The organism is Streptomyces sp. NPDC051217, from assembly GCF_044455465.1.
GTDB lineage: Bacteria > Actinomycetota > Actinomycetes > Streptomycetales > Streptomycetaceae > Streptomyces.
In genome coordinates this window covers 1-57081 of sequence record NZ_JBITEV010000017.1, presented here as the reverse complement: position 1 = coordinate 57081, position 57081 = coordinate 1, and the positions used below count along the sequence as shown (strand labels likewise).

The 57081-nt window shown below is 70.3% G+C and carries 47 protein-coding genes and 2 pseudogenes (1 of these 49 only partly in view); 22 read left to right on the top strand and 27 right to left on the bottom strand.

Annotated elements, in window-relative coordinates:
- Positions 1-686 carry the 3' portion of an aldo/keto reductase gene (locus tag ACIBBB_RS30230; protein ID WP_398987567.1) on the top strand. It extends 367 nt beyond the left edge of the window, so the window shows 686 of its 1053 coding nt (coding positions 368-1053); the start codon falls outside the window, past its left edge; it ends in the stop codon at positions 684-686.
- Positions 687-960: 274 nt separating this feature from the next.
- Here the strand turns inward: ACIBBB_RS30230 and ACIBBB_RS30225 are convergent, their stop codons facing one another.
- Entirely contained in the window at positions 961-1527 is a 567-nt protein-coding gene (locus tag ACIBBB_RS30225; protein WP_398987565.1) for an NADPH-dependent FMN reductase, read from the bottom strand.
- A gap of 85 nt (positions 1528-1612) precedes the next feature.
- On the opposite strand from ACIBBB_RS30225, the gene ACIBBB_RS30220 reads away from it, so the two are divergent.
- A complete protein-coding gene (locus ACIBBB_RS30220; protein ID WP_398987563.1) occupies positions 1613-2125 on the top strand; it encodes a MarR family winged helix-turn-helix transcriptional regulator in 513 nt (170 codons plus the stop codon).
- Between the two features lie 37 nt (positions 2126-2162).
- Here ACIBBB_RS30220 and ACIBBB_RS30215 read toward each other — a convergent pair whose 3' ends face one another.
- From ACIBBB_RS30215 to ACIBBB_RS30205, 3 genes are read right to left on the bottom strand one after another with little or no spacing between them, the layout of a single operon-like run.
- Entirely contained in the window at positions 2163-2915 is a 753-nt protein-coding gene (locus ACIBBB_RS30215; RefSeq protein WP_398987561.1) for a PIG-L deacetylase family protein, read from the bottom strand.
- Positions 2912-3595 (bottom strand): papain-like cysteine peptidase, encoded by a 684-nt coding sequence (locus tag ACIBBB_RS30210; protein WP_398987559.1) that lies wholly within the window; start codon positions 3593-3595, stop codon positions 2912-2914. Before ACIBBB_RS30210 ends, ACIBBB_RS30215 begins: the two co-directional genes overlap by 4 nt.
- A gap of 8 nt (positions 3596-3603) precedes the next feature.
- Complete coding sequence (locus ACIBBB_RS30205) at positions 3604-4764, bottom strand: hypothetical protein (protein WP_398987557.1); 1161 nt, start codon at positions 4762-4764, stop codon at positions 3604-3606.
- 360 nt (positions 4765-5124) lie between these two features.
- On the opposite strand from ACIBBB_RS30205, the gene ACIBBB_RS30200 reads away from it, so the two are divergent.
- From ACIBBB_RS30200 to ACIBBB_RS30185, 4 genes are all read left to right on the top strand, one after another.
- Positions 5125-5976 (top strand): aldo/keto reductase, encoded by an 852-nt coding sequence (locus tag ACIBBB_RS30200; RefSeq protein WP_398987555.1) that lies wholly within the window; start codon positions 5125-5127, stop codon positions 5974-5976.
- A 106-nt stretch (positions 5977-6082) separates the two neighbouring features.
- Entirely contained in the window at positions 6083-6322 is a 240-nt protein-coding gene (locus ACIBBB_RS30195) for a DUF2630 family protein (protein WP_398987553.1), read from the top strand.
- Positions 6323-6432: 110 nt separating this feature from the next.
- Complete coding sequence (locus ACIBBB_RS30190; RefSeq protein WP_398987551.1) at positions 6433-7311, top strand: amidohydrolase family protein; 879 nt, start codon at positions 6433-6435, stop codon at positions 7309-7311.
- 125 nt (positions 7312-7436) lie between these two features.
- Complete coding sequence (locus ACIBBB_RS30185; RefSeq protein WP_398987756.1) at positions 7437-8642, top strand: cysteine desulfurase-like protein; 1206 nt, start codon at positions 7437-7439, stop codon at positions 8640-8642.
- Positions 8643-8668: 26 nt separating this feature from the next.
- On the opposite strand, the gene ACIBBB_RS30180 is transcribed toward ACIBBB_RS30185, so the two are convergent.
- A complete protein-coding gene (locus ACIBBB_RS30180; protein WP_398987549.1) occupies positions 8669-9232 on the bottom strand; it encodes a CGNR zinc finger domain-containing protein in 564 nt (187 codons plus the stop codon).
- An 83-nt stretch (positions 9233-9315) separates the two neighbouring features.
- Here ACIBBB_RS30180 and ACIBBB_RS30175 point away from each other — a divergent pair, with 83 nt between their 5' ends.
- The 3 genes and pseudogenes from ACIBBB_RS30175 to ACIBBB_RS30165 form a co-directional block, all read left to right on the top strand.
- Positions 9316-10008 carry a haloacid dehalogenase type II gene (locus ACIBBB_RS30175; protein ID WP_398987547.1) on the top strand — a complete coding sequence of 231 codons (693 nt, stop codon included), beginning with the start codon at positions 9316-9318 and terminating at the stop codon, positions 10006-10008.
- 258 nt (positions 10009-10266) lie between these two features.
- On the top strand, positions 10267-11409 hold the full coding sequence (locus ACIBBB_RS30170) for an AI-2E family transporter (RefSeq protein ID WP_398987545.1): 1143 nt from the start codon (positions 10267-10269) through the stop codon (positions 11407-11409).
- 89 nt (positions 11410-11498) lie between these two features.
- A pseudogene (locus ACIBBB_RS30165) lies at positions 11499-11792 on the top strand (hypothetical protein); the annotation flags it as partial.
- On the opposite strand, the gene ACIBBB_RS30160 reads toward ACIBBB_RS30165, so the two are convergent.
- Entirely contained in the window at positions 11757-12362 is a 606-nt protein-coding gene (locus ACIBBB_RS30160) for a DUF998 domain-containing protein (protein ID WP_398987543.1), read from the bottom strand. The pseudogene ACIBBB_RS30165 and the gene ACIBBB_RS30160 overlap by 36 nt on opposite strands.
- Positions 12363-12516: 154 nt before the next feature.
- Here ACIBBB_RS30160 and ACIBBB_RS30155 point away from each other — a divergent pair, with 154 nt between their 5' ends.
- Both ACIBBB_RS30155 and ACIBBB_RS30150 read left to right on the top strand, forming a co-directional pair.
- Positions 12517-13077 (top strand): DinB family protein, encoded by a 561-nt coding sequence (locus ACIBBB_RS30155; RefSeq protein WP_398987541.1) that lies wholly within the window; start codon positions 12517-12519, stop codon positions 13075-13077.
- Positions 13078-13140: 63 nt separating this feature from the next.
- Positions 13141-13791 (top strand): exonuclease domain-containing protein, encoded by a 651-nt coding sequence (locus ACIBBB_RS30150; protein ID WP_398987539.1) that lies wholly within the window; start codon positions 13141-13143, stop codon positions 13789-13791.
- Here ACIBBB_RS30150 and ACIBBB_RS30145 read toward each other — a convergent pair.
- Complete coding sequence (locus ACIBBB_RS30145) at positions 13788-14390, bottom strand: hypothetical protein (RefSeq protein WP_398987536.1); 603 nt, start codon at positions 14388-14390, stop codon at positions 13788-13790. The two genes, ACIBBB_RS30150 and ACIBBB_RS30145, sit on opposite strands and share 4 nt — an antisense overlap.
- Positions 14391-14613: 223 nt before the next feature.
- Positions 14614-15279: a TetR/AcrR family transcriptional regulator gene (locus ACIBBB_RS30140; RefSeq protein ID WP_398987534.1), complete on the bottom strand. Its 666-nt coding sequence runs from the start codon at positions 15277-15279 to the stop codon at positions 14614-14616.
- A 158-nt stretch (positions 15280-15437) separates the two neighbouring features.
- Between ACIBBB_RS30140 and ACIBBB_RS30135 the strand changes: the two genes are divergently transcribed.
- From ACIBBB_RS30135 to ACIBBB_RS30115, 5 genes are all read left to right on the top strand, one after another.
- Positions 15438-17051, top strand: a complete 1614-nt coding sequence (locus tag ACIBBB_RS30135) for a cupin domain-containing protein (protein WP_398987532.1) — start codon at positions 15438-15440, stop codon at positions 17049-17051.
- Positions 17052-17243: 192 nt separating this feature from the next.
- Entirely contained in the window at positions 17244-18830 is a 1587-nt protein-coding gene (locus ACIBBB_RS30130; RefSeq protein WP_398987530.1) for a carboxylesterase/lipase family protein, read from the top strand.
- A 206-nt stretch (positions 18831-19036) separates the two neighbouring features.
- Positions 19037-19585, top strand: a complete 549-nt coding sequence (locus tag ACIBBB_RS30125; protein WP_398987528.1) for a hypothetical protein — start codon at positions 19037-19039, stop codon at positions 19583-19585.
- A gap of 89 nt (positions 19586-19674) precedes the next feature.
- Positions 19675-20535 carry a hypothetical protein gene (locus tag ACIBBB_RS30120; protein ID WP_398987526.1) on the top strand — a complete coding sequence of 287 codons (861 nt, stop codon included), beginning with the start codon at positions 19675-19677 and terminating at the stop codon, positions 20533-20535.
- Positions 20536-20583: 48 nt separating this feature from the next.
- Positions 20584-21345, top strand: coding sequence for a hypothetical protein (locus tag ACIBBB_RS30115; protein ID WP_398987524.1), 762 nt, complete (start codon positions 20584-20586; stop codon positions 21343-21345).
- A gap of 101 nt (positions 21346-21446) precedes the next feature.
- On the opposite strand, the gene ACIBBB_RS30110 is transcribed toward ACIBBB_RS30115, so the two are convergent.
- From ACIBBB_RS30110 to ACIBBB_RS30090, 5 genes and pseudogenes are all read right to left on the bottom strand, one after another.
- A complete protein-coding gene (locus ACIBBB_RS30110; protein WP_398987522.1) occupies positions 21447-22052 on the bottom strand; it encodes a DNA-binding response regulator in 606 nt (201 codons plus the stop codon).
- Complete coding sequence (locus ACIBBB_RS30105; RefSeq protein WP_398987520.1) at positions 22049-23266, bottom strand: sensor histidine kinase; 1218 nt, start codon at positions 23264-23266, stop codon at positions 22049-22051. The genes ACIBBB_RS30110 and ACIBBB_RS30105 overlap by 4 nt, the downstream gene beginning before the upstream one ends.
- 237 nt (positions 23267-23503) lie before the next feature.
- Positions 23504-23629, bottom strand: a pseudogene (locus ACIBBB_RS30100) (DUF664 domain-containing protein); the annotation flags it as partial.
- A 111-nt stretch (positions 23630-23740) separates the two neighbouring features.
- Complete coding sequence (locus ACIBBB_RS30095) at positions 23741-24331, bottom strand: TetR/AcrR family transcriptional regulator (RefSeq protein WP_398987518.1); 591 nt, start codon at positions 24329-24331, stop codon at positions 23741-23743.
- A 153-nt stretch (positions 24332-24484) separates the two neighbouring features.
- On the bottom strand, positions 24485-25348 hold the full coding sequence (locus ACIBBB_RS30090; RefSeq protein ID WP_398987754.1) for a DMT family transporter: 864 nt from the start codon (positions 25346-25348) through the stop codon (positions 24485-24487).
- A 490-nt stretch (positions 25349-25838) separates the two neighbouring features.
- Here ACIBBB_RS30090 and ACIBBB_RS30085 point away from each other — a divergent pair, with 490 nt between their 5' ends.
- Positions 25839-26567 (top strand): YoaK family protein, encoded by a 729-nt coding sequence (locus tag ACIBBB_RS30085; protein WP_398987516.1) that lies wholly within the window; start codon positions 25839-25841, stop codon positions 26565-26567.
- Positions 26568-26579: 12 nt separating this feature from the next.
- Here the strand turns inward: ACIBBB_RS30085 and ACIBBB_RS30080 are convergent, their stop codons facing one another.
- Positions 26580-27086, bottom strand: coding sequence for a Dps family protein (locus tag ACIBBB_RS30080; RefSeq protein ID WP_398987513.1), 507 nt, complete (start codon positions 27084-27086; stop codon positions 26580-26582).
- 358 nt (positions 27087-27444) lie between these two features.
- Here ACIBBB_RS30080 and ACIBBB_RS30075 point away from each other — a divergent pair, with 358 nt between their 5' ends.
- Entirely contained in the window at positions 27445-28122 is a 678-nt protein-coding gene (locus ACIBBB_RS30075) for a hypothetical protein (protein ID WP_398987511.1), read from the top strand.
- A 279-nt stretch (positions 28123-28401) separates the two neighbouring features.
- Here the strand turns inward: ACIBBB_RS30075 and ACIBBB_RS30070 are convergent, their stop codons facing one another.
- The 4 genes from ACIBBB_RS30070 to ACIBBB_RS30055 all read right to left on the bottom strand — a co-directional run bounded on the left by ACIBBB_RS30070 (position 28402) and on the right by ACIBBB_RS30055 (position 31973).
- Positions 28402-29577, bottom strand: coding sequence for an LLM class flavin-dependent oxidoreductase (locus ACIBBB_RS30070; protein ID WP_398987509.1), 1176 nt, complete (start codon positions 29575-29577; stop codon positions 28402-28404).
- A 99-nt stretch (positions 29578-29676) separates the two neighbouring features.
- The gene (locus ACIBBB_RS30065) at positions 29677-30861 is read right to left on the bottom strand and encodes an SfnB family sulfur acquisition oxidoreductase (protein WP_398987752.1); all 1185 of its coding nucleotides are present in this window, start codon (positions 30859-30861) and stop codon (positions 29677-29679) included.
- Between the two features lie 63 nt (positions 30862-30924).
- Positions 30925-31479 carry an NADPH-dependent FMN reductase gene (gene ssuE, locus ACIBBB_RS30060; protein WP_398987507.1) on the bottom strand — a complete coding sequence of 185 codons (555 nt, stop codon included), beginning with the start codon at positions 31477-31479 and terminating at the stop codon, positions 30925-30927.
- Between the two features lie 368 nt (positions 31480-31847).
- Positions 31848-31973 carry a putative leader peptide gene (locus ACIBBB_RS30055; RefSeq protein WP_398987505.1) on the bottom strand — a complete coding sequence of 42 codons (126 nt, stop codon included), beginning with the start codon at positions 31971-31973 and terminating at the stop codon, positions 31848-31850.
- Positions 31974-32050: 77 nt separating this feature from the next.
- Between ACIBBB_RS30055 and ACIBBB_RS30050 the strand changes: the two genes are divergently transcribed.
- The gene (locus ACIBBB_RS30050) at positions 32051-33022 is read left to right on the top strand and encodes a LysR family transcriptional regulator (RefSeq protein ID WP_398987503.1); all 972 of its coding nucleotides are present in this window, start codon (positions 32051-32053) and stop codon (positions 33020-33022) included.
- Between the two features lie 30 nt (positions 33023-33052).
- Here the strand turns inward: ACIBBB_RS30050 and ACIBBB_RS30045 are convergent, their stop codons facing one another.
- From ACIBBB_RS30045 to ACIBBB_RS30025, 5 genes are all read right to left on the bottom strand, one after another.
- Positions 33053-34093, bottom strand: coding sequence for an LLM class flavin-dependent oxidoreductase (locus ACIBBB_RS30045; RefSeq protein ID WP_398987501.1), 1041 nt, complete (start codon positions 34091-34093; stop codon positions 33053-33055).
- Between the two features lie 492 nt (positions 34094-34585).
- Positions 34586-35098: a hypothetical protein gene (locus ACIBBB_RS30040; RefSeq protein WP_398987499.1), complete on the bottom strand. Its 513-nt coding sequence runs from the start codon at positions 35096-35098 to the stop codon at positions 34586-34588.
- A gap of 233 nt (positions 35099-35331) precedes the next feature.
- Positions 35332-36882 carry a GMC family oxidoreductase gene (locus ACIBBB_RS30035; RefSeq protein ID WP_398987497.1) on the bottom strand — a complete coding sequence of 517 codons (1551 nt, stop codon included), beginning with the start codon at positions 36880-36882 and terminating at the stop codon, positions 35332-35334.
- Positions 36883-37279: 397 nt separating this feature from the next.
- Entirely contained in the window at positions 37280-39259 is a 1980-nt protein-coding gene (locus ACIBBB_RS30030; RefSeq protein WP_398987495.1) for an ABC transporter ATP-binding protein, read from the bottom strand.
- 155 nt (positions 39260-39414) lie between these two features.
- Positions 39415-42732, bottom strand: a complete 3318-nt coding sequence (locus ACIBBB_RS30025; RefSeq protein ID WP_398987493.1) for a S8 family peptidase — start codon at positions 42730-42732, stop codon at positions 39415-39417.
- 573 nt (positions 42733-43305) lie between these two features.
- Here ACIBBB_RS30025 and ACIBBB_RS30020 point away from each other — a divergent pair.
- Positions 43306-43746 (top strand): hypothetical protein, encoded by a 441-nt coding sequence (locus tag ACIBBB_RS30020; protein ID WP_398987491.1) that lies wholly within the window; start codon positions 43306-43308, stop codon positions 43744-43746.
- A gap of 334 nt (positions 43747-44080) precedes the next feature.
- Here the strand turns inward: ACIBBB_RS30020 and ACIBBB_RS30015 are convergent, their stop codons facing one another.
- The 3 genes from ACIBBB_RS30015 to ACIBBB_RS30005 form a co-directional block, all read right to left on the bottom strand.
- On the bottom strand, positions 44081-45973 hold the full coding sequence (locus tag ACIBBB_RS30015) for an FHA domain-containing protein (protein WP_398987751.1): 1893 nt from the start codon (positions 45971-45973) through the stop codon (positions 44081-44083).
- A 181-nt stretch (positions 45974-46154) separates the two neighbouring features.
- Positions 46155-48116: a protein kinase gene (locus ACIBBB_RS30010; protein WP_398987489.1), complete on the bottom strand. Its 1962-nt coding sequence runs from the start codon at positions 48114-48116 to the stop codon at positions 46155-46157.
- 834 nt (positions 48117-48950) lie between these two features.
- Positions 48951-50306 (bottom strand): hypothetical protein, encoded by a 1356-nt coding sequence (locus ACIBBB_RS30005; RefSeq protein ID WP_398987487.1) that lies wholly within the window; start codon positions 50304-50306, stop codon positions 48951-48953.
- Positions 50307-51045: 739 nt separating this feature from the next.
- On the opposite strand from ACIBBB_RS30005, the gene ACIBBB_RS30000 reads away from it, so the two are divergent.
- Entirely contained in the window at positions 51046-51465 is a 420-nt protein-coding gene (locus ACIBBB_RS30000) for a DUF4190 domain-containing protein (protein ID WP_398987750.1), read from the top strand.
- Between the two features lie 287 nt (positions 51466-51752).
- On the opposite strand, the gene ACIBBB_RS29995 is transcribed toward ACIBBB_RS30000, so the two are convergent.
- Positions 51753-52664 (bottom strand): MerR family transcriptional regulator, encoded by a 912-nt coding sequence (locus ACIBBB_RS29995; protein ID WP_398987485.1) that lies wholly within the window; start codon positions 52662-52664, stop codon positions 51753-51755.
- A gap of 611 nt (positions 52665-53275) precedes the next feature.
- Here ACIBBB_RS29995 and ACIBBB_RS29990 point away from each other — a divergent pair.
- Positions 53276-56827, top strand: a complete 3552-nt coding sequence (locus ACIBBB_RS29990; RefSeq protein WP_398987482.1) for a phosphodiester glycosidase family protein — start codon at positions 53276-53278, stop codon at positions 56825-56827.
- Positions 56828-57081: the final 254 nt, after the last annotated feature.

Genomic DNA, 57081 nt, shown 5'->3' with positions numbered 1-57081 from the left:
ACCGGCCCGAGCCGGACACCGACTTCGACGAGACGCTGGGCGCGCTCAGCGATCTCGTCCACCAGGGCAAGATCCGCCTTATCGGTACCTCCACGTTCGAGCCGTCGGCGATCGTCGAGGGGCAGTGGATCGCGGAGCGGCGCGGCCGGGAACGGGTGGTGACCGAGCAGCCCCCGTACTCCCTGCTCGCGCGCGGCATCGAGCGCGAGATGCTGCCCGTGGCGCGGCGTTACGGACTCGGGGTGCTGTCCTGGGGCCCGCTGGCGGGCGGCTGGCTGTCCGGCCGCTTCCGCAAGGGCGTCGCGCAGCCCGCCTCCAGCCGGGCCGCCCAGCAGACGGAGCGCTTCGACATCAACGCCAAGGAGAACGCGGCCAAGCTGGACGCGGCGGAGAGCCTGGCGCTGCTGGCCGAGGAAGCGGGGCTCACACTCGTGGAACTGGCGGTCGCGTTCGTCATCGAACACCCCGCGGTCACCTCGGCGATCATCGGACCGCGGACGTACGAGCAGTTGGAGAGCCAGTTGGGAGCGGACAAGGTAAGCCTCAGCCGCGACGTGCTGGACCGGATCGACGAGATCGTGCCGCCGGGCACCAACCTGTCGGGACGGGACGCCGGTTACGTACCTCCGTCGATCGCCGACCCGTCCCGGCGCCGCAGGTCCGCGGCTTTGGCCCCGTCCTACTGACCGGCCTCGCTGCCGGCCGGGCCGGGCAGACCGCGCGCGGCTGAGCGCCACGGCGGCTCAGAGCGCGATCAGACCCGCCCGGGTCGGCCGGAAGCCGCAGGCACCGGTGTAGAAGGCACCCAGGTGCTCCTCGTGGAACCAGTCGTCCGACGGAGATCCGTCGAGCGGGGTCCTCGACCGGCCGCCGGGTGACTGACCAACGCCTGACCAGCGCGGCGACGAGTCCGGCAGACCACGGGGGAAGGTCTGCCGGACTCGGTCCTCGGCGGCGGCGTCAGGCGCCGGTACGGACCGTCTGGAGGGCCTTGGACCAGCTGACGAGCTGGTCCAGTGTGGTGTCCAGGGCCGCCTTCTGGTGATCACCGGGCTTGAAGGCGGAGAAGTTCTCGAAGTCGCTGAAGAGCGAGAGCGCGACCTGCGCCCGCACGGTGGCCACCTGGAGCTCGGACATGATCAGACGCAGGTGCTCGACGGCACGCGTACCGCCGACGCTGCCGTAGCTGACGAAGCCGGCGGCCTTGTTGTTCCATTCGCCGTAGAGGAAGTCGATGGCGTTCTTCAGGGCGCCGGAGGTCGAGTGGTTGTACTCGGGAGTGACGAAGAGATAGCCGTCGAAGGAGGCGATCTTCTCGGCCCACGCGAGGGTGTGGGCGTTCGCGTACTGGCCCATGGACGGCGGGATCGCCTCGTCCAGGTGCGGCAGCTTGAAGTCCGCGATGTCGACGAGCTCGAACTCGGCGTCGTCCCGCTGAGCGGCGATCTCCTGGGCCCATTTGGCGACGGCCTCGCCGTTACGGCCCGGACGGGTGCTGCCCAGAATGACCGCGATCTTCAACGTCATGGGGTGCTCCTGACTTGAGATGTCAACTGACGATGCTCATCCTGCTCACGCTTGAAGTCTCAAGTCAAGCGGCTACGATGGTCCCATGACTGATGAGATCTCCCCGGCAGACGACACGCCGTGGCTCTCCGCGGCCGAGCTGGAGTCCTGGGTGCCGTTCAGCGGGATGCTCCTCGGTCTGGTCAGCGCGCTGGACGCGCAGCTCCAGAGCGACGCCAAGATCAGCTTCTTCGGCTATCTGGTCCTGGCGGGCCTCTCCGAGGCCCCCGGGCGCACCCTGCCCATGAGTGACCTGGCGGTCCTGGCCCACGGCTCCCTGTCGCGTCTGTCCCACGCCGTGTCCACGCTGGAGAAGCGCGGCTGGGTCCGCCGCAGCCCCTCGCCCGAGAACGGCCGCGTCACGGTCGCGACCCTCACCGACGCCGGTTACGCCAAGATCGTCGCCACCGCCCCCGGGCATGTGGAGGCCGTCCGCCGGCTCGTCCTCGATCCGATCGACGCGGACCAGCTACGCACGCTCGGCAAGATCTCCGCCGTCATCCGCGACTCGATGGGCTCGCCCTGCGAGTGGCCGTCCCGCCCCGGCACGGCCGGGTGACCGGCCGGCCGGCCGACTCGCCGCCCCTGTAGGCCCGTCAGCCTTTCCCGATGTCGTCGGCCGGCGGTTCGACCGCCCAGACGCGCTCGGCACGCAGCGGCCCGCTGCGCGCCAGTAGCATGCCGTGGTCGGAGGCCAGCGGGGCGAGTTGGGAGCCGTAACAGAGCACCGCCTCACGCTTCAGGGCCCACTGATCGTCCGTCAGCGTGAGGTCGTGCTCCACGCGCAGTGTGTGACGGCTCGTCATGTCCTGGTAGGCGAGCCCGTACAGATGGCTGCGGCCGAGCGCGGGATCGGCGGCGGCGGATCCCCATTCGTCCAGATGGCCGGTGTAGGGGAGGTCGGCGTACGCGAGCGGGACGGCGCGGCCGAGCTTCCGGGCCACCGTCAGCGCACGGTCGCGGACCTTTTCGTGATCGGGCTGATTGGTGCCGATGGGTATCAACAGCAGTGTCCCCGAGGGCAGTTCGGCGAGACAGCTGTCGATCCCGGTGAGTTCCGTCCCGTCCCCGTAGGGGCCGTCGGGATGGTCCAGGACGACACTCCCGACCCCGAGGAGTTCGCAGGCCCGAGCGTCCTCCACGCGGCGGGCGTGGTATGCCTCCCGCGCCGTGGAGAATCCGCAGACGCTGTCCCACCAGGAGACGGGGTGGTGGGACGCGGGCTCGCCGCCGTACACCGTAACGACCGTGACAGGGCCGGGGAGTTGGGGGATCAGCCCGGCGAGTGAGAGCGCGGCGTCGTCGAAGTGCGGGGAGAGGATCACGGTGGCGGGCTGTGGGGGAGTCATGCGGGCTGTCTCCTCGGTTGTGGGGTGGGCCAAAGAGGATCGGGTGACATCTGTACGGCGCTGAAGACCTCGTCCCACTGGGCGTCGTCGCCCTCCCAGCGATCGGGGGCCGCCGCCACCGTCCCCCAGGCGATTGCCGGCGGGAGGTCACCGGCGTCGTCGGGCGGCGTACGGCGCAGCCACAGCAGCGAGAACCGTTGCCCCGGGTGCGCGGTGGCGATCACGTGACGCAGCCGGCGCAGGTCTCGCGCGGCGCATTCGTCGAAAGCGTCGTGGTGGACGTAGAGCACATGGGCCGGAGACCTGGCGAGCGCCCGCCATCGCTCCGCGAGCGCGGCGAACTTGGCCCGGACACCGTCGAGTTGGGCGTCGATGTCGTCCTGGGTGAGGGGGCGTCCGGCGTCGGGCGGCCGGAAGTCGTGGAAGAAGCGGATGTCCGAGCCGCGGTCCAGCGCGCAGAGGCCGTCGCTGAACGGCTCCACCATCCCCGGCCGCAGGACGTGGGCGAAGTCGTCGGCGAGGGTCTCGACCACCGACTCGAAGTCGAGGTCGAGCCAGTCGAAGAAGTGCGCGGAGTGGTTCCCGGTGATCCGGCGGATCTGGTAGGTCGACTCGCAGTGGTACCCGAGCCCCACGCACACGTCGTACGCGTCGGCCCCGGCCGGACTCGTCTGCGTCATGACGGCGTTCAGCCGGCGGTGCGCCGCAGAAGAAGGCCGTCGCTGCCGCGTTTGATGAGATAGGCGCGGCCCGCGCAGACGGTTTCGACGCGCGGTGGCACCAGGCGGACGCTCTCCACCTCCTGCCAGGTCGCCGACGCCGCGAGCCAGGGCCGTACGCGGGCGTTCATCGCGTCCGGTTCGAGGGCGACGAAGACGTGGTCGGTGGGCAGCCGGTCCAGCAGGGCGAGGTCCTGGCCGTAGTAGAGCATCTCGATGAGCAGGTGGGCCCCGGCGCGCGGGTGCCCGTCCTCGGTGAGATCCGCGAGATCGTCGGCGGAGACCCGCACACTCCCGGTGCCCCTCACGGCCTCCGTGAGGCGCGTCCTGAACAGCGGGTTGGGCTCCGTGGCGTGTACGGCGCCGCCGGCCGCGATCAGACGGCGCGTCAGAGCGCCTTCGCACGCGCCCACTTCGACCAGCGAATCGCCGGTCTCGGCGCGATGGCCCAGCACCCAGGCGGCGGTGGCGTCCAGTCGGTCCTTCTCGTACGGGGAACTGCCGAACTCCCAGGGGTCCGGGATGGACGCGGCCTCGTCGTCCAGGCTCGCCAGCAGGGCGAAGAGCCGTTCGCGCTCATCGGCGTCGGTGTGGAAGAAGCGCTCGGTGGCGGGGATGCGGGGGGTCTGGACCACGTACTCCGCCGACTCCGCCGTGAGCAGGTGCTCGCACGCCCGGTTCACGAAGTCGAGCTTGGTGGCGATCGGTTCACGGTCCAGCGAACGGTCGAAGTCGCTCACGACCTGGAGGAACGGCGAGTAGCCGACGGCGTGCCGCACCTCGTGGCCCGCGCAGCCGATCGCCGTGTCGCGGCCGACCTTGCCGCGGCTGCGACGGTTGTCGGCCGGTGAGTGGGTCCAGACGACCGCGTCGCGGTCGCCGCCGAGTTCGCGTACGGCCTCGCGTACGAGCTCCGCCAGGGAGGCGGGACCGGGCGACCCGGCCCCGTCGTCGGCCGGGCGCACGTGCCGCGCGATGTCGGCGAGCCGCGCGGCGGGGCTCTGCTCGGCAGGGAAGGCGAGAGTCCGGCCGTGATCGGCGAGGACGAGGGCGGCCTCTCCGTCGGCGAGAACGGACAGGAAGTCGAGTACGGCGTCTTCGGCGCGGAGTACAACAACGATGTCGATCACAGGATCGGTCCTCTGTACGGAACGGACGTGCCGCAAGTGGCACACGTTAGGTCTAGACCACTGCGTGGTGCAAGGGACGGCGTTCTCGAAGGGTGTGTCTCGGCCTTCCGGGTCCCCGGTCCCGTCCCTACCCGACCGGACACCCCACCCGACGGATCCACGGGCGCCGACCGCGGTCGGCCGCGGTTGACAGGCAGCGCCCTGGTGAGAGCCTTGAAGGGGTACGGGACGACGAACGGTCCGCGTGGCTGAAAGATGACCATCCTGCCCGCCCGCGGTGAGGCAGGCCCGGAACGCGGGGGCAGTTGGCGGGGACCGGGGCGGCTCGTCCGAGAGCTCGACCGAGAGGAGGGGCCCGCGATGGGACCGACACCGGACGTCCGCACCGTCCGGCTTCCCTCGGGAGAACGCGTTCCCGTGCTGGGACAGGGCACCTGGGGCTGGGCGGAGGACCCGTCGCGCCGCGCCGGTGAGAAGGAGTCCCTGCTGCTGGGACTCGACCTGGGCCTGACGGTGGTCGACACCGCCGAGATGTACGGTCAGGGCGCCGCGGAGGAACTGCTGGGTGAGACTCTCGCGGACCGCCGCGACGACGCCTTCCTGGTGACCAAGGTGCTGCCGTACAACGCGGGCCGGATGGACACCGTCAACGCGTGCGAGCGCAGTCTGAAGCGCCTGCGGACCGATCGCATCGACCTCTACCTGCTGCACTGGCGCGGCTCCGTGCCGCTGGAGGAGACGGTCGCCGCCTTCGAGGAACTGCGGCGCGCGGGCAAGATCCGCCACTGGGGAGTCAGCAACTTCGACCCGGCGGACCTGCGGGATCTCGCGGAGGTGACGGGCGGCGACGCGATGGCCACGAACCAGGTCCTCTATAACCTGACCCGGCGTGGAATCGAGTACGACCTGCTGCCGGGATGCCAGGGGAGGGGCGTCCCGGTCATGGCGTACTCACCGGTCGAGCAGGGACGGCTGCTGTCCGCCCCGATCCTCGAAACCGTGGCTCATCCCCACCGGGCCACCCCGGCGCAGGTGGCCCTGGCCTGGGTCCTTCGCCGGAGCGACGTGATCGCGATCCCCCGGGCGGGCCGTCCGGAGCACGTACGCGAGAACCACGCCGCGCTCGCACTCGCCCTGACCGACGACGACCTGACCGTCCTCGACGCGGCTTTCCCGCCCGCCCGGGGCCCGGTGCCGCTGGAGATGCTGTGAGCGGCGGCGGACACCGTAGTGGCGGGCGCGGGCAGTCCGGGTACAGGCACGTTCCGGCTCGCGGCGGCGGACATCGACGGAGGTCCGGACACCGACGGAGGTAGTGATGGCCGACGACATTCTGCAGACCATCGACACGCTGGTCGCCGAGGAACGCCAACTCCGTGACCGGGCGCCCGGCAAGGGGCTCGCCCCGGAGGAACGAGCACGGCTCCAGGTGCTCGAGGAGCGGCTGGACCAGTGCTGGGACCTGCTGCGGCGGCGCAGGGCCGGGGCGGATGCCGGCGAGGACCCGCAGCGGGTCGAACCCCGCCCGGTCGCCGAGGTCGAAGGCTACGAGCAATGAGCGCACCCCGGGGGGCGGGGGCGGCGGCCGCGGGCCGGGGGAGAGGGGCCGCGGAACCGCCGACCGTCCGCCGGTCGCGGACGACGACGTAAAGGAAAGGGCGGCCCGTCATGGCAGCCAGCACCCACGACCGGCCGGCCGTCAGCCCCCGGCTCGACACGCACCAGTACTTCTGGAGCCTCGACCAGATCGCGCGTGGCCACTTCCCGTGGATGCCGCTGAAAGGTGTGCTGCGCGAGGACCACTCTCCCGAGCGTCTGGAACCGCACGTCAGGGCCGCCGACGTGGGCGGCACGGTGGCCGTCCAGGCGGCGGCGAATCTCGAAGAGACCCTGACCCTTCTGGACATCGCGCGGTCCACCCCGTTCGTCCTCGGCGTGACGGGGTGGGCGGACCTCGCCCGCCCGGACGCCGCCGACACGCTCGAACGCCTCGCCGCCGACGAGAACCTCCTCGCCGTCCGCCCGATGATCCACGACATCGAGGACCCGAGGTGGGTGACCCGGCCGGAGGTCCGTACCAGCCTCGGCACGCTGAGCAACCTCGGCCGCCGCTTCGAGGCACTCACCCGCCCCGAACACCTGCCGGCCCTCGCCGAAGCCATCGAGGCCGTGCCGGAACTGCCCGTCGTGATCGACCACCTCTCCAAGCCCCACTACCGGTGGGACGAGGACGAATCGTGGCGTACGTGGATGGCCCGCTGCGCCGAACGCCCCACCACCTACTGCAAGATCTCCGGCATGCTCACCGAGGTCGGCCCCGTGTGGCACGCCGACGACTTCCAGCCGTACGTCGATTTCCTCTTCGACACGTTCGGGACGGACCACGTGATGTTCGGGAGCGACTGGCCGGTCTCCCGCCAGCGCCTCGAATACCCGGACGTCGTGGACCTCACGGACCACCTCGTGTCCGGCCTGTCGCCCGTGGAGGCGGAGGCGTTCTGGCGGGGCAACGCGGAGAGCTTCTACGGAGTCGTCCTGACGCCGTAGCGGGAGGCGCGCGGCGGGGCCGATGGCAGCAGCCCCGGGGGCGGAGGCGTCTGCGATGATCGGCCCGGAGCGCGAGCCCGGAGGAGCCGGGGTGTGTGACAGGACCGGGAGCGGTGAGGGATTTCATGACGTACGACGTCGAGGCGGTACGGGCCCGCTTTCCCGGTCTGCGAGCCGGAGTCGCGCGCTTCGACGGCCCCGGCGGCACGCAGATGCCCTCCCCGGTCATCGAGGCCGTCACCGACGCGCTGAGCAATCCGCTGTCGGTCAGGGGATCGGTGGCTCCGGGAGAGATCAACGCCGAGACGATCGTGCGCGATTTCCGGCGGGCGATGGCCGATCTTCTGGGCGCGCGGGAAGCGGGGATCGTCGTCGGGCGCAGCGCGACCCAGCTCACGTACGACTTCTCCCGTGTACTGGCCCGGAGTTGGGCGCCCGGTGACGAGGTGGTGGTGAGCCGCCTGGACCACGACTCCAACATCCGCCCCTGGGTGCAGGCCGCCGAGCGGGCCGGCGCCGTGGTGCGCTGGGCGGACTTCGATCCGGCCACGGGCGAACTGCCCGTGGCGTCCGTCGGCGCCCTGCTGACCGACCGCACGCGGGTGGTCGCGGTGACCGCCGCCTCGAACCTGATCGGGACGCGGCCGGACGTGGCGGCGATGGCCGACCTCGCCCACCGGGCGGGAGCGCTGCTGTATGTCGACGGTGTGCACTTCGCCGCGCACGCCCTCGTGGACATCGAGGCGCTCGGCGCGGACCTTTTCGTCTGCTCGCCGTACAAGTTCTTCGGCCCCCACCACGGCGTACTCGCCGCTTCCACGCGGCTGCTGGAGACCCTGCGACCGGACAAACTGGCGCCGTCGACCGACGCGATACCGGAGCGTTTCGAGCTCGGCACCCTCCCGTACGAGGCCCTCGCGGGCACCCGCGCCGCGGTGGACTTCATCGCGGACCTCGCCCCGGGCACCGCCGGAGACCGGCGCGAGCGTCTCCGGTCCGCCTTCGCGTCGATCGAGGGCCACGAGACGGCGCTGTGCAGGAGCATGGAGGAGGCGCTGTCCCAACTCGACGGCGTGACACGGCACTCCCGCGCGGCGCTGCGAACCCCCACGATGCTGCTCACCTTCAAGAACCGCACCGCGTCCGACGCCTACCACTTCCTCGCCCGCTCCCACGTACACGCACCCGCGGGCTCGTTCTACGCCCTGGAAGCATCCCGTCGTCTCGGGCTGGGAGACGCGGGCGGCCTGCGCGTGGGCCTGTCCCCGTACAACAACGCGGACGACGTCGAACGCCTCATGGCGGGCCTGAGGGCGTTCCTACGCTCCTGACCCGTCCGCCGCACGTGCGGGATTGGTCACGCCGGGTCCCCGCCCTCGCCCGCCGCCGAAGCGCGTCTGCGCGCTCGGTAAGCCGCCGCCTTCACCCGGTTGCCGCACTCGTCCATCCCGCACCAGGTGCGGCGGGCGCCGCGGGAGCGATCGAGGTAGATACGGGTGCAGGTGGCGCGACCGCACTCCTTGAGGTGGGCGTCGGGGTCCGCGAGCACGACGACAGCGCTTCTGGCTATGTGGGAGAGGACCGCGGCGAGATCTCCCGACACGCGCAGCCCCGCGTCGCTGAGCCTGATCGAGGGCACCGGCCGGGCCGCCATGTCGTTGACGATCTTGAGACCGCCGGGATCGAAGGGCCGGCCGAGCACGCGGTCGAGAGCGAGTTGGTAGGCCGCCTCGCGCAGTGACAGCGCGGACTCGAAGGTCGCGAGGTCGGCGGTCACGCGGTCCGGGAGCCCGTCACATTCGGCGACCCATCGCTCAAGGTCCGGTGGCGCGGCCAAGCCGTCGACGGGCATGTCCCGGCGCGACACCACGGTGCCTGCCAGATCGAGGGCCGGGTCGCCGCTCACGTACGCGAAATCCACGTCACCATCTTGACCGGTGACGAGACCGGTGACAAGGTCGTCACCTGCTGAACCGGTGACAGGTGCTACGAACGGGAGACCGCATGACCGAGATCCGCGGCATCGAGGTCGTCGTCTTCGACGTCCTCGGCACACTCGTCGACGAACCGGGCGGGCTTCGAGCGGAAATCCGCGAGGCGCTGCCCGAGGCGGACGACGCGGCGGTCGACGGACTGCTCACTCTGTGGCAACGGCATGTCGAGGCCGAACAGCAACGCATCGCGCGAGAGGAGCGCCCGTACGCCAACAGCGAGACCATCGATGCCGAGGCCGCTCACCGGGTGGCCGACCACGCCGGACTCGCGGATCCGGCGGCCATCGCACGGCTGGCCACGGCGGGGCAGCGCCTGCCACCTTGGGGCGACTCGGTCGCCGGCCTCGAAAGACTCGCGGGGCGCTTCCCGGTGCTCGGCCTCTCCAACGCCGGCCGCACCGCCCTCCCGCGCCTCAGCGCACACGCCGGTCTGCGCTGGCACCAAGCCCTCTCCGCCGAAGCCGCCCTGGCCTACAAACCGGCCCCGGAGGTCTACCAACTCGCCCTCGCCACCGCCGGATGCCCCCCGGAGCGCGTCCTCATGGTGGCGGCCCACGCCTGGGACCTCCGCGGCGCCCAGGCGAACGGCATGCGCACGGCGTACGTTCACCGCCCGGTGGGGGACCCACCGAGGGGCACGGACGCCTTCGACGGCCGGTTCGACGGCCTGGCCGAACTGGCCACCGCGCTGACGGCGAGGTAGGGCGCTACGCCTGCCGCGACGGGCCGGGGCTGGACCGGCTCAGAGACTTCGCGTCCGGTCTCGCGGAGTTGCTGACGCGACGAACGTGGAAGCCCTCTCCGGCACACAGCAGTTCGGACACACACCGTCCTCAACTGGGCGGTCCTGTCAGGCAATTCGGGCGTTCGGAGCCCGCGCCCGAAGGCCGGTCCGCCGTCGGCGGTGTGCGGGGCGACGGCGGTCGTGAGGGGTGGAGGGGGTGCCCATAAGGTGATCCTCATGTCTGCCACGTTGAGTTCTACGAAGTCCCGCGCCGCGCTCCGCACGTCGGCCCGTATCTCCGTCGAGTTGCTGGTGATCCTTGTCGTGGCCGCGGCGGCTCTCTGGCTTCTGGGGCAGATGTGGTCGGTCGTCTGGCCGCTCATCGTCGGTCTGCTCCTGACCACGCTGACCTGGCCCGTGGCCCGTTTTCTGCGTCGGCACGGGTGGCATCCCGCCCTGGCCGCCTCAGTCGTGATGCTGCTGTTCTTCATGGTCGCCGCCGGTGTCGTGGCTCTGATCGCCGTGCCGGTGGCGTCCCAGTCGGGCGAGTTGACGAGCGGGGTGAGTGACGGCATCGAGAAGGTGCGCGACTGGGCCTCTGGGCCGCCGCTGAACATCGGCGAGGACGAGATCACCGGCGCGCTCGACAGCGCGGCCGCCAGGGTCCAGGGCAGTGTCGGCACGCTGGTCAACGGCATCCTCACGGGTGTGAGCACGGTGGTCAACGGCGTCGTCACCGCCGTCCTGGCGCTCTTCCTGATGTTCTTCTTCCTCAAGGACGGACCGAGGTTCCTGCCGTGGCTGACCCGCCAGCTTCCCGGCCGCCTCGCCACCGACATCCCGGTGGTGTTCGCCCGCGGTTGGGAGACCCTCGGCGCGTTCGTGCGTTCCCAGGCGTTCGTCGGTCTGCTCGACGCCGTCTTCATCGGCCTCGGCCTGTGGATCGTGGGCGTACCCCTCGTACTCCCGCTGGCCGTGCTGACGTTCATCTCCGCGTTCGTCCCCGTCGTGGGCGCACTGTTCGCCGGACTGGTCGCGGTGCTCATCGCGTTGGTGTCGAACGGCCCGACGGACGCGCTGATCGTGCTGGCGATCATCATCGTGGTGCAGCAGCTCGAAGGAAACGTGTTCCAGCCCATGATCCAGAGCCGGGGGCTCGGCCTCCACGCGGCGGTGGTCCTGCTGGCGGTGACGCTCGGTGCCAGCCTGGCGGGCATCGTGGGCAGCCTGCTCGCCGTACCGGCCGCCGCGTTGACAGGGGTGGTCTGGACGTACGTACGTGAACAGCTCACCGACGACGCACCACAGGACCCGACCACCGGCCGGCCGGCTCCCGCCATCCCGCCGCCCACCACCGGTGACGGTGTCCCGACGCCGTAGCGGCGGGGATCCACCGCGGCGCGTCCGATCGCCGGCCTGCCGGGGGCCCGGGGCCCGGGGCCCCGGCAGGCCGCTCCTACGCCAAGGAGATGCGGCGGCTGATCCTCGGGCCGCTCGGGCTCACCGGCACCGTGGTGCCGGGCGCCTCGCCGGAGATCCCCGAGCCGCACGCCCACGGCTACTACGGGTACGACGACGCCGGCCAGTGGCAGGTGGCGGACACCACCCGCTTCAACCCCTCCTGGATCTCCGCCGCCGGAGACATGATCTCGACCAGCCAGGATCTCCACACGTTCTTCTCCGCGCTGATGAGCGGCAAGCACCTGCCTGCGTCACCCGCCGGTTCGTCAGGGTCCTGCCGGGACGGGCCGACCGCGCCAGACCCGGCAGGAGACGGCCACCACCAGCGGCCACACGGCCTGAACGAAGGTCACCACCCGCTCGGCAACCCCCGGCGCCTCCCCGTTCTGCAACTCCAGCGCGAACCACGCGGCGCCCGCGCACATCAGTACGCTCGCGATGACCGACACCTTGAGATTCAAGCCCCAAGGCACGCTTTTGCCGCCACCTCTCGCGGCCAGGGCGGGCCAGATCGCGAGCAGTACGAAGCCGGTACCGGCCACCAGCCCGTGTTTCAGGGCCCCACCGCTGACGGGCGCGGGCACCAGTGTCAGAGCCATGGCTGACACCCCGCCACCGGCCAGGGTGAGCCGCCCGAGGAACTTGGCCTCCCGCAGTCCGTGCGCCGTCGTCACGTACGACATCCCCAGCACGATCAGTACGCCTGTCATCAGCCAGTAGCCACGGGCACCGTAGGACGCCAGTACGCTGAGTGTGTCATCCGTGGGGTCGTAGGCAGGTCCTTGCAGATGTTGCGCAATCGTCGAACCGCCGACCAAAAACACAGGGGCACCTGCCGCGGACAGCAGGACCCACCAGGGGGCACGTTCCATCGCCCCACCGTAAACATCAGGTGGTATGTCCTCCCGATGACACACACTCGGCAGCAACTCATCCTTATCCTGGCGGAAGCCCCACAAGCACACCCGTTCGACCACAACATAAAACGCTCGCGGGTTCGGGCCGTCACAGACGAACATGGAACGCATGAGTGACCAACCCGCACGATGGACCCGGGCGACCGTCTACCCCGACATGTGGGCCGACCCGGACGACGACCCACGCAACACCGAAGGAGTCAGTCCGGACGGCGAGCTCGCGACGCTGCGGGACTTCCTGACGGACTATCGCACGACCCTGCGGATGAAGTGCGAGGGCCTGGACGCGGAGCAGCTGGGCCGTCGCTCGGTTCCGCCGTCGACGATGTCACTGCTCGGTCTGCTCCGCCACCTCGCCGAGGTGGAGCGGGACTGGCGCAACTGGATCACCGACGGTGATCCGCTGCCGAAGCTCTACGGCGACGGCGGCGGGGACTTCCACGGAGCCGTCGCGGACGAGGCCGTGGTCGAAGCCGCGTACTCCGCTCTGGCGCGAGAACAGGCCGCGACCGACGCCAAGCTCGACGAGCACCCGGATCTGGGCGAACGTCTGGGGAAGGACGGCATCGCGGTCCGGGAGCTGATGGTGCACAGGATCGACGAGTACGCCCGCCACTGCGGGCACGCCGACCTGTTGCGCGAGTGCGTCGACGGAAGGGTGGGTCAGTAAGGGGGGAGGCCGGAGCCGAAATCCGGGTGACCCGGGGCGGGGCGCTCCCTAGGCTCACTCCTCATGGACGTGGGCGAGCACCTGCTGAACGTGGTCGATGTCGAAGCGACGTGCTGGGAGGGACAGCCGCCGCCCGGCCAGGCGAGCGAGATCATCGAGATCGGGCTTACGGTGGTGGACCTGCGTGCGGGCGAACGCCTCGCCAAGCACCGGCTGCTGGTACGCCCGGCCCGGTCGGAGGTGAGCCCGTTCTGTACGGAGCTGACAGGGCTGACGCGGTCCGAGGTGGACGGGGGCCTGTCTTTCGCCGAGGCATGCCGGGCACTGGCCGCACAGCACCGAACGGCGCTGCTGCCCTGGGCGAGTTGGGGCGACTACGACCGTAACCAGTTCACCCGTCAGTGCGGGCGGACAGGTACGGAGTACCCCTTCGGCCGCCGTCACACCAACGCGAAGGTCTCCTTCACCGCCTCCTACGGCCTGCGGCGACGCCCCGGAATGGCCCAGGCGCTGGCGGTGGCGGGCCTCCCGCTGGAGGGCCGCCACCACCGGGGCGACCACGACGCGTGGAACATCGCCGCACTCGTGCTGGATCTGTCCGGCCGCGGGGACTGGCCCGTCGACCAGGACTCGCGCCGGTCCTGGACGGGGTCGGCCGGCAAATGGTGCGCCCCCGGCCCTGCCGGACCCGGCCGGGGGCCGGACACGCCTTAGTAGAGCTTGGCGACGGCGGTGCGGGTGCTGGCGCGGAACGGGTCCAGTTCCTCGGAGAGTGTCCAGCCGAGGTGGCCGATCTCCAGGACCGTGACAGTGCGGCCGTCGCGGCCCACGGAGATCAACTGGGCGTCGGCGGTGCCGATCTCGGGGTGGGAGGTGTCCACGTTGTAGACGTCGGCCCCTTCTTCGACATTGATCCTGCCGTGGTAGAAGGCCTCGCCGATGATGCCGTCGGCCGCGAGCCGGTCGAGGCATCCGGCGATCCGCTGGTCGATCTTGGCCACCAGTGCCTTCGCCTTCGCGGTGGTGGCGGCGACGGTGGTGGTCTGGCGGCCGGTGGTGTCCAGGTCGGTACGGAAGTCCCGGTAGGAGGATCCGCTCGCGGGAACGACTCCGGCTGTGCATACGGAGCCGTACTCCGGGAGGCCCCTCTGTACGGGCTCGGCCGTCCACGGGGTGCTGGCGGCGGGCAGTTGCGCCGCGCTGAGGAACTTGGGCGCCGGCGGAGCGGCGGCCGTGGCGGTGGCGAGCGAGGCGAGGGTCAGGCCCGTCACCGTCGCGGTCAGGACGGCGGTGCGGATCGCGTTCGTGTTCATTGGTCGGGCTCCCCGTTGTTCGTGGCCGGCTGAACGTCTCACCAGCATTGGCGGGCCCGGCCCGGCGCGACAAGACACTCAGCCACGTGCGGAACGCCTGGGACCGTTCCACCCCAGCTGACGTGCCGTTACGTACCGGGAGAGGAACGCCCGACGGAACGGCGGGGCCCTGTCTCCGACACACCGTCAGTGAGTATCGCCGGAGTGATGACGGGCGGTCCGGCTACGCGGGGCACGGATCCTCGGCGCCCAGACTCCGGCGGAAGATCATGGCGATGGTCGCCATCAGCTCGTCCTCATCCGACCGGGTGTGCTCACGCATGAAGAGCATGTAGCAGTTGCGCTCGAACATCCAGCACGCGGCAGTGGCGATGGCGAGGGCGTCACCGTTACGAGGAAGGACACCCCGGTCCCGGTCGCGTTCGACCGCCGAGGCCACGATGGCGGCGCAGCGGTTCATATACGCCTGCCAGATCTCGCGGAGAGCCGGCCGGCGGCCCAGCAGATCGACGGCGGCGATGAGCAGGGGGGAGCTGCGGCGCCACATGGCCAGGCCGATGGTGAGGAGGTCGTCGATGCAGACGTCGAGGGACTCGTCCGGAACCTTCGCGGCCCGCTCTTCGACCGCCGCGATCAAGCCGTCGACGGTGCGCGCGATCGCGGTCTCGGCGAGAGCGTCCTTGCTGGCGAAGTAGAAGTACACGGCCGGCCGGGAGAGCCCGGTGTGCTGGGCGACGTCCGCGATGGTGATCCGTTCCAGGGGCTTCGTGACCAGGAGCGCCTCGACGCTGTCGAGCAGCGCGCTCTCCTGGCGATCGCCTCTGCTGAGTGTGGGACGTCGACTACCGCTGCGTGGGCCCCCGGCGGCCGAGGAGTTCGCTGAGCTCATGCGCACACGATAGCGATGGCCGATGAGCCACCTGACGCGATGTCGATTGACCTGACACTGTGTTGACTTTACTCGTCGCCATGTTGAGACTGAGAGGGCAGCGACGGACTTCGAAGCCAGACAGAAGATGACGCGATTCCTCGACAAGGAATGCAGCCATGAAAAGAAATCTCCTGGTGTATCCGCCTGGCCTGCCCGACCGACGCGTGGCGGCAGACGGAGAAAGAGTCACCGAACGGTCATACACAGAACTCGCCCTCGCGCGGCTCAGGAACATGTGCGCGGCGCTGGAACCCGAAGGACCCGCGTTCGGCGACGCAGAGGCGGAGCTGCTGTGCGCGGTCACAGAACCATGGGGGAGACATGAGATCCCCACTCGTCTCGACTACCACTCACTGGCCTCCAACGACGGAGCTCCGATCGAGTTGTCGATGGGGTTCCAGCGCGGTTCCGGCCCTGAACTCCGTGCGACGTGGGAGGCACTGGGGGAGCGGCCCGGAGCCGCGGGCAGACAGTTGGCCGCCCGGGAGGCGACCCGGTCGCTTCGGGAGTACACGGGGGTTTGCCTGGAGCGGTACGCGACCGTAGAGGACTTGTTCATGCCACGAGGCTCGCCGCCGCAGTGGTCGGCGATCCACTCGGTGGTCTGGGCGGCGGGCCGGACGCCGATGTTCAAGGTGTACCTCAACCCCCAGGCGCGAGGAGCTGGGGAGGCGCCGGATCTCGTCGCGGAGGCCATGCGACGGCTGGGCCTGGCGAAGGCGTGGGACAAGGTGGACCGGCACCACGACGGGGCTCTGAACGGCGAAGGCCAGGAGCTCGTCTACGTCGCCCTCGATCTCGCGGCCACGCCCGAGGCGCGGGTGAAGGTCTACCTACGGCACGCGGACGCCGATCCGGCCGGACTGGAACGGGCCGCGCGAGTCGCATCCCGCCACCGTCGTGGCCGGGTCGAAGAAGCGTGCCACGCCGCATCGGCCCCCTTGAGCCCCAAACCCCCCATCACCACCCTGACCCTGCGCGGCGCCGAGGATGAGCCGGCCACGAGCACCCTGTACTTCCCGCTCTCGCCCAACGTCCGCCACGACGCGGCCGGTCGCGCGGTGGTGGCAGCCGTCTTCGAGGAGGCCGGGCTGGACTCCGGGCCCTGCTTCCGGGCCTTGGACGCGCTGGCCGGCGACACCGCGCCCGAGCTGTCACACATGCTCAATTACGTGGGTATCACCGGCCAGGAGCGCGTGACCGTCTTCACGTCGCTGGAGGCCCACCCCGTACCGCTGACCTGGCCGTACCCGCGGCCCCCACACGTTCCGACCCCATACCGCGGGTTGGGCGACCCATCGACAGAAGGAGAAGCGGTGGAGACCACCAACGGTCCGGCACACGACGACATCGTCCACATCCCCGGCGCCGGCACCTACGAAAGCAAGCAAGGATTTCCCGTGTTCGCCGGCATATCGAGCAAGACCGCCGGCTCCCGCGGGCTGTGCATGCATCTGCTGACCGTCCCGCCGGGAGGCAAAGAAGTCCCGCACCTGCACGAGGACCACGAATCGGCCATCTATGTCATCTCCGGCCGCGCAGAAGGACGTTACGGGCAGGGTCTGAAGAAGACCATCACCATCGAAGCCGGTGACTTCGTCTACATCCCGGCCGGAGTACCTCACCAGCCCGCCAACGCCAGCACGACCGAGAACCTCGTCGCCATCATCGCCAGGACCGATCCCAACGAACAGGAATCCGTCGTCGTCCTTCCCGAGCCCTCCACCTGAGGCTTCCCGCGACAGCCCTCCCCGCGGCCCACACCCAAGAAAAATGGACGCCTCGCCGCCCGAACAAATCGGTTCGCCCACGCCCCGGTTCGGTGGGACGATCCGCGGGAGCGGCATGCCGGGACGGCGCTCCACGCCCGCGTGCCGATGGAGCCGTTCGATCGGGCTCGTTTTTTCCGAAAGGTAGCTGTCATGTCCGTTGCCGCGCCCCGGCCGTCCGGCTCCCCGTCCGATCCGGTGGTCCGCACGGCGGCAGGGCTGGTGCGCGGCTCCCGGGAGGGGAGCCTGGCCGTCTTCCGGGGGATCCCGTTCGCCGAACCGCCCGTTGGCGCGTTGAGGTTCGCCGCGCCGCGCGCGGCGCGGGGGTGGGACGGGAAACGGCATGCGCTCGCGTTCGGACCTCCGCCACCGCAGGCCGGGTTCTTCGGGATGGACGAGCGGGCCCGGCAAGCGGCCGGGCATGACTGGCTGACGGTCAATGTCTGGTCGCCCGAGCCGGGTCCGGGCGCGGGCCTCCCGGTGATGGTGTGGATCCAGGGCGGCGCGTACGTGATCGGCATGTCCGGGCTGCCCGAATACGACGGCGGCCGCCTGGCGCGGGAGGGCAGCGTCGTACTGGTGTCGTTCAACTACCGTGTGGGGATCGAGGGCTTCGCCCAGATCGACGGGGCACCGGCCAACAGGGGACTGCTCGACCAGGTCGCCGCGCTGGAGTGGGTACGCGACAACATCCGATCCTTCGGCGGCGACCCGGACCGGGTCACGGTCTTCGGCCAGTCGGCAGGCGGCGGGTCTGTCGCCGCGCTGATGGCGATGGGGCGTGCGCAGAGGCTCTTCCGCCGGGCCGTGGCGCAGAGCGTGCCGGGCACCTTCTTCTCGCCGGAACTCGCCGCCGACATCGCCACCGCCTGCGCCTCCGAACTGGGGCTGCGGCCAACGACGGCCGACCTGTCGTCGGTGGACCCGATCCGACTCTCCGGCGCGGGCGACGCCCTTACGGCCAAGCTTGCCCAGCGGGTCCTGCGTTGGGGGCGTCCCGCGCACCGGCAGATCCCGTTCGCGCCTGTGGTCGACGGTGATGTCCTTCCCGTCACTCCGTGGCGGGCACTGGCCGACGGCTCCGGCCGGGACATCGAACTCGTCGCGGGACACACACGCGACGAACACCGGCTGTTCGGCCTGATCGACGGCACGCTCGGCCAAGTGTCCGAGGAGGCGGCTTCGACCGCCCTGCGGGTGTACGCCCCTGGCCCCGACGGTCCACGACGCTACCGCCAGGCTTTCCCGTCGGCCGACCCGAACGAGCTGTACGAACTGGTCCACGAGGACTGGCTGTTCCGCATGCCGTCCCTCCACCTCGCCCACGCGCAGCTCGCGGGCGGTGGCCGCGCCCACGTCTACGAACTGACGTGGCCCGCGCCGGGCATGGGCGGCGCGCTAGGGGCCTGCCACGGCCTGGACGTGCCGCTCATCTTCGGCAACCTGGAGGCCGGACAAGCAGCGGGGCTGATCGGCGACGACCCTTCGCCGGAGGCGGAGGCGCTGTCGACCCGTATGCGCGCCGCGTGGACGGCGTTCGCCACCCATGGCGACCCCGGCTGGCCCGCGTACGACACCACGGAACGCCTGACCCAACTCTTCCACACACAACCGGCCGTCGGGCCGTACCCGGAGGAGCCCTCTCGTCTGCTCTGGGAGGACCATGTGTTCCCGGCTCTGCCACTGATCGACAGCCCCCAGGGCGGTAGCGTCCCGTCAGCAGGGCCGGGAGTGAGGTGAGAACGCGAGGCGCAGACATGTGTTGGCCACGGTGGATCGCGGTCGGACGCAGGGATCCGCCCGTCCTGTACGCGCGGGCCGCCCAACAGACGAGGTCGACATCACCGCGAGGGTGTGCCGCACTTGTGTTCCCTGTCACTCACACCACAGTCCCACTGGGGCACATGGGTAGAGTCCACTCCCAACACCCCAGCCGAGGAGCCCTCATGCGCACGCAGGAGAACAACACACTCAAGACCCAGTACGCGGACCAAGTCGCCGCCGACCTTGAGCGCAATACCGTGGAGCAGGAGCGTATCCGTGCGGAAGTCGCCTCTCTACAGGCGCGGCTGAGCGGTCTGGAGCAGGACCACGAACTGCTCGTAGGCGTGCGCGCGGCACTCGGCGACACCGGAACGGTTCAGGCACCCACGCGCCGTACCGGCAGGAAGTCACCCACACCGGCGAGGAGTTCGTCGGCCAGGAAGACCGCCCGGAAGCAGGCCGCCCCCCTCACCGAACTGATCCACGAGTACCTGAAGGAGCAGTCGGAACCGCGTACGGCCGCCGAGATCGCGAAGGCGCTCACCGCCGTGCACCCGAACCGCAACATCAATGACAACCTCGTGCGCACCACGACGGAACGTCTGGTCGCGCGCAGCCGTGTGGAACGGTCCAAGCAGGGCGCCACCGTCCACTACACGGCGTCCCAGCAGGACGACTCCGCGAGCACCCCGGCTCCGGCCGACAAGGAACCCGCGTCCACAGGAGCCTGACCTTGCGGCGACGGGTCCTCCGCCCCCCCCAGACCCCATGGGCAGCGCCCTGCCCTGCGCGTACCTCCCCCTCGTGCTGTACTGGCCAGATGAAGCCCAAGCACACGCGGGCGTTCGTCACGCGCGCCGAGCGGTCCGGCAAGGCGGCTTCCGATGCCGCCCTCGCCGGGCAGGCCGAACTCGTACGCGCCAGAGTGCGGCTCATGATCGAGATCACCGCACGGGCCGGGTCGTACCGGAAAGGCCTGGTCAAGGCCGCCGAACGTCTCAGCCCCGAGGAAGCGGTGATTCTCGACGATCTGGAGGCGCGCGGACTCCAGGTACCGCAGCTCCGGGACGTGCTGCGCGGCGGCCACGTGCTGGTGGACGATCCGCGGCTGTACGAGAAGTGGCGGCACTCCCAGGGCAGCCATCCGAGGCTTTCCAGCCACCACCGAGACATCGACAAGAAGCTCTACCCCGACATCGGGATGCACGGCCAGGTCGTACGGGAGAAACTGCACGGCCGCACCGCACAGGGCACGTGGGTACAGCTGGAGAAGACCCCGGCCGCGTTCGGCGGGCCCAAGCTGCCGCGTCCGAGCGACCTGCGGCACCTGATGGATTACGTGGTGTACAAACTCACCGACAGTAACGTCGGGCCTTGGGGTCTGTCGCGGATGACCGAGCGGCGCCCGCTGTATCTCGCGCCGGTCCTGGGGGTGCCCACGTCCCTGTCGCCGCCGATCGCGCGGTCCCTCACCCTGGCGCTGCGCCGGATCGAGGCCAACGACGACGTCACGGCCGCGTCCGAGGAACTCGCCGCCCGGTTCCCGCCCCCCCGACCGGCCGGATCTGGCCGGCGAACTGGGCCAGGCACTGTCCGCGAGGGCCGGACGGGGCCTTTTCGGCAACTCCGACGTATGGGTGACGCAGACCCCCTCCCGTACCGCCGCCGCCGTGCTCCGTGAGAGTCGGGCGGCGCCCGCCGCGGACGGGTGGCCGACAGGAGGTTCGTCATGAGCGAGGATCAGAACGGCACTCCTCCGACGTCAGCGCCGGAGCCGGGCGAGGCGTCCGTTCCCCCGGGACTGGTCACGGCCGTGGTGGATCTGGTGAACACCGGGCCGGTACTGCTCGGCGCGTACACCATCGCCGAACTCACCGCTGTCGACGCGATCGTGGACTTCCTGGAGGCACGGCCGTCGGACGACGAACTCACGGAGGCCGTACGCTCGTTGGCCGCGCGTCAACTGCTCCTGGCGGGCTCCTCGGGCGAGGAGGTCCAGGTACGGGGAGACCTGGGTATCGCCGTCGCGTTCCAGCAGCGGGCCAGGAAGGTGCTCGACGCCCGTACGACCGGAACGGAGCCGGGCGAGCCGTGGCGGATCCTGCTGCTTCCCCAGCCCGAGCGGATCTGCCTGATGGTCAGCATCGACGCGCTCGGCGTCCACCAGATCGGCCTCTACAAGCTCGACGAGGCGCTCCGTACGCTCACCGACTGGCTTCCCCGGGGCCCGTCGGCGGACACCGATCAGTCGGCGGACGCCGATGCCGTACTCACCGGGTCGGAGCGTTCCGCGCTGGTCACCGTGACCGAGTACACCGCGGTGGGATCGGCCGAGACGGCGGGCACGAGCACGGACCTGATCCTGGCCCGGAACGATGGGCGACTGCACGTCCTTTCCCGGGACCCGCAGCACCGCGAGAGGCTGGTGCCAGCCCCGGAGGACGGCAGAGACGGCGTCCGCGACAGGCTGGTGGACCTCTTGGCCGCGTAACCGGGTGACCGGGTGACCGCGTCACGCCCTTGGCCGGCGGCCCTCTCTCCGCAGGGGGTGTCTCCGAGGGGCGAGGGAGGCGTCGGGACCGACCGGACCAGTCAGAGCCAGCCGTTCTCGCGGGCGAGGCGAGCCGCGACGTGGCGGTTCCGCGCACCGAGCTTCATCGCGGCTGACGACAGGTAGTTGCGGACGGTCCCGACGGACAGCGAGGCGCGGGCGGCGATGTCCGCGACCGGCGCGCCGTACTCGGCGTACGCCAGGATTTCCGTCTCACGGGGCGTCAGCGGCGAGTCGCCCGCGGTGATGGCGTCGGCCGCGAGCTCCGGGTCGATGTAGCGGCCGCCGGTGTGGACGGTCCGGATGATCTGCGCGAGGCGGTGCGCGGACAGCGTCTTGGGTACGAAGCCGCGTACGCCGACGCTCAGCGCTCGCTTCAGGGCCCCGGCCCCGGCATGGCTGGTGACGATCAACGAGGCGCACCCGGGCAGGGAGTCGCGCAGCCGCGCGGCGACCGTCAGGCCGTCGGGTTCGGGCATCTGGAGGTCGAGAACAGCGACGTCGGGGCGGTGCGCCCCGGCCATGGCGAGGGCCTCGTCGCCGGTACCGGCCTGCGCGACGACGGTGATGTCGTCCTCCAGGGTGAGGAGGGAGGCGACCGCGCCCCGGATGAGATGTTCGTCGTCCGCCAGCAGGACCGTGATCATTCGCTTTCCTCCCACGGGACGTACGCGGTGAGGCGGAAGATCCCGCCCGGTTTCCGTTCGGTCGTCAGTGTGCCGCCGAGCGCGCTCAGACGCTCCCGAAGGCCGGCCAGACCGGTGCCGGTGTTGGTGGCGGAGAGCGCGTCAGCCGCCCCGTCGTTCTCGATCACCAGCAGGGCAGCGGCCGGACCCGCGGCGCGCAGCGACATGGTGCAGCGCGACGCGCCCTGTGCGTGGCGGAGCACATTCGTCGTCGCCTCGCGGACCACCCACCCGAGGGCCGCCTGCACCGCGTCGGGCAGGCGGTCCGACGCCCCGTACTCCATACGGCAGTTGATGCCCGCCGCCTCCAGGACGGAGCGCGCTCCGGCGAGTTCGGTGTGCAGGTCGGCGGTACGGTACCCGCGCACCACCGAGCGGATCTCCCGCTGCGACTCCTGCGCGATGCGTTGCACCTCCACCATGTGTTCGACCGCCTCCGGCCGGCCTCGCCGCGCGAGCTGTACCGCGAGTTCACTCTTGAACGCCACGACCGCGAGGTTCCGGCCCAGCACATCGTGCAGGTCACGGCCGAAACGCAGACGCTCCTCGGCGACGGCCAGCCGTGCCTGCGTCTCACGTGCGGCGGCCAGCTCCTCGACGAGCCGCACGCCCCAGCCGGATGCCCGGAACGCGACGCCCATGAACGGCACGATGATCACGGTGGCGACGATAACGACGGCCAGCAACGAGCCTGTCAGCCCCGCCGCCACCGCACCGGACAGAGACGCGAGCGTGACGGCCGCCGCGAGGAGCGCGCCGGTGCTGGGCGGCAGGGCCAGGACGGAGGGCCCGGAGAAGAACATCAGCAGCCACAGCAGGTAGGACACCAGCGCGCGGTCGTCGATGCGACCTGACGACAGCAGTACACATCCCAGCGCCGCCATGGCCACGGTCAGAGTCGTGTACGCCACCACGAGACCGTCGGGCCGTGGGCCGGCGGCGAGGTAGCGGCGCAGGGCCGCGCGGCTCAGCAGGATCTGGATCGCGGCATGCGCGATGCCCAGTGCGGCCACGGATGCCCGTACGGCTGCGCCCGTATCCGTCGTCGCCGCCCAGAGGGCCCAGAGCCCCGTCTCGCAGACGGCGAAGAAGCCCACGCCGCCCAGCGCGGAGCGCCGGTACTGGTCGGCGCCGTTCGGGCCTCCGAGCCGTTCCACCCAGTCGTGCACGCTCACCTTCAGCTCTCCCGTCCTGCCCGCATCTCCGGTCCCGGTTCCGCACCCGTACGGTGCCGGTGTCGCCCCCCCCGGTAGCCGCGCCGCACTCTGGCGGCTTCGATCGCTGTGACCATGCTCTCCACACTCCCGTCGACACGGGGTGGGTGGCAGTGCCGTCTGTCATGGGTGCGCATGACATCTCTCATGCGCGCGCATGCGCACCTATGACAGTCAAGGCAGGCACGGACGTGGCCTTCAGCGGCCGATGGAACCGTCGGCCTGCTCACGGAGGATGTCGGCGTGGCCCGCGTGCCGTCCGGTCTCCTCGATCATGTGCACCAGGACCCATCGCGCGGCTGTCCCGCGACCCCTCGCCGTCGGTGACACCGCGGACCTTCGAAAGCATCGGTCGGCAGGTCCGCGAGCCGGGCGTGCCCGAGGGCAGGCGGCTCACGGCGGCCTCCGCCCTGAGGCACTACATCCTCCGCCCGGTCAGGAGGGTTGGCGTAGTCCCGCGACGAGAAGCGCGACCAGGCGGCGCGCGTCGTAGCCGGGGTCGCTGTCGGCGCCGATACAGAGGTTGCCGATTCCGCGCATGAGTTGGAGGGCTTCGAGTCCGGAGCGGATCTCACCGGAGGCGACGGCAGCGTCCAGTAGCCGGGTGCACACCGGCAGGAGACGGTCGAGGAAGTACGCGTGCAGCGTTTCGAAGCTGGCGTTGTCGGTCTGTAGCGCGGCTGCGAGGCCGTGCTTGGTGACCAGGAAGTCGACGAAGAGATCGACCCACCGTTCGAGGGCGGCGTGTGGCGTCGGACTGCTCGCCAGGAGGACCGGCCCTGCTTCGGCGCAGGCGTCGACCTGATGCCGGTAGACGGCGATGACGAGGTCCGCCCGGGTGGGAAAGTGGCGGTAGATCGTACCCATCCCGACACCGGCCTTGGCCGCGATGTCGCGTACAGGCGCTTCCACACCCGAGGTGACGAAGACGGCGGCGGCCGCTTCGAGCAGGGCCTGGTGGTTACGCCGGGCATCCTTGCGCTTGGACCCCACCGCGCTTCCCGCACCCTGACCGCTGCTGCTCACGGCCGACGCTCCTTCCGCGTGACAGACCGGAACCATGATCCGTATCGATTCGGAGTGAAGTTCCGTTTCGCCCATGATGACAGACCGGGTGACCGGCGGCCAAGCCGTCCAGTGCGGGCGCCGTGGCGCGCTTGAAATGGGGGTGGTCGTTGTTCAGCCGGAGACTTCGCGGGTGAGGGGGATGGCTCGGGAGAGGTAGACCGTGCTGATGACGATCACGGCAACGCCGCCGAGTTGGGGGAGGAACCACCAGCCCGTCCGGATGTGTTCGGAGTAGAGCGCGATACCGAGGACGAGGCTGACTGTCGCGTCGCCAATCGTCAGGGCGGGCTGTGAGGCGGCGATCGGTCCGGCCTGGAGGGCGTTCTCGAGGAGGAATACCGCCGCGATTCCGCACGCGATGAATCCGTAGGTCTGCCAGGTGGCGAGGAAGGCGACGAAGCCGTCTTCCGAGAAGGTGTTGGCGGCGGACTTGATCAATGCGGCGGTCAGTGCGTTGCCGACGGCGGCCGCCGTTCCGAGGAGGGCGGCTCTGCCCGCGCCGGACGGGAGGCGGGTCGCGAGGAGCGCGGCGAGTCCCATCGCGCCCAGGCACAGAATGATGGCGATGATCCACGAGTCCATCGGGGCATGGGTCGTGCCGGGGCTGGGGTCCGCGGCGGCCACGGCCAGGGCGAGGCCGGCGACCAGGCAGCCGATCGCGTACCAGCCCGTCGGTGGCAGGGAGCGGTGCAGGACGGGCAGGGCGATCAGCAGCGCGAATGGCAGTTCAAGGATGAATACGGGCTGGGCGAGAGACAGCGGTCCCTCGATGAGCGCGAGGGCCTGGAAGAACGCCGCGCAGGCGACAGCGCAGATGCCGAGCAGCCATACGGGCTGGCGGACCATGTCCAGCAGGAGACGGAAACGGAACGCGTCGCCGCGTGGTACCACGAGGGCGGCTTTTCGCTGGAGCACCGTGCCCGTCGCATTGCTCGCGGCTCCCAACAGCGCGAAGAGAATACAAAGGATCGTCAGATCGGGCTCCCGGAGCAGGCGGGCGGTCTTCGAGGACGGCAGGGGTTGAGTCGCCCTCAGCATCACCGACGCTTCCTGCCGGCGCCCGCTCCGCCGACGCAGACCCGTCCGTCGTTCACCCGAACGACGGGGGCGGGCCCGGCACCAAGTTGAACCGGTCGGGTCTCCGGTGGGCGCGGGTCTGGCCACGCGCCACCCGTCCGGCGGGCCGGTCCCTGCCGACCCGCGTGTGCATGTGGTCGGAGACCTGCTGGGCGGCGCTTCGTTCATCACGTCGAGCATCGCCGGCGTCGCCGCCCAGGCCCCCCGCACGGCACGGGCGCTCCGCAGTCCCTGACGGCCTGTCACCCAGGGTGGCGGCCACGTGTCGGAGCCGGTCATGTCGGTCGGCGTCCGTCAGGGTGTTGCGGTGGGCGGCCCGGAATTTCTTGCCCGTGTTCCCTCCGGTCGCGTGCATTTGTCAGGGACGGCATCGGGAGAGGCACGGTTGATGCGAAGAACCTTGAGTGAGATCCGGGAGGTGCTGGTTCCTGACCTGTCGGGCCGGCATGGCCCGTTGCCACCCCTGTTGCTCGTACTGACGGTGGTCACCGGTCTGGTGGACGCGTTCAGCTATCTCGCTCTGGGCCGGGTCTTCGTGGCGAACATGACCGGCAACATCGTCTTCCTCGGCTTCGCTCTGGCGGGAGCTTCCGGTTTCTCGGTGGTGGCATCCGTTCTGGCGCTGGCGGCGTTCGCCGCCGGTGCGGTGGGCGGGGGGCGGCTGGCCCACCGGGTGCCCAGGCATCGTGGCAGGGTGCTGTTGTCGGTCACTGTGGTGCAGACCGTGCTGCTGTTGGCGGCGTGGGTGACCAGCCGGGTGGCGGATCCGCCGTTCGACGGCGGAGTCCGGTGGGTGCTGATCGTGCTGCTCGCGGTGGCCATGGGCGCGCAGAACGCGGTGGTGCGGTCCCTGGCTGTGCCAGATCTGACCACGACGGTTCTGACGATGACGATCACCGGTATCGCGGCGGACGGCCGTCTGGGGGGTGGCGGTGGGGCGAGGGCGGGTGTGCGGTTCGTGACGGCGGTGGCCATGTTCCTGGGTGCCCTGGCCGGTGCGGCACTCATCGTCCACGGGAACACGGACATTCCTCTGCTGTGCGCGGCGTGTGTGGTGGCCGCTGTCGCATTCGCCCTGGTGCCGGTACGGCTGGCGCGCGGGTCCTGGACCGGTTGAGGTGCCCGGTGTTCAGACGGTCCGGTTCTCCGCGCTGACCATCCAGGCGTGCTTCTCGAAGTCGTCGATGATGCTGTGCAGGAGGTCGGCCGTCGAGGGGTCCTCGCGGTCGACCTGGTCGTGGTAGGTACGCACGGTGTCGACGGCGGCCCGCAGGCGCACGGTGAAGAGGTCGACCACGGTGCTGACGCTCTGTTCGCCCGTCGGGTACGAGGGCAGGGTGGTGGTCGCCGCCACGGTGTCGGAGCGCCCGTCGGGGACCGTTCCGAGCGCCCGCATGCGTTCGGCGATGGTGTCGGCCGCCTCCCTGGCGTCGTCGATGATCTGGTCGAGCTGGAGATGCAGGTCCCTGAAGTTGTGGCCGACCACATTCCAGTGGGCCTGCTTGCCCTGAATGTTCAGCTCGATCAGGTCCACGACGATCTGCTGCAGTGCCTGGGCGAACTGGGGGGATGCCTGGAACCCGGTGATGTCCTTGTCGGCTCGTCGGGAGGACCCGGGGGCGGCGGAAGCGGTCATGTCGGCTCTCCTTGGGGGGGACTGGCGGCAGACGTGCGGTGTCGGCTCCTACCGACATTACGAAGAACCGCCCCTGGCGCCACTCGACCGCCGCCCGTGACGGCCGCGAATCCGTCTCATCGGCGCGGCTGGGACGGTGTTGCCCGGAAGGCTCACACGTTCGGCCGCGTCCGTCCGGACCGCGCGGGGCCGCGGGGGCGACGTGCGCCAAACGGCCTCGGTCTGTTCGCCGAAGCTGTCCGGCAGTGTGCGACGGCCTGGCTCCATGGTCGGTCAGCCGCGCTTGGGGGAGGGAACCGTTGTCCCGGAGTGAACGTCCGTGTGCAGTGGCTGGCTTGGGCGATCAGGTGGGGGCGCTGTGCTTGCGGAGGAGTACGGGTACTGGATCTCGGAGAGGTCCGCCAAGGAGAATCCGGCGACGGAGCGCTGGATGCGCGACCGGGCCGATCAGGAGCGGCGGAATCTGAGGAACCGGGGTGTGGGGCTGACTGTCCTCGGCGCGGCGTTGTGCGGGGGAGGGGGCTGTCTTGTGCGGTTCAGCTCCTGGGGAGCGGCGCTCTTCGGCCTGGGGCCTCTGCCCCTGTTGGTCGGGCTGCTGTTTCTGCTCTTTCACCGGCGTGTGTCGGGCCGACTCCCTCCCCAGCTCGCCGAGATGCGGTGGCAGGCGTGGCCGTGCCGGCTCGACGGTCCGGAGCCTCTGCTGCGTCGGTCCGTTACGGCGACCGTGACCTTGCTCAGTCCGCAGCGGGAGGCTGTCAGGAGCTACCGGGGCGCTGTGCCCGCCGCTACCTGGCGCCGTATGACGGACGGCTACGGGGTGCTGTGGGTGTGCGGTGACCTCCGTGTCGGCCTCTGGGTCGCCGATCCGGGTGGTACCCCTGTGTGGTTCATGCAGCCGGCTACCGAGGACACCCGGGCGCCTTCCGCTCCCACTGCTCCCGCGACGCCGGGCCTGGCGGCAGCGGCGGCGGACGCCGCCGTGCGGCAGGCTTCCTCCGCTGTCACACGCAGCTGGCTGGGGAGCATGGGCTTGTGACGGTGTGAAACCGGCCGTCCCCGGGGTCCCCGGGGACGGAATGGCCCATACGGCCCCGGGTGTCCGTCTTCGTGCTGCCGACGGCCCGCATTTCGCGGTTCACCGGCGAACACGATGGTGACCTTCGTGACCCCCTGCCGGCTGTAAGGGCTGATGATCGAGGCGATGCCAGGGTCGGCGGCGACCTCGGCGAGCGTGGCGGTGACCGGCTGCCGGACCGATCCGAGCGGACCGTGGCGGCGCCGAGGGTCTCGATGACGATCCGGTCGCCCTCGCCGGTCAGCGTGCGGCCCCGATCCCGCCCGCGAACGGGACCTGGACACCGCCCAGATCATCCGTCGTGCCCGCCGCTCCCGCCTCGGGGTGGCGCCACAGCCCCTCGGCGGCCAGCAGCGGCAGCACACCCTCCCCGAACCAGTACGCCTCCTCGACATGCGGATGCCCGGAGAGGATGAACTCGTCGATACCGAGCCGGTGGTATTCGGTGATGCGTTCCGCGACCTCGGTGTGGCTGCCGACCAGTGCCGTCCCGGCGCCGCCGCGGACCAGACCGATGCCGGCCCACAGGTTGGGCGAGATCTCCAGCCCGTCGTCGCTGCCGCCGTGCAGCGCGAGCATCCGCCGCTGGCCCTCCGACTCGCTGCGGGCGAGCCCGGCCTGGACGGTCCGTACGGCCTCGGGCGAGAAACCGGCCAGCAGCCGCCGGGTCTCGGCCCAGGCGGCGTCCGCGGTGTCCCGCGCGATGACGTGCAGCCTGATGCCGAAGCGCACCGTACGCCCCTGGGCCTCGGCCAGCCGCCTGATCCACGCGATTTTCTCGGCGACCTGCGCGGGCGGTTCGCCCCAGGTCAGATATACGTCGCTGTGCCGGGCCGCGACCTCTCCCGCCGCGGAGGAAGAGCCGCCGAAGTAGACCTCGGGCACGGGATCGGGCACCCGCGTCAGCCCGGCGTCCTCGACCCGCAGGTGCTCGCCCCCGAAGTCCACCGACCTGCCCTGCCACAACTCCCGCACGATGTGCAGGAATTCGCCGGTACGGGCGTAGCGGGCGTCCTTGTCGAGGAAGTCCCCGTACGCGCGCTGCTCGTGGCTCTCGCCGCCGGTCACCACGTTGAGCAGCAGCCTGCCGCCGGTGTGGCGCTGGTACGTGGCGGCCATCTGGGCGGCCAGGGTCGGTACGACGAAGCCGGGGCGGAAGGCCACCAGGAACTTCAGCCGTTCGGTCTCGCGGGCGAGCATGGCGGTGGTCAGCCAGGCGTCCTCGCACCAGGCTCCGGTGGGTGTCAGGGCGCCGGTGAAGCCCAACTGCTCGGCCGCGCGGGCGATTTGGGTCAGATAGCCGAGGGTGGCCGGCCGTCGGCCCCCGGCTGCGCCGACGGGGACGCCGTGCCCGCCGCCGACGACGTCGCGGCTGTCCCCGTAGGTGGGGAGGAACCAGTGGAAGGTGAGGCTCATCGGTGTCGGTCTCCGATCGATCGGGCGGAGGTATCAGGAGGTCCGGAGGTGCGGAGGTCCGGAGAACGCGTGGGTTGTTCAGGTGGCCCGGGGACCGGCTCAGAGGAGGCCGTGGCGCGGCGGCCGGGTGCCGTTCAGGACGAAGCGCCCGATGTGCTGGACCTTCCAGCGGGCAGGGTCGTGCAGGGTGTGGGTGCGGGCGTCGCGCCAGTGCCGGTGCAGATTGAGGGCGTCCAGCGCGGACCGGGTGCCGGACACCTCGAAGACGGCGCTGGCCGTGTCGACGGCGGCGCCCGCGGCGAAGGCCCGTACGGCGGCCACCGCTACCGACGCCTCGGCCGCGCTGTCGTCGGTGAGGTCGGCGGACGCCGCGTCGACCGAGCGCCCGGCAGCCGACAACAAGGCCTCGGCCGCCCGCAGTTGGATCGCCAGTTCGCCGAACCGCTGGATGAGCAGGGGGTCCTCGTCGGCCCGCTCGAAGCCGCTCTCGAACCACGGCCGGCTCTTCGTCCGTACGAACTCGACCGCCTCGGCAAGCGCGCCGCCCGCGATGCCGACGTCGATCGCCGCGTGCAGCAACTGTGCTACGGCGCCGTGCAGTTGGGGGCCCTCGAAGGTGAGGTGGTGCGGCACCACCCGGTCGGCGGGCACCGCGACCGCGTCGAGCCGGACCGTTCCGCTGGCGGTGGTGCGCTGCCCCATGCCGTCCCAGTCGTCCACCACCGTCACCCCGTCGGTGTCGCGCGGTACGAACGCGACGTGCGGGTCGTCGTTCGCGGCACGGGCCAGCACCGGGATCCAGTGGGCGAACAGGGCCCCGGTGGCGTAGTGCTTGACACCGTCCAGCCGGTACGAGCCGTCGGGGAGGGGTTCGAGGCGGGTCCGGATGTCCTGGATGTGCCGGGTCCCCGCCTCCGACTGGGCGTTCCCGAACCGGCGCCCCGCGAGCAGCTCGCCGAAGAAGAACTTCCGCTGCTCCTCGGTGCCCTGCGCGCGGAGCACGTTGACGTACGCGAAGTGGCTCTGCGGGATCTGCGCGAGGCTGGGATCGGCGGTCGCCAGCAGCCGGAAGATCTCGGCGAGCGTCTCGGCGCGTATGCCGGCGCCGCCGTACGCGGCCGGGACGGTGACGGCCAGCAGGCCGGTCGCCGTGAGCCGGTCGAGTTCGGCGTGCGGCAGCGTACGGGAGGCGTCCCGCCCGGCGGCACCGGCCCGGAACTCCTCGGCGAGAGCGGCGGCGGTGCGCAGGGCTTCCGCGTCGTCGGCGATCACATGGGTGGTCACGGTCACAGCGGTCTCCAGAGAAGAGAGGGCGGGGAGGCAGGGGCGGACAGCGGGAGATGAGGCTCAGCTCGCGGCGCGGAGGAGCACGTCGCTCCCGAGGGCGGTGGAGAACTGCGCGAGTACCTGGTCGAGTGCCCCTGCCGTGCTTTCCTCGATCTCTGTCGACCCGTCCTGAGCGGCCACTATGTGCCGGTCCAGGACGAACCATCCCGGCACGACGTGCGTCGCCCCCATCGCCGAGAGCACCGGGCGGAGCGCGTAGTCGATGGCCAGGACGTGCGCGACGGAGCCGCCGGTGGCGAGCGGGAGGACGACCTTGTCCGCCAGTGCGTACTGCGGCAGCAGGTCGAGCAGAGACTTCAGCAGTCCGGAGTACGCGGCCTTGTAGACCGGGGTGCCGATGACGACGCCGTCCGCGCGCGCGAACAGCTCGGTGGCGCGCTTGATGTCGGGGTGGGCGAAGTCGGCGCCCAGCAGGGCCTCGGCGGAGAGGGTACGGACGTCGAGGGGGACGACCTGGTGGCCTTGGGCGATCAGCGCCGCGTCGAGATGCCGCAGCAGACGGGCGGTGCGTGACGTCGGGGACGGACTCCCCGAGACGGACAGAACGGTGGCCATGAGAGCTCGCTTCCGTGTTCGGGTGAATGGGGGAATGGACGGGCGGACGGGCGGACAGGCGGTCGGGCGGACGGGTGGGGTCAGGACTGGAGGAGCCCGGATGCGGTGCGGCCCACCTTCTCCTCGGATGCGAGGAGTTCGGTCTCCCTCTCCCGTAGATCCACACCGAGCCGCTTGTACGCGACGACGCGCTCGGCGATCTGCTCCGGGGTGCGGCCTCGGAGGGGAGGCCGGCGTCCGCCGCCTGACGGCCCGGGGGAGAGGGGGCGGTACGCGCTACCTGTCGCCAGGTACGACGCGGTCTACGGGCACCGCGGCCGACGAGTCCGGAAATGTCGAACTGACGTGCCACGCAGGGACGTTGCCCCTCAGGCCGCGCGACAACAGAAGGCACTGGAGACACGGGCGAGGTCGATATGACGTCGCCGCGTCAGGATCCGTTGCGCCGGGACCGGCGCCGACTGGGAATGGCCCACGTCATCGAGAGTACGCATGCCGGGCCGCCGGGTCGAGACGGCATTCACGAGGGACTGGTAGGGTCTCCCTTTCATTCAGCGGGCATGAGGCCGTCGTGCGGATCGAACAGCTCACCTATCTGGAGGCGGTCACCCGCCTGGGATCGCTGCGCCGCGCGGCCGAGGAACTGCACATCTCCCAGCCCGCGTTGAGCGAGACCGTCCGCAATCTGGAGCGCGAGCTGGGTGTGGTCCTGCTGGACCGCAAGCGGTCCGGGGCCAAGATCAGCGAGGACGGAAGGGCGCTGCTGCCGCACATCATCGGCGTCCTGGACGCGGTCGACCGGCTGCGGAGGGCCGCGGACCACCAGCACCACACCACTCGGATGGTCAGGCTCGGTACGGTCAGCGCGGCCACCGTGCCGCTGCTGGTGCCGGCCGTACGGGAATTCCGCGAGGCGCGGCCCGGCACCCAGGTCGAGGTGGTCGGCGCGCAGCAGGCCGACATCCACCGGGAGCTTCTGGAGGGCAGTCTGGATCTCGGCCTGGTGAACTACCTCGCCGGCGACGACCGCCCGCCGGACCTGGAGACGACCGAACTGCTGCGCTGCCGCGCGGTGGTGTGCCTGCACCCGGACAGCCCGCTGGCGGCGATGCGTACGGTCCGGGTCGCCGACCTGCTCACGGAACCGCTGATCGTGATGCGCTCGGGCTATGTGATGCACCGTTACGTCCACCGCCTGCTCCGTGGCCGGCCGCCCTCCTTCTCGTACTCCACGGACGGTGCCGAGATGGGCAAACTGATGGTCGCCGAGGGCCTGGGCTCCACGGTGCTGCCCGCCTTCAGCGTGCTCGGCGACCCCCTGGAGCGGCAGGGCGCCATTACCTGCCGTCCCCTGGCGGACGACGACACGGAGGTCCTGATGGTGATCCAGCGCCGCCCGTCGTCCTCGATGCCCCGAGCGGTCCGCACGCTCCACGACATCTTCGTCACCCACGCGGCGTCCCACCCGGACGCGGTGCGGGGCCCGGCGACCGGCACGGTGCCGGGGCCGCCCGGGTCGGGGGCGTCGGGGCCACGGGTCTGAAGCGCGGGTGGACGAGCCCCGCGGGCCCCGTCAGGGAGCGGTCGGGCGGTGGCCGAGAGCCGGGGCGAGGCCGGTGGCGATATCTGTGAGGATCTGGACGTAGTCGTCGTGGTCGAAGGTGAACGGCAGCGCGAACGCGACCTCGTCGATCTCCTGGAACGCGGCGTGTTCGTGGAGCCGTTCGGCGATCTCCGTGGACGGGCCGACGAGGTCGGGCGCGAACATCAGACGGGCCGGGCCCTGGGGCGTGGCGGTGCGGGGCAGGCGGGTACGGGCGTACTCCTCGTACTTGGCGCGCTGCGCCGCCGTCGCATGATCGGTCGGGATCACGACCAGGCCCTGTGAGACCCGGGCGCGGTCGCCGTCGGGGTGGTGGGCGCGGAAGGCGCGGACATGGGAGAGCTGGATCGCGGCGAAGTCTCTTGCCGCGCCCGGCCCTTCGCCGTCCTCCGCCTTCACCACGCTGCTGGTGAGGAAGTTCATCCCGTTCTCACCGGCCCACCGCGCGGACCGCAGGCTCGCGCCTCCGTACCACATACGGCGTCCCAGACCGGACGCCTGGGGTTGTACGAGGTCCGAGAAGACCTCGAAGCCCTCAACTCCCGCCGACCGCGTGGCGGGTTCACCGCGTACGTGGTCCAGCAGCCGCCGTACCCGCTTGTAACCGAAGTCCTCGGCGTCGGCGGTGTCGGGGTAGAGCGCCCCCTTGACCTGGTCGTAGTGCATCGGGGGGCCGACGCTGACTCCGGGGTTGAGCCGTCCTTTGGACAGGATGTCGACGGTCGCCAGGTCCTCGGCCAGCCGCAGCGGATTCTCCCAGCCGAGGGGGATGACGGCGGTGCCCAGCTCGATACGGCTGGTGCGCTGCGAGGCGGCGGCCAGGACGGCGACAGGGGAGGAGATGCCGTACTGGAGATGCCGGTGCCGCACCCACGCGCTGTCGAACCCCAGCCGTTCCCCCAACTCGATTATCTCCAGGGTCGACTCGTGCCCGCGGCGGGGGTCTGCCGGGTCGAACAGGCCGATCGTCAGGAAGCCCAACTTCCGCAACGGCTCCGAGGTCAGTGGCACGGGACGGCTCCTCCGTCGTCTGCGGCGTACTCCGCCGTACGGCTCAACCGGTTCCATGGTGTCAGCCCGTGCTCAGCGGGGCGGGGCCGGGCCGTGGCACAGCGCGGACGGGTACGCGCCGCGGGCCGGACCTCTGGCCGCTCCCTCTCGGTGAACCCCGGCGTCGCCGCGAGGGGCATCGCGCGGTCGTTGGCGGTCCGGGTGCCGAGCACCACCGGCTCGCCGGGAAGCGCGTCAACGCCGCGCACGCCTCGGGGGCGTACGGCTCCCCGTGCACCCGGTCACGGTCCCCGCATTGCCCGTGAGGTACCACGTGCCGGTCGTGGTGGCGTCCAGGTAGGGACTCCATCGGTCCGTCACCGGCGCGGGGGCCGGATTCCACACCATCGAGGAGTAGGTGGTCGCCGGGGCGGTAGCGAGGTTCGGCCTGATTTCGAACCTGATGTTCGGCATGTTCCCCGTGCCGCCATCGTCGACGACGAGGGCTCAGTCTCACGGGCTGTCCGAAGTCACCGGCGCACTTCGGTCGGAGAAGATCGCTGCCGCTGCCGTGAGCCGCATTGCCTCCAGCGAGTCGATCTGTTCCCGCGCCCGGTCCAGCAGGCTCCGCAACTGGGATTCATCCAGTTGGGCCGCCGCTGACGCCACCACGAGCAGCGTGCGCCAGATGAGGGTCTTCCCCTCGACTCCCAGCCGCAGGGTCTCCAGCTCGACGAATGTGCTGAGCCCGGAGCGCCGGTACAGGACACCGTTCGGTTTGAGGCGCCCGAGCCTCTCGGCCGCCCAGCCTCCGTAGATCTTGTAGCGGCGGGCGGGAACGCCGAGTGAGTCCATGATCTGGAGCAGGGTCACCCGGTCCTGGGCGATCTCCTCGGCGATGCGCGCCAGGTCGGCGCCGCGTACCGAGTGGCGGTGCTGGTGGGCGATGCGCCGGGCGATCCCGACGCCGAAAGTGGCACCGGCCAGGTGATCATTCAGATAGATCCCGAGCTTGTCGCTGTACATGCGAGTCCCTTCTCGGCGGTCCTTGGCGGTCTCCTTCGATCGTCGGCCACCCGCTCACGCTCTGCACCGCGAGGAAACACCCACGACGGGGTGAGCCCTGACGAAGCGGCGAAACGGGATCGGGGAGACGCGGGCGAACGATGCGAAGGCCGCATCCGAGCGTCACCCGGTCCCGGACGGGCACCACCCTCGGGTGCCGGGCCCCGCGTCCTCCGGCGGTGCCCGGCACGCCGTCACCCGCGGCCAAGAATGAGCCTTCCGCAACGGTCGCCGATCATCATGGACGGGGCGTTCGTATTGCCCGAGGTGATGCTGGGCATTATCGCGGCGCTGGCCAGGCGCAGACCACTGACCCCGCGCACGCGCAGTTGGGGATCGACGACGGCGAGCGCGTCGGTGCCCATGCGGCAGGTACCCACGGTGTGGAAGTCGGACTGGGAGAAGGCACGCAGCGCGGCGATCTTCTCCTTCCTGGTCCTGACGGGTGTGTCGGGCACGACGTTCTCGTCCCTCACCCACTGACGGAGTCGCCTCGCGTTCATCAAGTCCAGGGAGAGCTCGAAGCCCTCAAGGGAGTTCTCGAGGTCCTCCCGCGTCCGGAGGAAGTTCGGCTGGATGACGGGCGGAGTGTGCGGGTCGGCTGAGCGCAACTTGACGTAGCCGCGGCTGGTCGGGTGCAGGTTCATCACCCCGATCGACGTGGACTCGTCCGGGGCCGGCGGATAACCGACGCGCGAGTAGTAGGTCTGGAACTCGAACCGCGGCGTGCCCGGCACCCGGCCTTGGCCGGTGAAGACGTTGACGTCCATGGCGGTGATGTGGGATTCCGGCTCGGGAGCTCTGAGCGCTCGCGAAACGACGGAGATCAGGTGATCGTGCAGGTTCGCACCGACACCGGGCAGGTCGATCACGACGTCGATGCCGTGCGGTCGCAAGTCGCCGGCGGCGCCGACGCCGGACAGCTGAAGCAGACGAGCGGTGTTCACCGCGCCCGTACTGACGATGACCTCCCGCTCTGCCTTGACCGTGTACTCGCGTTCGCCCGACTCGATGACGACGCGGTCGATCGCGTTTCGGCGGTCGAACGTCAGCCGCGTGACGTTGGCGTCTGTGACGACCGTCAGCCGGGGATCGGTGAGATACGGCGCGAGGAATGTGGTGAACGCGTCCTGGCGGATGCGATTGACCACATTGAGCTGTGTGTACGCGGCGCCGAACTGGCCGGCGCCGTTGTAGTCGGGGTTGTACCGGTACCCGAGGTCGACGGCGGCTTCCAGAGTGGCCCGTGACAGGGCGTTACGCCGTGTCAGCTGGTCCGACGGGCGGATCGGTCCCGTCAGCGCGTCCAGCGATGGGCGCACGCTCGCGTAGTCCCAGCCCTCGGCGCCCTGTGCGGCCCAGTTGTCGTAGTCGCCGGGATTGCCACGGACCCACACCATCCCGTTGATGGAACTGCTGCCGCCCGCGAGCTTGCCGCACACGAATGACTGAGGCCTGTTCATCAGGGCGGCCTGAGGCTCCGACTGGAAGTGCCAGTTGAGCGGGGAACAGGGGGCGGTCAGCGTGCCCGACTTCGTGAAATCACGTACCTCCGGCAGATCATTCGACCCTCCCGCCTCGATCAGCAGCACGCTCGCATGTGAATCCGCCAGTAATCGTGCGGCCAGCGTGCAGCCGGCTGAGCCGGCTCCCACGATGACGTAGTCGTAGCGGCGGCCTTGGGCGGAGGAGGCGGTCTGCCCTGCTGCGACCAGCCCGGCCGAAGCCGCGGACACGCTGAACATCTTGAGCAGTTTCCGCCGGCTGAGCGTGCCCGCCCGTACCTGACGAACAATTTCCTGCGGATCATGCGGTGTTGATCTGGTTATGCCGGACATACACACCCTTTATTCGAGTTGGCCCTCATCAAGGGCCTGTGCGAGAACAGGGCGGAACGCAAACGCGGCGATACTCGTCTCAGAGGGCGTCTGGTCCACGTGAATCCGCCCTGTATGACCTGGCCTCGATCTTTGTGACGGCCCGTCGGTTTGTCCAGGGGGCCGTTCTCGGCTGTTCGGAATGCTGGTGGGCAGGGCGATGGTCCGGCTCGACGCCCCTCGTACGAGTGTCGGCAACCACGGCGTTCAAACGCCGCGGTTGCTTGGCCCTCGCGCGGCCGGCATCCGCGCCACCGGCCGCTCGCTACCCGGCCGCGGGTGCGACGTCTGTGGTGACCCCGGCGCTCAGGTCGGGACAGGGCGGGAGGTCGCGGGGATCCGGCTTGCCCGGATCCCGGTCGTGCGTGACGCTTTCACCCGTCTCCCCGCCCTCGAACTGCGTGTGGTAAAGCTCCGCATAGCGCCCGTCCGCACGGAGAAGGTCTTCGTGCGTGCCCCGTTCGACGATCCGGCCGTCCTCGACCACGAGGATCAGATCAGCGGCCCGTACGGTGGAGAGCCGGTGCGCGATCACGACGGCGGTACGGCCTTCCAGAGCTTCGGCGAGCGCCGCCTGGACCGCGGCCTCGGAGGTGTTGTCGAGATGCGCGGTCGCTTCGTCGAGGATCACGACACGGTGACGGGCGAGGAGCAGCCGGGCGATGGTCATGCGCTGGCGTTCGCCGCCGGAGAGCCGGTAGCCGCGCTCGCCGACGACGGTCGCGAGCCCGTCGGGCAGTGACTGGACGAGACCGCTGAGGCGGGCCCGGCGCAGGACGTCCCACAGTTCGTCGTCGGTGGCTTCGGGCCGGGCGAGCAGCAGGTTCGCGCGAACGGACTCGTGGAAGAGATGACCGTCCTGGGTGACCATGCCGAGCGTGGTGCGGAGGGACTGGGCCGACAGGTCGCGTACGTCGACACCGCCGATACGGACGGCGCCCCCGTCGGTGTCGTAGAGGCGCGGGAGCAGTTGCGCGATGGTCGACTTGCCCGCGCCGGACGAGCCCACGAGGGCGACCGTCTGTCCGGGCTCGGCGCGAAACGAGATGCCATGGAGGACCTCGGCGCCGCCGCGGGTGTCGAGCGAGGCGACCTCTTCCAGCGAGGCCAGGGAGACCTTGTCGGCGGAGGGATAGCCGAAGCGTACGGCGTCGAACTCGACGGAAACGGGCCCGTCGGGAACCCGCCGCGCGTCGGGTCGTTCCACGATGAGGGGCTTGAGACCGAGGATTTCGAAGACCCGCTCGAAGCTGACGAGGGCGCTCATCACCTCGACGCGCGCTCCGGCGAGCGCGGTCAGCGGCGCGTAGAGGCGGACGAGCAGCAGGGAGAGCGCGACCACCGCGCCGGGGTCGAGGCTGCCGCGCAGGGCGTAGGAGCCACCGAGCCCGTAGACGAGCGCCAGGGCCAGGGCGGAGACGAGTGTCAGGGCAGTGATGAACGTGGACTGCGCCATGGCCGTACGAACCCCGATGTCCCTCACCCTGCGGGCCCGCGCCGCGAATTCGGCGGACTCGTCGGCAGGCCGCCCGAACAGCTTGATCAGGGTCGCGCCCGGTGCCGAGAATCGCTCGGTCATCCGGTTGCCCATCGCGGCGTTGAGGTCGGCTGCCTCCCGCTGAAGCCTCGCCATACGCGTGCCCATCCGGCGCGCGGGCATCACGAAGACGGGCAGCAGGACGAGCGCGAGGAGCGTGATGCGCCAGGAGAGTGTGAGCATCACCGCGAGGGTCAGTATCAGCGTCACCACATTGCTGACGACACCGGAGAGGGTATTGCTGAAGGCGCGCTGAGCACCGATCACATCGTTGTTGAGCCGGCTGACCAGGGCTCCGGTACGGGTGCGGGTGAAGAAGGCGACAGGCATGCGCTGGACGTGGTCGAAGACCGCGATCCGCAGGTCCAGGATCAGCCCCTCGCCGAGGGTGGCCGAGAGCCGGCGGCCAAGGAGGCCGAGGCCGGCTTCGGCGAGGGCGATGAGCGCGATGAGCAGAGCGAGTTGGACCACGAGCCGCTCGTCGCCGCCGGACACGATCGCGTCGACAACGCGGCCCGCGAGGACGGGAGTCGCCACCGCGAGCAGCGCGGTGGCGACCCCGAGCAGGACGAACTGGATGATGCGGCGGCGGTGCGGCCGGGCGAAGCCGGCGATTCTCCGGAGGGTCGCGCGGGCGAACGGCCTGCGCTCAGGGCGGGCGTTCATGACGTTGTGCAACTGCGTCCAGGCTGTGGACTCCATACTCATGGGAGGACCGTAGAACCTCAAGCGACCTTCAGGTCAAGCCCCGGGTCCTCCTCCACCGGCACTGCCGTGCTGTCGGTACGCCGGCATGGCTCCGCCCGCGCCCCGAGGTGCGGACGCGGGCGGAGCCGAGAGTCACCGGATGCGGCGGAGGCCGGTCACCGGGTGCGGTAGGCGTCGATGATCGTCTGGCCGAACGTGTTGCCGTCGCGGTCACGGACCGCCGACCGCAGCGAGACTGACCCGCCCGCGGCCGGGTTCACCACGGTGATCCCGCCGTGCCGGACCGCCGTTGGCCGCCACGACTTTCCGCCGTCGTAGGACACGGACACCGCGAGCGACGCGAGTCCGTGGCCGGCGGCCGACCCCTGTACGGCGACCGGCACCTGGTACCGGACGCCGGCCGGCGCCGTGGAGGCGAGATCGAGCCGGGGCGTGTAGCGGACCGCGCCGACCGGGACGGAAACGGGCGAGGAGGTGCGGGCCGAGGTGAACTCGGCCTGCCAGGTCACCTTGGAGGTGACGGAGGCGAACCCGGCCGAGGCCCGGCCGACCGTGGTTTCCAGCCGGTAGCGGGCCTTGCCCGGGGGCAGCTCGAAACGCACCTCGTCGAGTGGGCCGTCGGCGGTGGCGTAGAGCTTGCCGTCGCGGTGGAGGGTGGTGGTCGCGGAGTCGGTGTCGTACACGCTGCCGCCGGCGTGCCCCGCGCCGTCGGTGAACGGGGCGATGCTCCCGGCGAGCGTGTCGCCGTCGCGAACCAGCCCGCCGCCGTTGCCGAGCGACGGCCCGAACACCCCGGTGTTGAAGGTCTCCGTGCGGCTCGCCCCGGCGGCGTGGCGACGCGCGGGCAGCTCGTACTCCGCGAGTTTGCGGCCGTTGGTGGGATCGAGCTGCTGGGTGTGCCCGCCCCAGACGTAGCCGCCCTGGACGTATACCGTCCGGGTGCTCGGCAGATCGCTGTAAGCGCCCACGGCGGCGGTGCCGGTGCCCGGCAGCAGGGTCCAGTTCGCCCCCAGCATCCCCGGCACAGAGGTACCTTGACGGATCGTCAGTTCGGCCAGGTCGCGCTTTCTGACGTGCTGGACGTGACCGGTGTAGAAGCTGTCGCGCAGGGTGTGGGCCACGTGGTATTCGGTCGAGCCGCTCTGCCAGTGCGAGAGGAAGTACGACGTCACCTCGCCGCGCGCCGGCGGGTCGCCGATCAGCGCGGTGCGGGTGTCGCCCAGGCCCGAGGCGAGCCCGATGCTGGAGATGGTCTCACTGCCGCCGGAGCGCACAGCGGTCGAGATGAAGGTGGAGACACCGGTGGCGTCCGGGTCCGGCAGGGTCACTTCGACGGGGCGGGCGTCGCGCGCGTCGAAGGAGATCGTCATGTCGCGGTCGACGGTCAGCTTCGGGGCCACGAGGTTGTCGATGCCGCCGGACTCGGCGAAGTTGCGGCCGGTCAGGGTGTAGTCACCGGCAGGCAGCTCCACGGTGGCGGTACCGTCCTCGCCCCTGAGCAGCACGAAGGAGTCGTTGCCGATACCGGTGAACCAGGCGGCCCAGCCGAAGTAGTCCGGGGGCAGACCGTCGCGGCCGGTCGCCTTCACGGTGACCTCGTAGACGTGGGCGGCCCGGTCCAGGCCGCCCACACTGCGGACCGTCGCGCCGCCGCCGGTGGCGACGACCGTCACGGCGAACGCGCCGGTCGTCTCACCGCCGACCCGGGGGTCCGCGGTCACCTCGACACCGGCGGTGCCGCCCGCGGGGACGGTGACTTGGTCGCTGCCGAGCGTGAACAGGCCCTCGGGGGCGGGGCCGGAGTCCGGACCGGCGGAGGTGGCGGTGAGGTCGAGGGTGACAGGCCGGTCGCCGAGGTTGCGGTAGGTGACGGTACGGGTGCGCGGCTCGCCGTCGGTGTGCGGCCACTCGAACTCACCGAAGTTCAGCGGGCCGGGCTCGGCGACGACGGTCTGCGTGGTGGCCCGGGTCAGGTCGATGCGCCCGGTGCCCTGCTCGTACGCGCCGTGGTCGCCGGGCAGCGCGGAGCCGGTCAGCAGGGCCTTGACGCGCGGGCCGCTCCAGTTCGGGTGCCGCTGCATGAGCAGGGCCGCTGCCCCTGTCACGTGCGGGGTGGCCATCGAGGTGCCCTCAAGGGTGACGTAACCGGGCGCGGGGCGCGGGTCGTCCGGGCGCGTGCCCGCGGCGGCGGCAGCGGTGATGGCGACGCCGGGCGCGGTGACGTCGGGCTTGACGCCGCCGTCCGCGCGCGGTCCGCGCGAGGAGAAGGAGGCGAGGGCGTCCCGCTTGTCGACGGCGCCCACGGTCAGCGCGCTCTCGGCCACACCCGGGGTCGACAACGTGCCCGAGCCGGAGCCGGAGTTGCCTGCGGCGATGACGAACAGCGCCTGGTCGGAGAGGGCGTCGACGGCCTCCTCCAGCGGGTCGCTGCCCGGCTCGTCCGCGGAGCCGAGGGACATGTTGACGACATCGGCGCCCTGCGCGACGGCCCACTCCATACCGGCCAGGATGCCCGAGGTCAGGCCGGAGCCCGAGGCGTTGAGGACCTTGCCGTTGATCAGCCGGGCCCCCGGAGCCACGCCCTTGTACCGGCCGTCGGAGCCCGCCCCGGAGCCGGCGGCGGTCGAGGCGACGTGTGTGCCGTGCCCGTTGGCGTCCTGGAGTTCGGCGTCGGTGGAGAAGTTCTGTTCGGCGACGACCTGGCCCGCGAGGTCGGGGTGCGTGGAGTCGATGCCGGTGTCCAGGACGGCGATCTTCACGCCGGTGCCGTCGAAGCCGGCCTGCCACTGGCCCGGCGCCCCGATCTGCGGCACGCTCACGTCGAGCGCGGCGCTCATCACGCGGTCCAGACGCAAGGAGGCGACCCCCGGGGCCAGTTCACTGCTGTCGTCCGCGGTGTCGGTGAGCGCGGCCCAGGCCGTCGCCGCCTCCCCGGGGGCCACCACGACGGCGTCGGAGTCCACGGAGGGCAGCGCGCGGACCTTCGCGTCGGTGTCCGCCCGCAGCCGCTGTCTGGCCGCCGCGTCGTCGGCGGTGTACCGCACGAGCACGGGCGCGCCACCGTCCGCGATCTCGCGGTACTCGGGCCGGTTCAGCTTCGCGACATCGAACAGGGCGAGGTCCACCTTGCCCGCGTCGATCAGCGCCTCGGCGTCGGCGGGGACGACATAGGTGTGGTCGCCGGTGCGGCCGATCTGGACGGAAATGCCGGCGCGGCCCTTGGCGGGCAGGATGCCGACCGCGGCGCCCTCGCCGTCCAGCACCACTTGGTCGCCGGTGATCAGCGTGACGGTGGCGTGGTCCGGGGCCGCCTGAGAGGTGGTCGTGAACGCGCCGGCTGCGGTGGGGGAGCCGGGACCAGCAGCCGTGGCCGGGACGGTGGCAGGGCCCGCCGTCAGAGCCGCCGTCATCAGCAGGGCCCCGGACCAGGCCGGGACATGGGCGAGCCGTCGGGGTCTTCGTGGTGCCAGCAAGGTCGTCCCTGTCTGTGGGTGGGGAGCAGCGGGAGGTGAGTCGGTGCCCGTGTGAAAACGTTGTCAGGGCCGTGTCATGCTGCCCACGGCCCTTCAGCCGGAAACGATCCTGTTGCCTGCTCAACCGTCCCCTACATGGGAGGAGTTGACCCGTATCCCGCCCATACGGTTCAGAGCGCGCGTGCGGGTCCGTCCGGCGTTCGCTCGCCCTCCGGGGCGAACTGTGCGCCGACCGGATCACGAGCCGACATGGGCAGCGGGGGACCTTACGCGGCAAACGTCTCCAGCGCCGGCTGCTCGCGCGGCCCAGGCTGCCGCCCTGGTGTGTGAACCGTCGGCCACGGTGGAGCAAGATCCGGCTGTCTTCAGCCTTCCTGATCAAGGCGGGCGCGAAGGACACCCTCTCCGGCACCGGTTTCTCATCACCCCGGCCTCCAACTCGCTGAAGTTCGGTACGACGACGGCCACTTCCGCGACCGTGACCGCGACCCGCTTAGGACCTGTCCGGTCGACCATCGAGTAGGGCGCCTCAGTGGTACTTTGACCGGAATCGTGGGAGGGGCGGGCGAATCCGTGGACAGTGGCCTACGGCGTGCGGTCGTCGTGACGCTTGGCGATCTCGGGCGAAGCGACGACTGGCGTGACCGGGCGGATGCCGGTCACAGCCTGGCAGGGTTCGCAGAGATGCGGGAGGCCGTAGAGCCGTTGCTGGGGCTCGTGCTCGATCCTGGTGACACCTTTGTCACTCGGCGGACCGCGGAGGGCCTGCTTCGGCGGATGGACAAGGTCGGACTGACGATAGTTGCGTCCGCACTGGCAGCCGCCAACGACAACCATGCCGATTGGATCCACACCGCAGTCGTCGATGTCTTCAGCGTTTTCTCGGGCGACCTGGACGAGGCGCTACGGCTCTGCGAGGAGATGTTGGGCGCCGCCGACGATCGTGTTGCCCGCGGGGCTCGTCGGCTGCACGACAGCCTGGCAGAGGTCGAGCCCGTTCTTCGCCCCTCATAGTGAGGGTTCGACCGCTGTTGTGAGGGCGCGGATTGTCGACGGCAGGGACGGCGAGGGGCACCTTGTCGGCTCACTGCCACGGAGCATTCCCGTCACACGCCCGGTAACCGGGAGAGCGAGGCCGTGTTGATGTGCAAGAACCCGGACTGCGGCTGCTCGGGAGACGCCGACCGCAACGCAGCCCGGAAGGTCTTGCACCAGTACCGGATGAGCCTCGCGCTCATCCCGGCTGCCGGGAGGGCAGTCGTCAGGCGCGCCCAGCGCGTCACCGCGAGGTGAGTGGGAATCTCCCGGCATCAGCCGGGAGAGCACTCAACCGCACCCATCGCGACGGTCAGTGGCGGTCGGTCATGAGCGCAATCCCCTCGGGTCCCGAGCCCTGGCCGATCAGGCGCGGGTCGGTGGGACTTGTGACGTAGACCGGGGGATCCGGCTGGTAGAAGATGTCGATGTCAGCCTCCTCACCGCCCACGATCAGCGTGTCCCAGGGGCCGCTCTCCTGGAGGGTCCGCAGGGTCGACGGAGCGAGCGTGGACAGATGGCACCGCAGATCGTCGTCGCTGGGCATTCCGGGGAGGCGCGGGGCAAGGCGCTCACGGATCGCCAGCACGCGGTCCAGCAGAACGTCCAAATCGGTTCGGTCGGCATCGAGTTCGGTCGGTCGGTCCGCCTCCATGCTCTGGGCGATGATGTCCTTGATGGCGCGGGTCACTCCCTGCCCGTCAGCGGCAACCATGGCGTTCCAGGCCCGACTCTTGTGGCGGTACTGCAACATGGACATCGCCGCCTCGTGCCGGATGAAGTCGGCGTCGCGCAGCGGGCGGCCCTGCCAGGCACGGGTGAGGGTCCGGGCGAGTGAAACGGCGGAGGCAAGGCCGCTGTTGAGGCCGCGTCCGGGCCAGAAGTGGATGGCGTTGGCCGCGTCGCCCAGCAGAAGGCCGTAGGTACCGGGGCTCGTGGCGGTGGGGCGGGTGAGTTCGGCCGTGAACCGGGGCCGTTGCACCATGTCCAACCGGAACGAGGTGATGGCGCTGAGATCGTCCTCGGCGACACCGAACAACTTCAGGCCCTCTTGAATCCGTTTCCACAGTGGCGAACTGCGCAGCAGGGCAGGCAGGAACAGGGTGCCGTGGGTCGGGCAGACGAATTCGTTGTCCGTGTGGCGGCTCATGACGCAGGGCCGGGCCGCGATGCATTCCTCGAAGACCTGTCGGACCGGATCGATGCCGACAACGTTGCCCGCTTCCTCTCGGGTCAGCCTCATGTTGAGGAAGCCTTCGCCGCGCAGCGAGTTGAGCAGGAACCGGTTCTGCGCCACGGTGAGAAGGACGCTCATCGGGTCCGGCAGCTGGGACTTGACGCGCAGTCCCAGCACTACGTCCTGGAGGTGCTCCCCCTCAAGGGAGTAGATTGACGCGTCGGCCGCGCCGAAACGATCCGCGAAGTGCTCCCGGGTACGCGACCGTCCGCCTTCGCAAATCACCAGCAGATGCTCCTGGGAGAGTCGGTGCTCCTGTTCCGACACGTCGAATCGCTTCGGCACCAGACGAATCGCGGACTTGCTGTTGGCCAGCTCCAGCAGCTTGTCCTCGATGTACGCGATCCGAATGTTGCGGGGCGGCTGTCCGTCGACCGAATCCGGTCCCACGGGCCACATCTCCGAGTATCCGCCTGAGCCAAACAGCGCCGACCGTATCTCCTCGGTGAGCGCCAGGTACTGCCGGCTCTGCACGGTGACGACCTGCTGCCGGCGAACGTTGCCCTGACTCTCGTCCTTCCAGACCACTGTGGAGCCGTTCTTGATCCAGCGGCCGTCGTGCACGGTGATGGACGCGCGCCCCGGCATGGAGCTCTCCAGCAGCAGGGCGAAGGCGAGACCCACCGGGCCTCCTCCAGTCACCGTGACCCGTATCTCGCCCGGGTTCACCTTGGCGTCGACACGTGGCAAGTCCAGCTCGGAGAGAGCCAGGACCGTCTCCAGGGCCTCCTGTGTCTCGAACAGGAAGGTCTCGTCGCCGATGCGTACGGAGTCGCCCGCCTTGAGTACATGACGGGTGACACGCTGATCGTTGACGAGCGTTCCATTCCTGCTGTTCCGGTCGTAGAGAACGAATTCTCCGTCCTCCGGGACGATCTCGGCGTGCAGACGGGAGGCACTGACGCTGACGATGATCACGTCGTTGTCGCTCTTGCGTCCGAATCGAAGCGGAGCACCGCCCAATACCACGCTTTGACCCGCGAACGGGCCTGTACGCCCCACGATGACCGACGACACGAACTCTCCTTGCGACTGTCTCGGCTGCGGCGGAACGCCGCACCCTCGGATGAACCACTACGAGTGGTGAAAGGTCGACGCTGACGCGCCGGTAGGACTCGGTTGGCGTGATGCGACCTGGGGCGCCCTGGCTCTAACTGCTGGTCACCGAGCCGCATGTGATCGAGAACGGCACGGAGTTGGACACCGCGTCGAAGGGCGACCGAATCTCGACCGCCAGTTCACTCCGGAGCGTTCCGGCCCCTGCGTACGCCGACAAGCTCACCGTCTCCTCGCGGGATCGGGGGCCGCCTTCCCGGAACTCCAGCGTTCGCCATCGCCGGTCGATCACCGACCCGTTGGCCGAAACCCACCGGTACGAGAACTGGATGGGTAGCTCGGACACCGTGAAGTTCGCGGTGAAGCGGGGGGCCTGAGAGTCACTTGGGGGGCAACTCCCCGCGTAATCGGTCGCGTCACCCGTCACCGTGATCGAAACAGGCTTCTCGGCGGTGGCGTCCGGCTTGCCGGCCGCCGCTCCGGAGTCGTCCTGCTCCTGCCCGGCGAGCGAACCGGAGTTCGTCCGGTCCGCACTCTCCCTGTCCATGAGTGCGTAGCCCAGGCTTCCGGCGAGCAGCACGAGCGCAACCCCTGCCACTGTGATCAGGCCGGTGCGCCGCCTACGTGGTGTGGAGCCGGAACTGGACGTCCCCGCCCCCACTTGATCGGTCGCCGCTGAGACGGGCCCCGCCGGAACAGCCGTGGGTACGGACGTCGATGCCGGCCCCGCCGCCCCGGTGGGCGAGGAGGCGATGCCGGCGGATGCGTGAGGTGACGCGTCGGCCCGCTCCGAGGTGGCCCTCGGCGAGGGGTGGAGCGGCGAGGTCCGGGGCTCGCCGTTGCGGTCGACCGGGATCGGAGGGGTTGCCGGTTGTCCGGCGGCGAGGGGCGCGTCGCTCCTGGACGCCGGGGGGAGTTCCCCGGCAGTGGGTACGGCTGCCGCGGCTGTCCGCCCCGTTCCCGGCACGGAGGAGTGAGGGGCAGCGGCGTCGGCTTCCGACACCGTGGGAGTCCTGGGCTCTTCCTTTGTGGAAGTGTCGATCATCGCCACCATGACCCGGGGGTCCGCGGTGTGCCTCGGTGCCGGTGAGGTCGCGGTGGCGTTCAATTCCTCGGTGGCCGCGGTCGGTTCCGACTCCCCGAGGGGCAACTCGGCGGTGGGCAGGCTTGCGGTGCCGGATGTGGGCGCGGAGGGCGCGGTCGTGTCCGCAGGGAAGAAGCCCAGCTCCCGCTCGGCCTCTTCGGCCGACATGCGTTCGGCGGGATCCTTGCGTGTCAGGCCCTCGATGACGGATGCGAGCGGTCCGGCCTTGTGCGGCTGGGGCAACTGGTCGTCGACGACGGCGCGCATGGTGGACAGGGCTGTGGTCCGACGGAACGGCGAGCGGCCCTGAACGGCTGTGTAGAGCAGAATCCCGAGGGACCACAGATCCGATGCCGGACCGGGAGCCCGGCCCAATGCCCGCTCCGGCGCCAGATACTCCGGAGAGCCGACGACCTCACCCGTCATCGTCAGTGCCGATTCTCCCTCGACAGCGGCGATACCAAAGTCGGTGAGCACCACCCTCCCGTCGTCGGCGAGAAGGACGTTGGCAGGTTTCACGTCCCGGTGCAGTACTCCGGCGTCGTGTGCTCCGCGGAGTGCGGCCAACACCTCGGAACCCACCCGCGCGACTTCCCTCGGTGGGAGGGCGCCGGTGGAGTTGATGACATCGGCCAGGGACTGGCCGCGGATGAACTCCATGACGATCCAGGGCCGGCCCTCGTCCGTAGCCACGTCATGGACTGTCACCACACCACGTGCGCTGATGCGGGCAGCCGCCCAGGCCTCCCGGTGCATGCGGGTATACATCCGCTCCACGCGCTCCGCGGACAGCCCGACGGGAGCGCGTACCTCCTTCACGGCCACCTCGCGCTGGAGTACCTCGTCATGGGCGCGCCACACGGTGCCCATCCCGCCGTACCCGAGGACGGCCAGCAATCTGTAACGGCCCGCGACCAGACGTCCGGCGCCGGTATCGGACGACGCCGCGTCGTCCTCGTCGTGCGTTGGCATGTGCCCCTACTCCCTGTCTTCTGCAAACGGGCGGGGCGTGCCTACGCCCTCCGGTCGGATTCGGGCGCCCGGCCTTCGCCTTGACCACGGCCTGACTTCTTGCCGGGCTCCTTGCCCGGTTCCGGTGTACGACGCGGGAGAACCCGGACGCGTTGCCGCCATGTGCCCTGCGAGGAGGGCACAGCACAGAATAATATGTTGAAAGGCGAAGGACCGCAGACCGTCCTCACGTCCCTGGCGGCTTCTGTTCCCAGCTTGAAGCAAAGGGACCCCCGGGTTGAAGTCATCAACGTGGCAGTGCCGTTCACCCATCTCCCCCACGTCTCGTGAGCGTTGGTGAAGGCGGGCTGGACGGGTGCTGACGTTCAACCCGCGCCGGCCGGCCGAGGGCCTGCTGATGACGATGTCGTTCCTGGACCTGTGAAGGCGATGGGGATGCGCGCGTGCCGCCCGGGACGGTCGATGCAGGACTGGGGGAGGAGATTACTGAGGAGGCCGGGCGGTGCGAGCCCCACGCGGTGCTGCGCCGCAACCAGCGGCCCGGCCTGCCGGCGATGCGCGACGGGTCGATCACCGCGCCGCGCGCTGCCGGGTCCACCCCGGCGGCAAGGCCCTCAGCGCCCTGACAACGGCAACTGCGAGATCACCCTCTCCACCGGCCTGACCCCGGGACTGGGACCGATGGGCTGGCTGCCACATCCGAGGCACCTGACGACACGCCAGGTCACCGAACGGCTCGCGGACACTCCCTACCCGGGCGGCGAACTCTTCCCGATCCGCCACCGACCGGGGGCGCCCCGCGTCGGCGGAGCGTCCCCCGGTGCGGAGACGCGGCTACGGGTTCACCACGACCTGCGCCGTGTTGTTCCGCGACTTCGGGTCGAACGGGAACGACGGGCCCCAACCGGGGTGGGCGACGATCTTACCGGTCGCGCCCGGCACCACCCGGCTGATCTCCAGCTGGAACGGCAGGGCGGTCCTCGAGTCCTGCTTGACCCACAGCGGCAGGTAGCAGTCGTAGCGCGGGGCGCCGAGCCGCTCCTCCAGGGAGCCGCCTTCCACGCTGCGTGGCTCGCAGAGGTCCGGGACGGCCGTGGCGGCCGTGCCCTTCGGCACGTGGAACGAGACGACCGCGGCCGGGTCGCCCGAGCCTATGTGGCCGACCCAGGCCGGACCTCTGTTCAGGAAGCGGACTGTGGCCGTGACCTTCGAACCGGCCTTTCCGCGGACCGTGTCGCCGCGCACCGCGAAGTCCGCGGTGTTGACGGCCTCGATGGGCCAGGCACCGTAGTTGTCGTCGGCCTGGATGTCGGTGGCGCCCGCGCCCGGCTCGACGGAGTAGCCGAAGAGCTCGTACAGGGCATGGTCAGCGACATCGAGCTTCAGCGGCGCGGGCAGCCCGGCAGTGGCACCCGGCGCGACGACCGTGTCGAACGCGCAAGTGACCACCGTCATCGGAGCGGCCTCGCCCTCACCGCCCGTGGGCGTGTACGCGCACTGCGGGTACTTCGTCGCGAACTCCAGGCCGTACGTCCCCCACATCCGCACGTTGAAGCCCTGCGCGGGTTCGTTACCGGTGTTGGTGACGGCGAACGGCGCGGTGAGCGAGCCGCCCGGTCGCACGCCCACCAGCTTGTCCGGCTGGACCACGCCCAGGTCGGGGCCCGAGCCGACCGTCACGGTCGTGTCGAACGAGTTGTGCGGGGCGACGAGTTCGCCGTCGGGACCGCCCTTGGCCGTCGCCTCGTAGGTGATCTTCCCTTGGGCTCCTGAGGCGGTGCCGGGCAGGGCGCGCACCTTGAGCCGCACCTGCTCCTCGTAGTCGTCCGTCAGGATCGGAACCTCGGGAACGGAGCACACCGCGGTACTCCCGCTGGGCACGCAGTTCTCCGGCCAGGCCACCTCGGCGACCTCTGCCAGGCCCGACACGTCGACGGTGAGCCGTCCGTCCGTGACCGCGTAGGCGCTGTCGTCGTGGTACAGGCCGACGGGCAGGTCACGATACTGTCCGGTGCCGCCCTCCGGGGCGACGGTGACCGTCGGCTCGTACGGGTGCTGTATCCACAGTTGGTCGGTCTGCTGCTCCTCGGCGAAGGCAGGCGCGATGCCTAAGCCGACGGCGGCCATCCCCATGGCCACGGTGGTGCGTGCTCCGAGCCGCAGCGCGCGGCCGACGGAGGCAGGTTTCATGTCGATCCCCCTGAGATGAGTGCCGGTTCGACTGCGACCCGGCACTGGTTGGACGGCTGTGGCGCCCGGGAAGTTGTACGGCTGTCTCACGCACCGCGATCGGGACATCGCACTGAGTCCTTCGAGCTGTGAGTTCCTTGGATGGTCAGACCGCAGCGACGTCGCCTACCGGCACGAGACGCCCGGCGCAACAGGGAGAAGATCCTCACGGCTGCTGGGCGCGCGTGTTCACGACTGAGGCGACCTCCCCGTCCGGCGCGTGGTGCTCGCTTATCGTCCGGCAGCGCTCGCAACTGCTCAACGCAGGCGTCCAGGTGGCGGGTTGTTCACAGCAGGGCCGCGTTCAGCACCAGGCCGGGCGCGCCCACCGGTCGCCGCTCGTGTCGCGGCTGGTCATGCGGTTCGGAGCGCACGTCGTTTCGCGCGACGACTGGCAGCGTGAAGGCGGCGACGGCGAGTTGGCCAGCGAAAGGGCGCCGCGGTCGGGGGCGTCCAGCACTGCGGATCAAGGGGTACAACAGTGCGAAGAAGGTCGTGCGCGCCTAACCGCGAACCGGTCAGCTGTCCGGTCCCACCGGCCCAGGCCCAGGCCCCGGCCCGCGCCGCCGGCCGCCTTCCGACGCCCCTCCGCTGTTTCGGCGGGTGGTGGGCCCGTCTCGCCGGGCGCGTGTCCGCGCCGCGTTCGGGGGCATGCGGAGTTGAACCTGACGCATACAACCACCAACGGAGGGTGATGTCGATGTCCCTGCCCAACTACCCCCACCAAGCGGCCGACGGCACGTCCCCGCAGTCGGCGCCCGAGCCGGCGCCCGCCCGGAGCAACGCCCTCGCGGTGGCCGCACTGGTGCTGGGCATCCTCGCGATTCTTCTTTTCTGGACGGTCGTGGGCGGGATGGTCCTGGGCCTGCTGGCCGTGGTGCTCGGCATCATCGGTGCCCGCCGGGCCCGTGGAGGCCGGGCGCCCCGCCGCACCATGTCGATGGTCGGCGCCGTCCTCGGAGCGCTGGGACTCGTCGCCTCGACAGTGATCGTCATCATCGGTGTGTCGCTCTTCAACTCGGAGGAGTTCGACAACTTCAACGACTGTGTGGAGCACGCCAACAGCCAGAGCGAGAAGGACCAGTGCGCCGAGGACTTCTCCAACGACGTGGAGAACTGAGCGTACGCGTGACAGTGGTCCACCACCTAGGAAGGCTCATCCGCGTCAACGGATCACGGGAGCAGAGGAGTTACGTGCCGTCTCGGCACGTGATCTCGGTGCCCGGCGGGAGTTGGTGGCTGCGGGGGAGGTCCTGGGTGAGGGTGGGGGAGCGAGCCTCCCTGTCCGGCTGGAAGCAGTCGTCAACCGCCTCCCCGTCGACCCGGGCCTCGGTCGGGCGGCTGCCGGAGCGGCACCGGGTGACGCGGTCCCCGTCCCGGCCGGACCCGCGGGTTGGTAGGGGCCGGTCAGGCTTGATCCGCGGCGCGCAGGGCTCGCGCCAGCCACTCCAGCTCCTCGGTCGCGTCGGGAGACGAAAACTGTCCGCGCACGCGGGCGACGAGCCTGCGGTAGCGCTCCGCCCCTGCCTCGATCCCGGCCTCCAGGCACAACAGCACGGCGGCCCGATCGGCGTCGCCGAACAGCTCGGACAGCACTTCGGCTGCCGCCGGCCCCTCAGGGGAGATCTCGCGTTTTATGACCTCCGCGACGGTCTGCACGACCTGCCTGGCCCACCAAATGGACGCCCCGGGGGGACGAATCTGCCCGGGGACCGGGGTGCTCAGCTCCAGCATGGTGCGCATCCGGGAGCGGAAACCGGGGTCCCGCACCAGCTCGGCCAGTTCGATCCAGGCGTCGACCTGCTCGGGTGTGGGGTCGTCGGGAAGTTCGATGCTGAAGTTGCGCATGCGGTCACGAAGGCGCGGGTCGATGTCGAGACCGCCGAACACCTCTTCCTTGAACTCGTCGATGATCTGATTGCGTTCGGCGGCGGAAAGCCGTGCCAACCGGTTCATCAGTGCTGTCTCCTCGGTGGTGGAACCACGTTTCGATACGGTGGACAGGACGGCCCGGCTCACCTTGAGTGAGCGGATCTGCGCGTCGAGCGCGGCCACGTGTGCGTCGGCGACCTCGGCGACCGTGGTGCGGCCGCTCAGGACGCGGCACACGTCGTCGAGCCCGAGGCCCAGCTCCCGAAGGGTGCGGACCAGCTCGACGCGGGCCACGGCCTGGGCGTCGTACAGCCGGTAGCCGCTCGCGGAGCGGGCCACGGGCGGCACCGCTCCCTCGTCCGACCAGAAGCGCAGGGTGCGCACCGGAAGGCCGGTGCGGTGCGCGAGCTGGCCGATGGTGAGCACGTCGGGGCGTTGGTCTTCCATGGGCGAGATCCTGGACCCTCCAGCCGCTGGAAACTCAAGCGCCAAGACGCGCGAGCCGCTGGATCTTGATGTCGAGGGGCTTTGCGCCGCTTGCTGTGGCGGTCACGCAGGTCCACATGAGCCCGTGAGGACCCGGCTCACGACGCCCGGCACGCGCGCTCGCCGCGTTGTCGGAGTCGCCCAACGCCCAAGTACGGCCGGTCCATCCACAACGCCAGTCCTGCGCCTTGCGCGCGTACGCACCGGACGCCGTGCCCCCCACCCTTCGGGTGGACGACGCTACTCACCCTCGACCAACGGCGTCCTCACGGACGAGTACTGCCGCCCCTACCGGCCGGTCCGCGCCAACCGCGCCGGACGTATCACCACCCAACAGGCCCAGCTCGCCGATGATTTTGCCGCCATCGCTACGGCGCCGAACCAGGCAGCGGCGACCCCCGCCACCACAGCAACAAGATGCAACGTGCAGTCAGTGTTCACCAAAGGCTCGTGGCGGCGTCGTTCGCACGTATTGGTGGACCTTTGTGATCGGGTGCGTGCCCTGATCGAAATGGGCGCAGCAGGGGGTTTCCCCCGCTTCCTCTCTTGACCCCGAGGTACCAATGAGATTGATGGTCTTGAACCATCGGCGTACGGGATCATGGCTGCTCGTGCTCGCCACAGCGACCGCACTGGCCGCCGCACCTGCCGTCGCGTACGCGGACAGCGGCCCAGTCGGGCCGGTCGTTGTCGCTCCGGCCAACATTGATCCGGTCACCGGTGTGCCCGTCACCGGTGCGCCGGCCACCGGTGCGCCCGTCATGGGCGGAATCCCCTTGACCAACACGTCGGAGAAGATCGGCCCGGGGATCGACCTCCAGCACGTGAAGGCCCTCGACCAGAAGGGCTGGTACGACGCGCAGTTCCTGAACGTGGACCTGTCCAAGCGCGCGGTCGGCACGGATCTGCTGACCTCCGGACCGGTCGCGTCCGGCGGGCCGCTGAGTGAGGCCGCCAACAAGGCCGGTGCCGTCGCGGGCGTCAACGGCGAGTTCTTCGACATCGGCAACTCCAACGCGGCGCTCGGGGGCGAGGTCCAGAACGGAAAGCTGCTCAAGTCCGCCGACATCAGCGGCCGTCAGCACGTGGGCGTCACCAAGGACGGCATCGCCCAGCTCGTGGACCTGACGGTCAACGCGAACGCGAACTTCGCGGGTGCGGACCACAAGGTGCTGTCGCTCAACGCCGCGAACGGCGCCGGGGTCCCCGCGGACGGTCTGATCGCGTTCACATCGGCGTGGGGCGACTACAACCGCAACCGCGGCCTGACGGGCGTGGCCAACGACCAGATCGCCGAGGTGCTGGTCAAGAACGGCTCGGTCGTGTCGGTCACGCCGAACGGTCCCGCGGGCTCGGGGACGATCGCGGACGACAGCTTCGTGCTCGTCGGGCGCGGCGCCTCGGCGACCGCGCTCCGCGCGCTGCGGCCCGGCGACCCGGTAAAGCTCGACTACGGTCTCGCCGACAACGTTGCCAAGACGTTGAAGTTCGCGCTCGGCCACGGCGGCACCATCGTCTCCGGCGGCAAGGTCGTCAGCGGTCTCGACACCTCGATCGCCCCGCGCACCGCGCTCGGTTTCAAGAACGGCGGCAAGACGCTCGTTCTCGCCACCTGGGACGGCCCGGGCGGCACCGGCAAGGGCGGCGTCGGGATCGACAAGGAGGCGCGTGACCTCGCCGCGATGGGCGTGGAGACCGCGGTCAACCTCGACGGCGGTGGCTCCAGCACGATGGTCGCCCGCGCGCTCGGCGGGGACGCCGCGACCGTCCGCAACGTCCCGTCCGACGGTCACGAGCGCAACGACCCGAACGGCGTGGGGGTGTTCGTCGCGAAGGGCGACGGCCACCTGGACCAGCTCCTCGTCAAGCCCGCGCCGGGTGCGGCGTCGGCCGACGGTGGCGTGAAGGTCTTTCCGGGACTCCACCGCCGCCTCGTCGCCGAGGGCGTCGACAACCACGAGACGCCGGTGACGGTCGACCCGAAGTCCGTGCGGTGGACTGCGAACGGAGCATCCGTCAAGGACGGCATGCTCACGGCCCCGGCCCACGCGGATCGCACGATCACGGTCCGTGCGCATGTGCGTAACAACCAGGCGCAGGAGAAGGTCTCCGTCCTCGGCACGGTCAACAGCGTGGAGATGTCGTCCCGGCGCCTGTCGATCGCCGACGCGACGCCCGACAACGCTGTCACCGTCTCCGTGACCGGCCGCGACGCCCAGGGCTACACGGCACCCATCGAACCGCAGGACCTCATCCTCGACTACGACCACAGCGTCATCGACATCAAGTCCGTGGACGGCCAGCTGAAGATCACCCCGCTCACCAACGCGGGCACGATCCTCAAAGTCTCGGTCGGCGGCAAGTCGGTCCAGCTCCCGGTCACGGTCGGTGTGCAGACCAAGACGGTCTACGACTTCGACGACGACGTGCTCGCCCACTGGCTCAACAACAGCACCGCGGCCACAACGTTCTCGGCGGACCCCGACGGCCTGCGGATCGACTTCAACGCGATGCGCAACGTGGGCATCGCGGCGAGGTCGACGGCCGGGCGTATCCAGGTGCCCGGCCAGCCGCTTCGCCTGCGGGTGCGGCTCAAGTCGAGCATCAGCGTGCCGAACGGCCTGACTTACATCAGCTACGTCGAGGCGGACGGCAAGAGCAGCGGCGCCTACGGCACCGGCCTGACCGCGAGCGACAACTGGCAGAACGCGTCGTTCACACTGCCGGCGAACACGAAGTTCCCGATCGCGGTCTCGGGCTTCCAGGGCATCAACACGAGCGCCGCGCAGCAGAAGGCGGGCACGTTCGTCCTTGACCGCGTCGAGGCCGACATACCGACGTCGATCGACCTGCCCGCGGAGCCCGACCAGCCCGCCCCGCAGCCCGACCCGCTCGTCTCCGACGACGGCTCGCTGCTCCAGGGCCACGACACGTGGAAGTTCGCCACGCTGTCGGACGTGCAGTTCACCGCCGACAACCCGGCGTTGACCCAGGTCGCGACGGCCGCCATCCAGCGGATCCGCAAAACCAATCCGGACTTGATCGTCCTCAACGGTGACATCACCGACCGCGGCCTGCCGCAGGACCTCGCCCTTGCCCGCAAGGTACTCACCGACGCCGGATGCGACCTCACACCGGTCGGCCAGGAACCGGCGGCGAACAGCACACCGGACCCGAAGTCCGGCTCGGTCCCGTGCTACTACGTGCCGGGCAACCACGAGTCCTACGGCATCAACAACGTCCAGCAGGACCTGACGAACTTCACCAAGGAGTTCGGCCGGCCGTACCGGACGTTCGACCACAAGGGCACGCGGTTCATCCTGCTCGCCAGCTCCGTCGGGTCCCTGCGCGGGACGGCGTGGGACCAGCTCCCGATGTTCCAGAAGGCACTCGCCGACGCGAAGAACGACGACTCGGTGCACAACGTCATGGTGTTCGCCCACCACCCGGTGGACGACCCCGCCGAGACGAAGTCCAGCCAGCTCGGCGACCGCGACGAGGCCGCGCTCGTCGAGCACATGCTCACGGACTTCCGTGGCTCCACGGGCAAGGGCGCGGCGATGGCCGGATCCCACGCCCAGATCGCCGATGTCCACCGCCTTGAGGGCGTCCCGTACACGGTGCTGCCGTCGTCGGGCAAGGACCCGTACGGCACGCCGGACCGCGGCGGCTTCACCGGGTGGGTCAACTGGTCCGTCGACGCGGACCGGAGCGCGAACCAGCAGTGGCTCGAGGCCGATGTGCGCGCCTTCGCGCAGTCCATCACACTGAACACCCCGGCATCGGTCGGCGCCGGCGAGACCGCGCAGCTCTCGGGCAGCATCGTGCAGCCGCAGGGCGTGGGAACGGGCAGCCGTGTGGTGCCGCTGCGGTACCCGATGTCGGTCCACTGGAGCGGCTCGTCCAACCTGGCGATCGGCAGCGGGAAGCAGGCCATCGCTCAGGCCCGCGACAAGCGCAAGGTCGCGATCCTCGACCCACAGACCCGGACGCTCACCGCGCTGCGCCGTGGCACGGTGACCGTGTCGGTGACGAACGACTCGATGCGTGCCTACACCGACGACAGCTCGCTCGCGCCGATCACGACCTCGAAGACCATCGAGGTCCTGCCGGCGTCCGAGTGACCGTAACCACCATAGGCACGCAGCCGTCGCGGATCGGCCCCTGAACGGTCCGGTCCGCCGCGCGCAGCGGCCTCGCCGGGGGGGGGGGGGGGGGGGGGGGGGCGCCCCCCCCCCCCCCGGGGGGGGGGGCGGGCCCCCCCCCCCCCCCCCCCCCCCCCCCCCCCGCGCGCGGGCCCCCCCCCCCCCCCCCCCCGCGGGGGGGGGGGCCCCCCCGGGGGGGGGGGCCCCCCCCCCCCCGGCGGCGTGCGTGTTCC

Coding starts and splice junctions, on each gene's coding strand:
- ACIBBB_RS30085 (WP_398987516.1), top strand. CDS start 25,839: ATGCGAAGAACCTTGAGTGAGATCCGGGAGGTGCTGGTTCCTGACCTG.
- ACIBBB_RS29990 (WP_398987482.1), top strand. CDS start 53,276: ATGGTCTTGAACCATCGGCGTACGGGATCATGGCTGCTCGTGCTCGCC.
- ACIBBB_RS30185 (WP_398987756.1), top strand. CDS start 7,437: ATGACGTACGACGTCGAGGCGGTACGGGCCCGCTTTCCCGGTCTGCGA.
- ACIBBB_RS30080 (WP_398987513.1), bottom strand. CDS start 27,086: ATGACCGCTTCCGCCGCCCCCGGGTCCTCCCGACGAGCCGACAAGGAC.
- ACIBBB_RS30220 (WP_398987563.1), top strand. CDS start 1,613: ATGACTGATGAGATCTCCCCGGCAGACGACACGCCGTGGCTCTCCGCG.
- ACIBBB_RS30130 (WP_398987530.1), top strand. CDS start 17,244: ATGTCCGTTGCCGCGCCCCGGCCGTCCGGCTCCCCGTCCGATCCGGTG.
- ACIBBB_RS30190 (WP_398987551.1), top strand. CDS start 6,433: ATGGCAGCCAGCACCCACGACCGGCCGGCCGTCAGCCCCCGGCTCGAC.
- ACIBBB_RS30160 (WP_398987543.1), bottom strand. CDS start 12,362: ATGGAACGTGCCCCCTGGTGGGTCCTGCTGTCCGCGGCAGGTGCCCCT.
- ACIBBB_RS29995 (WP_398987485.1), bottom strand. CDS start 52,664: ATGGAAGACCAACGCCCCGACGTGCTCACCATCGGCCAGCTCGCGCAC.
- ACIBBB_RS30195 (WP_398987553.1), top strand. CDS start 6,083: ATGGCCGACGACATTCTGCAGACCATCGACACGCTGGTCGCCGAGGAA.
- ACIBBB_RS30145 (WP_398987536.1), bottom strand. CDS start 14,390: ATGAACACGAACGCGATCCGCACCGCCGTCCTGACCGCGACGGTGACG.
- ACIBBB_RS30040 (WP_398987499.1), bottom strand. CDS start 35,098: ATGTACAGCGACAAGCTCGGGATCTATCTGAATGATCACCTGGCCGGT.
- ACIBBB_RS30200 (WP_398987555.1), top strand. CDS start 5,125: ATGGGACCGACACCGGACGTCCGCACCGTCCGGCTTCCCTCGGGAGAA.
- ACIBBB_RS30135 (WP_398987532.1), top strand. CDS start 15,438: ATGAAAAGAAATCTCCTGGTGTATCCGCCTGGCCTGCCCGACCGACGC.
- ACIBBB_RS30140 (WP_398987534.1), bottom strand. CDS start 15,279: ATGAGCTCAGCGAACTCCTCGGCCGCCGGGGGCCCACGCAGCGGTAGT.
- ACIBBB_RS30110 (WP_398987522.1), bottom strand. CDS start 22,052: ATGATCACGGTCCTGCTGGCGGACGACGAACATCTCATCCGGGGCGCG.
- ACIBBB_RS30215 (WP_398987561.1), bottom strand. CDS start 2,915: ATGACTCCCCCACAGCCCGCCACCGTGATCCTCTCCCCGCACTTCGAC.
- ACIBBB_RS30125 (WP_398987528.1), top strand. CDS start 19,037: ATGCGCACGCAGGAGAACAACACACTCAAGACCCAGTACGCGGACCAA.
- ACIBBB_RS30225 (WP_398987565.1), bottom strand. CDS start 1,527: ATGACGTTGAAGATCGCGGTCATTCTGGGCAGCACCCGTCCGGGCCGT.
- ACIBBB_RS30010 (WP_398987489.1), bottom strand. CDS start 48,116: ATGCCAACGCACGACGAGGACGACGCGGCGTCGTCCGATACCGGCGCC.
- ACIBBB_RS30000 (WP_398987750.1), top strand. CDS start 51,046: ATGTCCCTGCCCAACTACCCCCACCAAGCGGCCGACGGCACGTCCCCG.
- ACIBBB_RS30005 (WP_398987487.1), bottom strand. CDS start 50,306: ATGAAACCTGCCTCCGTCGGCCGCGCGCTGCGGCTCGGAGCACGCACC.
- ACIBBB_RS30120 (WP_398987526.1), top strand. CDS start 19,675: ATGAAGCCCAAGCACACGCGGGCGTTCGTCACGCGCGCCGAGCGGTCC.
- ssuE (WP_398987507.1), bottom strand. CDS start 31,479: ATGGCCACCGTTCTGTCCGTCTCGGGGAGTCCGTCCCCGACGTCACGC.
- ACIBBB_RS30170 (WP_398987545.1), top strand. CDS start 10,267: ATGTCTGCCACGTTGAGTTCTACGAAGTCCCGCGCCGCGCTCCGCACG.
- ACIBBB_RS30030 (WP_398987495.1), bottom strand. CDS start 39,259: ATGAGTATGGAGTCCACAGCCTGGACGCAGTTGCACAACGTCATGAAC.
- ACIBBB_RS30035 (WP_398987497.1), bottom strand. CDS start 36,882: ATGTTCAGCGTGTCCGCGGCTTCGGCCGGGCTGGTCGCAGCAGGGCAG.
- ACIBBB_RS30115 (WP_398987524.1), top strand. CDS start 20,584: ATGAGCGAGGATCAGAACGGCACTCCTCCGACGTCAGCGCCGGAGCCG.
- ACIBBB_RS30055 (WP_398987505.1), bottom strand. CDS start 31,973: ATGCGTACTCTCGATGACGTGGGCCATTCCCAGTCGGCGCCGGTCCCG.
- ACIBBB_RS30155 (WP_398987541.1), top strand. CDS start 12,517: ATGAGTGACCAACCCGCACGATGGACCCGGGCGACCGTCTACCCCGAC.
- ACIBBB_RS30175 (WP_398987547.1), top strand. CDS start 9,316: ATGACCGAGATCCGCGGCATCGAGGTCGTCGTCTTCGACGTCCTCGGC.
- ACIBBB_RS30210 (WP_398987559.1), bottom strand. CDS start 3,595: ATGACGCAGACGAGTCCGGCCGGGGCCGACGCGTACGACGTGTGCGTG.
- ACIBBB_RS30150 (WP_398987539.1), top strand. CDS start 13,141: ATGGACGTGGGCGAGCACCTGCTGAACGTGGTCGATGTCGAAGCGACG.
- ACIBBB_RS30070 (WP_398987509.1), bottom strand. CDS start 29,577: ATGAGCCTCACCTTCCACTGGTTCCTCCCCACCTACGGGGACAGCCGC.